General features: G+C 45.5%; 38 protein-coding genes. 17 read left to right on the forward strand and 21 right to left on the reverse strand.

Annotated elements, in window-relative coordinates; genetic code table 11:
• Positions 1 to 195 (reverse strand): type I restriction-modification system subunit M N-terminal domain-containing protein (locus V3S16_RS14715; RefSeq protein WP_413886248.1); only part of this gene is annotated, 195 nt, incomplete at its 3' end.
• 15 nt (positions 196 to 210) lie between these two features.
• Positions 211 to 486, reverse strand: coding sequence for a YgiT-type zinc finger protein (locus V3S16_RS14720; RefSeq protein ID WP_413886250.1), 276 nt, complete (start codon positions 484 to 486; stop codon positions 211 to 213).
• A gap of 350 nt (positions 487 to 836) precedes the next feature.
• On the opposite strand from V3S16_RS14720, the gene V3S16_RS14725 reads away from it, so the two are divergent.
• The gene (locus V3S16_RS14725) at positions 837 to 1,970 is read left to right on the forward strand and encodes a polysaccharide biosynthesis/export family protein (RefSeq protein ID WP_413886252.1); all 1,134 of its coding nucleotides are present in this window, start codon (positions 837 to 839) and stop codon (positions 1,968 to 1,970) included.
• 487 nt (positions 1,971 to 2,457) lie between these two features.
• Complete coding sequence (locus V3S16_RS14730; RefSeq protein ID WP_413886254.1) at positions 2,458 to 4,791, forward strand: GumC family protein; 2,334 nt, start codon at positions 2,458 to 2,460, stop codon at positions 4,789 to 4,791.
• Between the two features lie 117 nt (positions 4,792 to 4,908).
• On the opposite strand, the gene V3S16_RS14735 is transcribed toward V3S16_RS14730, so the two are convergent.
• The 5 genes from V3S16_RS14735 to surE form a co-directional block, all read right to left on the reverse strand.
• Positions 4,909 to 5,097, reverse strand: a complete 189-nt coding sequence (locus V3S16_RS14735; protein ID WP_413886256.1) for a ferredoxin — start codon at positions 5,095 to 5,097, stop codon at positions 4,909 to 4,911.
• 146 nt (positions 5,098 to 5,243) lie between these two features.
• Positions 5,244 to 6,236: a hypothetical protein gene (locus V3S16_RS14740; protein WP_413886258.1), complete on the reverse strand. Its 993-nt coding sequence runs from the start codon at positions 6,234 to 6,236 to the stop codon at positions 5,244 to 5,246.
• A gap of 213 nt (positions 6,237 to 6,449) precedes the next feature.
• Positions 6,450 to 7,094: a dTMP kinase gene (tmk, locus tag V3S16_RS14745; RefSeq protein WP_413886259.1), complete on the reverse strand. Its 645-nt coding sequence runs from the start codon at positions 7,092 to 7,094 to the stop codon at positions 6,450 to 6,452.
• Positions 7,094 to 8,047, reverse strand: a complete 954-nt coding sequence (locus V3S16_RS14750; RefSeq protein WP_413886261.1) for a 3'-5' exoribonuclease YhaM family protein — start codon at positions 8,045 to 8,047, stop codon at positions 7,094 to 7,096. Before V3S16_RS14750 ends, tmk begins: the two co-directional genes overlap by 1 nt.
• Positions 8,048 to 8,236: 189 nt before the next feature.
• On the reverse strand, positions 8,237 to 9,016 hold the full coding sequence (gene surE, locus V3S16_RS14755; RefSeq protein ID WP_413886263.1) for a 5'/3'-nucleotidase SurE: 780 nt from the start codon (positions 9,014 to 9,016) through the stop codon (positions 8,237 to 8,239).
• Between the two features lie 354 nt (positions 9,017 to 9,370).
• Here surE and V3S16_RS14760 point away from each other — a divergent pair, with 354 nt between their 5' ends.
• From V3S16_RS14760 to V3S16_RS14800, 9 genes are all read left to right on the forward strand, one after another.
• Positions 9,371 to 11,671, forward strand: a complete 2,301-nt coding sequence (locus V3S16_RS14760) for an LPS-assembly protein LptD (RefSeq protein WP_413886265.1) — start codon at positions 9,371 to 9,373, stop codon at positions 11,669 to 11,671.
• An 11-nt stretch (positions 11,672 to 11,682) separates the two neighbouring features.
• Complete coding sequence (locus V3S16_RS14765; RefSeq protein ID WP_413886267.1) at positions 11,683 to 12,210, forward strand: UpxY family transcription antiterminator; 528 nt, start codon at positions 11,683 to 11,685, stop codon at positions 12,208 to 12,210.
• Between the two features lie 236 nt (positions 12,211 to 12,446).
• Entirely contained in the window at positions 12,447 to 12,722 is a 276-nt protein-coding gene (locus tag V3S16_RS14770) for an HU family DNA-binding protein (protein WP_413886269.1), read from the forward strand.
• A gap of 43 nt (positions 12,723 to 12,765) precedes the next feature.
• Positions 12,766 to 13,791 (forward strand): DNA polymerase III subunit delta', encoded by a 1,026-nt coding sequence (gene holB / locus V3S16_RS14775; protein WP_413886271.1) that lies wholly within the window; start codon positions 12,766 to 12,768, stop codon positions 13,789 to 13,791.
• 12 nt (positions 13,792 to 13,803) lie between these two features.
• Positions 13,804 to 14,604: a stage 0 sporulation family protein gene (locus tag V3S16_RS14780; protein ID WP_413886273.1), complete on the forward strand. Its 801-nt coding sequence runs from the start codon at positions 13,804 to 13,806 to the stop codon at positions 14,602 to 14,604.
• Between the two features lie 11 nt (positions 14,605 to 14,615).
• Positions 14,616 to 16,538, forward strand: a complete 1,923-nt coding sequence (gene metG / locus V3S16_RS14785) for a methionine--tRNA ligase (RefSeq protein ID WP_413886274.1) — start codon at positions 14,616 to 14,618, stop codon at positions 16,536 to 16,538.
• Between the two features lie 50 nt (positions 16,539 to 16,588).
• Positions 16,589 to 17,785 carry a DegT/DnrJ/EryC1/StrS family aminotransferase gene (locus tag V3S16_RS14790; protein WP_413886276.1) on the forward strand — a complete coding sequence of 399 codons (1,197 nt, stop codon included), beginning with the start codon at positions 16,589 to 16,591 and terminating at the stop codon, positions 17,783 to 17,785.
• 305 nt (positions 17,786 to 18,090) lie between these two features.
• The gene (locus V3S16_RS14795) at positions 18,091 to 19,173 is read left to right on the forward strand and encodes an iron-containing alcohol dehydrogenase family protein (RefSeq protein ID WP_413886278.1); all 1,083 of its coding nucleotides are present in this window, start codon (positions 18,091 to 18,093) and stop codon (positions 19,171 to 19,173) included.
• Positions 19,174 to 19,324: 151 nt separating this feature from the next.
• Positions 19,325 to 23,089, forward strand: coding sequence for an SIS domain-containing protein (locus tag V3S16_RS14800; RefSeq protein WP_413886280.1), 3,765 nt, complete (start codon positions 19,325 to 19,327; stop codon positions 23,087 to 23,089).
• On the opposite strand, the gene V3S16_RS14805 is transcribed toward V3S16_RS14800, so the two are convergent.
• The 3 genes from V3S16_RS14805 to eno all read right to left on the reverse strand — a co-directional run bounded on the left by V3S16_RS14805 (position 23,086) and on the right by eno (position 27,023).
• On the reverse strand, positions 23,086 to 24,729 hold the full coding sequence (locus V3S16_RS14805) for a CTP synthase (RefSeq protein WP_413886282.1): 1,644 nt from the start codon (positions 24,727 to 24,729) through the stop codon (positions 23,086 to 23,088). The genes V3S16_RS14800 and V3S16_RS14805 overlap by 4 nt on opposite strands.
• A 100-nt stretch (positions 24,730 to 24,829) precedes the next feature.
• The gene (locus V3S16_RS14810) at positions 24,830 to 25,681 is read right to left on the reverse strand and encodes a hypothetical protein (protein WP_413886284.1); all 852 of its coding nucleotides are present in this window, start codon (positions 25,679 to 25,681) and stop codon (positions 24,830 to 24,832) included.
• A 73-nt stretch (positions 25,682 to 25,754) separates the two neighbouring features.
• Positions 25,755 to 27,023: a phosphopyruvate hydratase gene (gene eno, locus V3S16_RS14815; RefSeq protein ID WP_413886286.1), complete on the reverse strand. Its 1,269-nt coding sequence runs from the start codon at positions 27,021 to 27,023 to the stop codon at positions 25,755 to 25,757.
• Positions 27,024 to 27,734: 711 nt separating this feature from the next.
• Between eno and V3S16_RS14820 the strand changes: the two genes are divergently transcribed.
• Complete coding sequence (locus V3S16_RS14820; RefSeq protein ID WP_413886288.1) at positions 27,735 to 28,148, forward strand: hypothetical protein; 414 nt, start codon at positions 27,735 to 27,737, stop codon at positions 28,146 to 28,148.
• Between the two features lie 45 nt (positions 28,149 to 28,193).
• Here the strand turns inward: V3S16_RS14820 and V3S16_RS14825 are convergent, their stop codons facing one another.
• Together V3S16_RS14825 and V3S16_RS14830 are read right to left on the reverse strand one after the other, a co-directional pair.
• Entirely contained in the window at positions 28,194 to 28,631 is a 438-nt protein-coding gene (locus V3S16_RS14825; protein WP_413886289.1) for a secondary thiamine-phosphate synthase enzyme YjbQ, read from the reverse strand.
• A 349-nt stretch (positions 28,632 to 28,980) separates the two neighbouring features.
• Positions 28,981 to 30,963, reverse strand: coding sequence for a peptidase U32 family protein (locus V3S16_RS14830; protein WP_413886291.1), 1,983 nt, complete (start codon positions 30,961 to 30,963; stop codon positions 28,981 to 28,983).
• Between the two features lie 110 nt (positions 30,964 to 31,073).
• Between V3S16_RS14830 and V3S16_RS14835 the strand changes: the two genes are divergently transcribed.
• From V3S16_RS14835 to V3S16_RS14855, 5 genes are all read left to right on the forward strand, one after another.
• Positions 31,074 to 31,499 carry a PqqD family protein gene (locus tag V3S16_RS14835; protein ID WP_413886293.1) on the forward strand — a complete coding sequence of 142 codons (426 nt, stop codon included), beginning with the start codon at positions 31,074 to 31,076 and terminating at the stop codon, positions 31,497 to 31,499.
• 4 nt (positions 31,500 to 31,503) lie between these two features.
• Positions 31,504 to 31,788, forward strand: a complete 285-nt coding sequence (locus V3S16_RS14840; RefSeq protein WP_413886295.1) for a PqqD family protein — start codon at positions 31,504 to 31,506, stop codon at positions 31,786 to 31,788.
• Positions 31,789 to 31,815: 27 nt separating this feature from the next.
• Positions 31,816 to 32,889: a radical SAM protein gene (locus V3S16_RS14845; RefSeq protein ID WP_413886297.1), complete on the forward strand. Its 1,074-nt coding sequence runs from the start codon at positions 31,816 to 31,818 to the stop codon at positions 32,887 to 32,889.
• A 3-nt stretch (positions 32,890 to 32,892) separates the two neighbouring features.
• Positions 32,893 to 33,804 carry a hypothetical protein gene (locus tag V3S16_RS14850; RefSeq protein WP_413886299.1) on the forward strand — a complete coding sequence of 304 codons (912 nt, stop codon included), beginning with the start codon at positions 32,893 to 32,895 and terminating at the stop codon, positions 33,802 to 33,804.
• 99 nt (positions 33,805 to 33,903) lie between these two features.
• Entirely contained in the window at positions 33,904 to 34,227 is a 324-nt protein-coding gene (locus V3S16_RS14855) for a hypothetical protein (protein ID WP_413886301.1), read from the forward strand.
• 21 nt (positions 34,228 to 34,248) lie between these two features.
• Here the strand turns inward: V3S16_RS14855 and V3S16_RS14860 are convergent, their stop codons facing one another.
• From V3S16_RS14860 to V3S16_RS14900, 9 genes are all read right to left on the reverse strand, one after another.
• The gene (locus V3S16_RS14860) at positions 34,249 to 35,403 is read right to left on the reverse strand and encodes a nucleotidyltransferase family protein (RefSeq protein WP_413886303.1); all 1,155 of its coding nucleotides are present in this window, start codon (positions 35,401 to 35,403) and stop codon (positions 34,249 to 34,251) included.
• A gap of 30 nt (positions 35,404 to 35,433) precedes the next feature.
• The gene (gene scmE, locus V3S16_RS14865) at positions 35,434 to 36,519 is read right to left on the reverse strand and encodes a SynChlorMet cassette radical SAM/SPASM protein ScmE (protein WP_413886305.1); all 1,086 of its coding nucleotides are present in this window, start codon (positions 36,517 to 36,519) and stop codon (positions 35,434 to 35,436) included.
• A 21-nt stretch (positions 36,520 to 36,540) separates the two neighbouring features.
• Positions 36,541 to 37,779 carry an O-antigen ligase family protein gene (locus V3S16_RS14870; protein ID WP_413886307.1) on the reverse strand — a complete coding sequence of 413 codons (1,239 nt, stop codon included), beginning with the start codon at positions 37,777 to 37,779 and terminating at the stop codon, positions 36,541 to 36,543.
• Between the two features lie 152 nt (positions 37,780 to 37,931).
• Complete coding sequence (locus V3S16_RS14875; protein WP_413886309.1) at positions 37,932 to 40,220, reverse strand: GumC family protein; 2,289 nt, start codon at positions 40,218 to 40,220, stop codon at positions 37,932 to 37,934.
• A 288-nt stretch (positions 40,221 to 40,508) separates the two neighbouring features.
• Complete coding sequence (locus V3S16_RS14880) at positions 40,509 to 42,680, reverse strand: FG-GAP-like repeat-containing protein (protein WP_413886311.1); 2,172 nt, start codon at positions 42,678 to 42,680, stop codon at positions 40,509 to 40,511.
• Positions 42,681 to 42,807: 127 nt separating this feature from the next.
• Positions 42,808 to 43,605 carry an ExeA family protein gene (locus V3S16_RS14885; protein WP_413886313.1) on the reverse strand — a complete coding sequence of 266 codons (798 nt, stop codon included), beginning with the start codon at positions 43,603 to 43,605 and terminating at the stop codon, positions 42,808 to 42,810.
• 166 nt (positions 43,606 to 43,771) lie between these two features.
• The gene (locus V3S16_RS14890) at positions 43,772 to 45,886 is read right to left on the reverse strand and encodes an HD domain-containing phosphohydrolase (protein ID WP_413886315.1); all 2,115 of its coding nucleotides are present in this window, start codon (positions 45,884 to 45,886) and stop codon (positions 43,772 to 43,774) included.
• Positions 45,887 to 46,109: 223 nt separating this feature from the next.
• The gene (locus V3S16_RS14895) at positions 46,110 to 47,270 is read right to left on the reverse strand and encodes a glycosyltransferase family 4 protein (RefSeq protein WP_413886317.1); all 1,161 of its coding nucleotides are present in this window, start codon (positions 47,268 to 47,270) and stop codon (positions 46,110 to 46,112) included.
• Positions 47,254 to 47,494, reverse strand: a 241-nt coding sequence (locus V3S16_RS14900) for a DegT/DnrJ/EryC1/StrS family aminotransferase (protein WP_413886319.1), incomplete at its 5' end; no start/stop codon positions are given. The genes V3S16_RS14900 and V3S16_RS14895, both read right to left, overlap by 17 nt.

The raw sequence follows: 47,494 nt of genomic DNA on the forward strand, positions 1-47,494 counted from the left end.
ATGTTCCGTAAGGTCGGTGCCCGACTTTTCCCTTAAAACAGTCCATGAATATTCGGAAGGGATTTCTGCACCTTTTTCCTCGATCATCTTGAGGAACAAAAGATAGGTCAACTGCTCGATGTAATCGCCGCAATCGATCCCGTCATGCCGCAACGTGTGGCAGAATCCCCAGAGTTTACCAACTATATCGGACATTTTTTTAGCTCCAGATTAGGCGACTTGGTATGTTTTTCCAATGGGTTCGAATTCGCTTACATTTTCTTCAGAGAGTTTTTTTCGGATATCATCAAAACGGAAAACCGTCTCGGGTGTATACAAGCGCTCTCCGCAATGATGGCATACCTCTGCCATTACTCTCATGATAGCGGTATTTGATCCCCCTTTGAGCACTTTTTCCACTTCCTTCTCGACGATTTCACCGCCACAGATGGGGCACTTTTCGAATAATGTCACTTTGTCCACCTTAATGGATTTAATTTTAATCATAAGTCAACCAAAAGACATAATTCAGACCTCGTAAATAATGAAAGATTACGGGGAAAATTTTGTACAAAACGCTCCATTTCTAATCAAATAGTTGGGTTCAAAGGTTCAATGTTCAAAGGTTCAGAGGTTGATTCCTCATTTAATTACCCCTATGGAATCAATGGTATAGAAAAAAACGCGAAGCGATTAACCTCTCCGAGGCGTAGGATCGTGCCTCTACGAGCCGGAGGCCTGAACGCTGAACCCTGAACCTCCTAACCCAGACCGACCGGATGTCCAATTTTTTTGCAATTCCGCAGTATATAAAGGTCTACGGTCATTTTTATCTGATGAATGATGAGGTCTGAATTATGTATAATTTACCATTGTCGTTTTACCTAAAATCTGCAATTGCTGATTGCGTCGCAGCCGCAAAACGCTGGGGTTTAATAATAGTTGCAGTAGCAGTCTGTACTGTAGCGGCCTGCGTTACCACAGGCGATGTTGTTAAGGTTGAAATCGTTAAAGCGGACGCTTATAAAGATCTAAAGAAATCCGAGCGTACCGCCTTAGAGAAAATCCGGAAATCATCGGCAGCCAAAAAGGTCGATAGCAAGCTCAGCAATGTCATCGATAAGACCCCCCAGCTTTCGGTGACCGAGTATCTTGAAAAGTATCCTGAAACCTCGGCCCGGGTTTCCAAAAATTACCGGGTAGGGGGATATGATGTCCTCAATATTATGATCTACGAAGAAGAGGATCTTTCCAGAAAGGCCTTGCAGGTTTCAGCCGACGGCTTTATCACCTTTCCCTTGATCGGACGGCTAAAGGTCGACAAACTGACGACGGCAGAAATCGGAAAGCTGATCGCAAACAAGCTGGCCCGGGAGCAATTCCTGCTGGACGCCCACGTTTCGGTTATGGTGGCCGATTATAGAAGCAAGCGGGTTTTAGTTCTGGGAACCGTCAACAACCCGGGCAGTTATGCACTGCGGGCCCGCGAGCGGGTTCTGGATGCTCTTTCCAAAGCCGGCGGCCTCTGGCGGCGCACAGGGATTTCCGGTAAAAGCAGTGGCAGTGCCGGCAAAAAAGGCCTGATCATTCGCACACAGAACCCGGATACGCCCCAGGAGAGTAAGATAGTCATCAACATCGACCTGAAGGGGCTTTTGGAAGACGGCGATCAGATAGCGAACCTTTATATGCAGGACAAGGATGTTCTGTTCATCCCCGCGGCCGAGCATTTTTATATCATCGGCCAGGTAAGAGAGCCGGGATCATTTGCCCTTACAGACAGGGAAATCACCCTGGTGGAAGCCATCAGCAGGGCCGGAGGGTTCACACCCATTGCGGCACGCAACCGCACCAGGATTATCCGGGTAGAAGCGGGCGTTGAAAAGATCATCACCGTTAACGTAGACGCCATTACCGATGCCGGCAAAAAAATACAGGATGTCATCATTCAGCCCAACGATGTGATAGTAGTCCCCGAAAGTTTTTTCTAATTCGACAAAAAAATGACACCCACCCGTTATGGATTGACATGATCTAAGTTTCTCCTTTTCTATTCCGCCTACCAAATATATTATTTAACCTATTAATATCAATATATTATTCAGTTATTACCGCCGGGCGGGTTCTCTGGCACAATATTTGAATATCAGTATTGATGAATTCGTAAAAAATCGAATTCATCCGATATTTGGTGTTTTCAGCCGTCGTAGCTACTTGGGCGAAGTCTGCTAGTACTTAGTGTTTTGCGTCGAATATATACTGATATACCAGTTCGTTAAATAGCCAAATACTAAACACCGTCAGACTTGGCCCAAGCAGCTGCCGACTTCGCCAAAGTAGCTTTAGCTACGACGGCTGAATTACTTACAACGGCTGAAAATACAAAATACTCTCAAAAAAAGTGGCGTTTTGCAAAGGCATCTGACGGGATCTACGCGAGACCTTTGACAATCTGCGGGGCATTGCAAGTTAAAAAGAATGGATCAACCAATAATTGAACAAATAGACCTCCGGGATTATCTGCGGGTTATTTTAAAACGCCGCTGGTCCATCATTACCGTATTTGCAATTATCGTGGTCAGCGTCACGATCCATACCTACACCGCCACACCCATCTATCAGGCTACCACCCGTCTGATCATCGACAAAGAAAATCCCAACGTAATGTCGATTCAGGAAGTTATGGCCGTGGACGCCTCGGGAACCGACTATTACCAGACCCAGTACAAAATCATCGAAAGCCGCAACGTTGCCCGGGCGGTCATCAAGCGTCTAAATCTGGACAAAAATGAAGAATTTGTCCCCAAACCCCGGGACAATTTTCTGGCCAACTTAAAACGTTCGGTGCAAAAGACCGCGGCCGCCTTTAAAAAGGCCGTGGTTGCCCTGTTGCGAACCCGTGAAGTCAGCAGTCCCCAGGCTCTGAAAGAATATGATTCGGATTACAATCTGGTATCCGCTTTTATCAGTAGAATAGAGGTCAAACCAATTCGCAACAGCCGTCTGGTGGATGTGGGCTTTGAAGCCAAAGATCCGGTACTGGCCGCCAAGATTACCAACACCCTGGCCCAAGCCTATATTGAACAGAATTTAGATACCAAACTCAAGGCGGTCAAAGGCGCGGTTCGCTGGCTTCACACCCGGATTGTGGCAGAACGGCAAAAGGTTGAAAAAGCCGAGCAGGCGCTGCTGGCCTATAAAACCAGGCACAGTATCGTTACTGATTTTACCAGCGATGTTGAAAAGATTACGGCTCAGAAGCTGGCCCATCTTAATACGCAGATAGTGGAAGCCGAGTCGGTGCGTGTAGAGGCCGAGACACGCTACAAACAGGCCCTGGCGTTGAAGGGAACGCCCGATATGCTCGACTCGATTCCCGAAGTGCTCAACAACAATCTGATCCAGCAGATCAAGTCCATGGAAGTGGAGCTTTACAAACGCACATCCGAACTTTCCAAGAAATACGGACAGAAACACCCCCAGATGGTGGCTATCCGGGCCGAACTTAAAACGCTCCAGAAAAGAAAAGGTTACGAGGTCAAGCGGGTAGTCAACTCGCTGAACAATGAATACCAGGTGGCCCGGGCCCGGGAAGAGTCCATGAAAGCGGCCCTGGCCAAACAGAGAAAAGAATCTCTCGATCTGAACCAAAAGGCGATTGAATACGGCGTTTTGCAGCGGGAAGTCGAAAGTGCCCGGCAGATGTATCAACTGTTGATCAACCGCTTTAAAGAGACCTCACTGACCGAGAGTATGAAAACCGGCAACATCCGGATTCTTGACCGGGCCGAAGTCTCCAAAAGTCCTGTCAAACCGCGCAAGCGACGCAATATTTTAATGGCGGTCCTCTTCGGTCTGGCCGCCGGCCTGGGACTGGCCTTCTTTCTTGAATATCTTGACAATACCATCAAAGATCCCGAAGACATTAAACGATATTTAAATATTCCGTATTTGGGGCCGGTACCGGTCATTGCCCCAAACGACAACCAGGACGAAGATGTCCCGCCGGAGATGGTGGTCCTGAACTCGCCTAAATCAACGGCCAGTGAAGCCTACCGGGGAATCCGGACCGGCATACTCTTTTCGTCGGCCGAATCCGAACCGCAAGTGATTATGGTTACCAGCGCCGGTCCCCAGGAGGGCAAGACCATCACATCGTCTAACCTGGCCATTACCATGGCCCAGTCCGGCAACAAAGTCGTTTTGCTGGACTGTGACATGCGGCGGCCCAGGGTGCATAAGCTATTCGGCATTTCCCGTAATCGAGGGATGACCAACCTTCTGGTCGAAAAAACCGATTTAAAACTGACGGTTTTCAATACTTCGATACCCAACCTGCATGTGATACCATCAGGTCCCATCCCGCCCAATCCTTCTGAAATCCTGGGTTCAAAGCGCATGGAGGAACTGATCGAAGTGCTGCGTAAAAATTTTACCCGTATTATTATCGATACCCCGCCGATTACGGCGGTCACCGACGCGACCTTGCTGGGAAAACTTTCAGACGGTGTGGTTTTGGTTGTACGTGCCAACAGAACGGTCAGGGATATGGCCAAAACCGGGCTGGAGCAGCTTAGGGCTGTGGGCGCCAAACTGCTGGGCGTAGTGTTAAACGGGGTCAGTATGGACCGGGGCAGTTACTATTATTATCAGTATTATTACTACTATGGAGATGAAGGCTATCAGGAGAAAAAGTCGAGTCGCAAGAAAAAAACAAAGAGCGCCAATGATGCAGATGCTAGACCCCAAAAATCGAAACTCCCTGCAGTCCGCTCTCAGGCGGACAGGGAATCTTCGGCTGTGGGGAATTGAAAAAAGTTATTAGGGTTTATTTTTGGGGGTGGAATATAATCTTGGGCGGGGCGAAACAGCATGTTGTTCCCCGGCTCCTGCAATGACGAAGAGCCAGGGAACATACCCTTGAACTGATTAGATTTCTTCAACTGTAATTGCGCCAGGCTCACAGACTTCAACACAACTTTCACAACCCAGGCACTCATCCGCATTAACCGGGACCGATTTATCGTTTTCCATTTCAAATACTTCAACCGGGCAGACATCAACACATTCTTCACAGCCTTCACACTTTTCTTCATCAACTGTAGGAACAAAAGCCATTTAAAGAGCCTCCTTTTTTATAAAAATTAAGCCGCGGTGGCTTATCATCCACCTTAATGCCGTTATCGGAAAAATTCCTTATACCAATTGATACAGGGAGTCAAGCCTTCTTGTATTTTTTTATACTATTAAATTGCAAAAGGATTTTATAGCTCGACAATACCGATGAGCGTATTTTTTAATCTCACTCTTTCGGTCTCAAGTCCGGCCTGCAACGAGTTATCACCAACACAGCGGGGGAAAAAATCATAAGGTGTTTCCCCGGCGACTATATAGAGTTTAATCGCAACGTTCTCATCGCCTCCGCTTACCGCCGGCGCCTCAAACATACCGTCCGTTGATACGGGCCAGGTACTAGTCTGTAATGTATTAAGGCTTGTAAGAAAGCCATCCTGCCATTTTTCAACCTTTTCATCCCGGCTTGCATGCATCGGTATCGAATCAAAGTCTATTACCATTTCTATTTCTGGCGTTTTGTCGATCAATTCATCCAAAACAGACCGGCTGGTGGTAATAAACAATCCTGACGTTTCACGATCGTGTTGCATAAGTTTGGCCCAGGCTTTCAGCCGCTCTGCCGCCATATAAAGACCAGGATCATCAAATGGAAATTTTTCTTTTCCAGCCGTTTCCAGATGCAAAGACTCATCTTCACCTTTAAGATTCTTCATGAGATCTTGCTCCATGGCATCAAACAATTTCAGATCCTGGTTCAAGCCATTGTTTTGCAAATCGAATTCCTGGGCCATGTGAAGAAATAACCTGTCCCTGAAAATATCTTCGTCTTCTTTTTGCGATCGGTCGGGACTGCTTTTCTTTTTGATTTCAGCTCGGATTTGTGATGAAAAAGTTTCATCAAAAAAGGGGATTTTACCGCCCCAGGCTTTAAAAAAGTCCAAGGTACTTCCCTGATGCTGGTTAGCCCAAGCGTTATAATCTTTCAAAATTGCCTCTAATTTATTTTCATCGCCGGCAATCGGCACCCTTAGGTCAATTATACCGCTATCAGCCCACATTTGAATCTCAGCCGGTATGTTGTGCCTTGACGGTTGATAAACAACCGTCTGTTTAAAACAGGCTGAAAGGGCCGCAGCTGCCGGCCCGGACACATATGTAAACGGAAAATATATCGGTTTCATTTTTCCACGGCCTCGTCTTCGGCAAATCCGCAAATCGCGTAGTCGTCAAATGAAAATTCCAATAGTAAAAAGGTTCATATACCCCCGCCAAACTTCGGCGGGATAAAAAGGCGTAGTATTTTTTCAGGAACGAGGCCATACATGTAGTATGCCTAATGTCTGCAAAAATACTACAACCCGCCTGAGGCGGACAAGCGCAGTAGATGAGACTTTTTACGACGCCGTCAGGTTTAGCTCAGAAGATAATATGCCTAAAATCTCCTTCCGAACCTGACTTTCACTCTTGGATGCATCTATCACCCTAAATCTCTCCGGCTCCAGGCGTGCAAGCTCAAGATAGCCTGATCTTACCTTTTCGTGAAATGCTAGGGTCTCTTTTTCAAACCGACTTTCAATACCGGTTCTGGTACCGCTGTTAATCTGTTTCCAGGCACGGGCAAGGCCCTCATCTGGAGGAAGATCAAGCAGGATGGTTATATCAGGTTTTAAGTCTTTTAATATCAGTTTGTGTAAACCGCGGATTAACCCGATATCGAGCCCCCTGGCATAACCTTGATAAACAACGGTAGCGTCGTAATAACGGTCGCACAGCACAGTCTTACCTGCCGACAGTAAAGGAAGAACGAATTGTTTAACATGCTGGGCGCGATCAGCGGTATACAAAAGGAGTTCCGTCATGGGGTCCATATCGCTGCTCTCAGGATCGAGCAGAAGCGCCCGTATCTGCTTTCCGATCCTGGTTCCCCCGGGTTCCCTGGTAGCCACACATGCATGCCCCTTACTTTGAAGAAACTCTACAATATGTCTTACCTGGGTCGTTTTGCCCGAGCCCTCAATGCCCTCAAGCGTGATAAACATTATTTATCCCTTTTCCCCACATAAAAATGACGGCCTAACAATCTGTGAAAGGATGTCCAGGTCTCATTTGAATCTTCTGAAGCGATGAAATCACGAATACCCTTAACCTTGGAGTCCATCTCGTCAATATAATTGAGCAAAACAGCCTCGATTGTTTTGGGCGGCTCGGGTGAACCGAATTCTTGGGTTCCATGGTGGCTTACAATCATGTGTTTGAGTAAAAGCTTCTGCTCTTGCGGAAAATCCTCGATTTTCGACAGTTTCTCTTCGATCATCTCCAGACCAATAACGATATGACCTAAGAAGCGGCCTTCGTCGGAATAGTCTATCTTGAGTTCATATTCCAATTCCCTTGTTTTGCCGATGTCATGAAGGATGGCGCCGGCTATCAGCAAATCCTTGTCAATGCCGCTGTAATGTCCGGCAATATTGTCTGCCAAAGTTGCCATTGACAAGGTGTGTTCCAAAAGACCGCCGATATAAGCATGGTGCATCTTTTTAGCCGCCGGTGCGGTTTTGAATTGGCGGACAAACTCCTTGTCATCCCAAAACGCATCTAAAAGCGCTTTTAAGTAACCGTCTTTAAAAGAAGCCGTAACTTTTAGGAGACGCTGGAGCATGCTGTCGATATTACGCCGGGTAGTCGGCAAAAACTCTGACGGATCAAAATCTTCAGCAGAACATGCCTCCATATTTTTGATGACAAGTTGGGCGATACCTTTGTATTCATTAACACTGGCCTGGATACGTACAACATCACCGGAGGCCGGACCGGCAGCGATGCGATCTACATTGTCCCATACCACGCCTTTAATGCTACCGGTTTTATCAGAGAGGGCCACATTTAAATAGTTGTTTCCATCTTTTTTCTGGGCAACGGCTTTCTGTGATAACACAAAAATATCATCAACAAAATCCCCGGGCTTGAGATCATTTATAAATTGTTTTTTCATGCCGTAATCCTTGATTGTCTCCTAAAAAGTTATAAAAGCGACCTTTTTACAAGAGTGTTTTGTATTTTGTGTTTAGTAATCTAGTACGCTGGTATATCAGCATATAGTTCAAACAAACACAAAACACTAAACACTAGATGCATTCGACCTTTTACGAGTTCAACAATCCATAATTTAGCCTGCTTTGTCTCAAGCTTGGGTCTTCTTCTTGCCTATTTCCCACCCTTTTAATTCCTCCAGCAGGCTGTAATCTGTCATATCGCACTTAATCGGAGTAATGGAGATATAATTTTTATCCAGGGCGACCGCATCGAAATCGGGATTATCAAAAGAAGTTTGAGGAACGTGTCCGTGCCAATAATACGTGCGGTTGCGGGGATCGACCCTTTTCTCTAAATATTCGGTATACTCCTCGATGGCCTGTCTGTTTATGCGGATGCCGGCGATTTCTTCCATGGGCATATCAGGAATATTTACATTAAGAATAGTTCCAAAAGGCAGCCCGTTTTTAAACACATTTTCGGCCAGCTGTGCGATAAAACTAGCGGCTTCATCGTAATCCATAAGTTCGTTTCCCTTTACCGAGACAGCAATTGCCGGCACTTTGTATATGGCCGCTTCCCTGGCAGCAGCAACGGTGCCGGAATAGTTGATATTAATCCCTACGTTGGCCCCCAGATTGATCCCTGAAATCACCAGATCCGGTCTTTTATCAAGTATTTTTATCAGTCCCATTTTGATACAGTCGACCGGTGTTCCACTAACAGCATATCCCCACAGCCCGTCACTGACATAAATCTTTGTCTTTCGAAGCGGCTGATACAGGGTTATGCCATGCCCCACGGCACTCCGCTCTCTGTCAGGGGCTACTACGGTTACCGCGTGCCGCGGCGTAAATCTTTTATAAAGCGCCCACAGGCCTTCCGCATATATACCGTCATCGTTGGTCAAAAGTATATTCTTTGTCATAATACTCTGATTGCGTTTATTTAAATAGCCGGTTAATAAACAAAAAAAGTGACCTGTTAACTTTTTGAAAATAAAAGTGATTGTCTGCGAAAATTATTCAATACATTAACTTACAATCTTTTGAAAGGAAATATTGCCCCAAGTACATCTTGACATTTTCCAATTAAATAGTTTTATACTTAATATTTTAATCGTATTCAAGCTGTTATTCGCTAAGTGGAACGGAAACTATATCATATGCCCTTTTGCTATTTTAGGCTCGGCCCCGGAACAAGTTCAGTTGATTTACAGTTTGGTAATCTCCATAACACCGTTACACGATATTTTATTATTATTTTATTCCTTTTGGTTGTAATGCCCGGCTATGTCTTGTCAAATCCAGGTTTTCAATCGGTAAAAGATGACCCCAATCAACCGTGGCATATTAATGCCGACGAAATAAGCTACGATAAAAAATTGGATCAATATATTGCCAAAGGCAATGTAGCCATAACCAAAAATGGCAAAAGCCTTACGGCTGACTTTGTACGTTTCGATCAAAAAACCAGTAAGGTAGTGGCTGTCGGCCATGTGATTATGACCGTGGGCGACGATGTTTTAATCGGTAACAGAATGGAAATGGATCTTGAGACCGAGACCGGAACGGTTTATAATGGAACTATATTTCTTAAAGCCAACCATTACTATATACGCGGCGACAAGATCCAAAAAACAGGACCGGATTCATATACCGCCGAGAAAGGTTGCTTGACAACATGTGACGGCGACCGGCCGGCCTGGAAGATTACGGGAAAAAATGTTAAAGTCACCATAGAAGGATATGGTTATGCCACAAACGCAACGCTGTGGGCCCGGAATGTACCCGTGTTGTATTCGCCCTGGCTGATGTTCCCGGTCAAGCAAAAGCGCCAGACCGGTCTGCTGCCGCCCCAAATCGGATATTCAGATCGAAGATGGGAAGAATATAACCAACCTTTTTTCCTGGTCATAGACGACAGCAAAGATGCGACTTTCTATCTGCACCATATGGGTCGTCGCGGAGATAAAATCGGCCTGGAATACCGTTATATTCTGGACGAAAATTCAAAAGGAACCATCATGTACGATTATTTGAATGACCGCAAGGTCGATGGCGGCGACCCCATAGCGGATGCTGATTGGGGTTATTTCGGTGATAGTTCCCCGCGCCCCAATTCCGACCGTTACTGGTTCAGAATGAAGCATGATACGCTATTGCCCTTTGCATTCTCTGCCAAACTTGATATAGACTTTGTGAGCGATCAAGATTACCTTAAAGAATTTAAATACGGTTATACGGGGTTTGAAGAAACCAATGAATATTTTCTTAAAACCTTTGGCAGAGAACTTGATGCTTATAACGATGCCGTCAGGGCCAATAGGCTCAATTTGAATCGAAGCTGGTCTCAGTACAGCCTAAACGGTGGGCTGCACTGGTACGATAATGTCATCAACAGGCGCCAGAGGGATACGGACACAACCCAGCAGCAGCTGCCTTATGTCGGATTTAATGCATCCAAACAGCAGATCCTAACATCCTCTTTTTATTATGATCTTGCTTCTCAATACAGATACTCATACAGTGAAGACGGCCAAAGAGACCACCGGGCGGAGGTCTATCCAAGATTCTATCTGCCATACAAGTTTAAAAACTATTTTAGCATCGAGCCCTCCTTGGGACTTAGGGAGACCATGTACCATTTTGATAAATACGAATACAGAGGCCCGACAAAAGAAGAAAACCTGTTCAGAGAAATGTATGATTTCAAGGTAGATCTATCTTCGGACATCTATAAAATATACAGCGGGATAGGAAAAAATATCGACAAAATCAAGCATGCGGTGAGGCCCCAGATCGTATATACTTATATACCTCATAAAGATCAGAGCGACTTTCCCAGTGGTGATCGTATTGGCAAACAGAGAGTGCTCTCGTATTCGCTTACAAACACGTTGACTTCAAAATCTCTAATTCAAAAAAAAGAAGAAGGCATGCTTCCAGAAGCCGGCAATGGCCGGCAGCTTAATGAAGATGAAAATAGCCAGAAACTTCCTGAAGCCGGCAATGATAGGCAGTTTCTTGAGATTGAAAATGACCGCCCGCCCGATTATTCTTATAATCAGTTCTTACGTTTCAGTCTTTCGCAAAGTTATGACATCAATGAAGCCAAAGAGGATAAGGATAAAAAACAGCCTTTTTCTGCAATATTCGGGGAAATCGATATTACCCCGGACAGTTATTATGCCATGCATGTCGATGCCACCCGGTCCCAGTACAACAGTTTCTGGGCAGCTTATAATGTTGCCGGGAATATATGGGATAAGCGCGGGGACAGTTTGTTTGTCGAACGCCGCTACAGACACAGCTCAAGCGATTCGATGTTTTATGATCTGAACGTGGTAATATCGGACAAACTCTCGGTATTCGCCGATTACGAACGTAATCGACATACTGCAAAGGATATTAGAAAGAATTTTGGGTTCCTGTACAAGCCACAGTGCTGGGCACTGGAAGCAAATTACACCCATGAGGGTAATGACCGCTCTTATATGTTTGTCATCAGCCTTTACGGGATTGGAGAATTTGCCCACAGTATAATGGGACGCAGACTTGAAAGCCCTTATTTATCAAAGTAAATCAAAATCAAATGACAATAGAAAAACTAACATATTTCTGGTATGTGCTGCACACCAAAAGCAGGTTCGAAAATGTAGTCCACGAAGGCCTCTTTAAAAAATCCATAGAGGTTTTTCTCCCGAAAATTAAGGTCCGAAGTAAACGCCGCGATCGTAAAGCTATGATCAGGGTGCCGCTTTTCCCCGGCTACCTGTTTGTGAAAACCGATCTTAGCCCCAATGAGCATATTGAAATTGTGAAAACGGTCGGCGCCGTTCGTTTAATCGGCAACAAAGACGGCCCTATTTCAGTACCTCTGGACACGGTGGAATCTTTGCAGATTATGGTCCAGACGAATCATCCGGTCTCAACCGGAACCCGTTTTAGAAAAGGGAACATTGTGCTGGTGGTATCCGGCCCCTTTGCAGGCGTAACCGGAACTTTTGTTCGATACAAAGGCAAAGACCGAGTTGTGGTCATTATTGAAGCCCTCGGGCAATACGCCGGAGTGGAAGTGGATGAGGAAGATGTTGAAATACTACCAGAATTTTTGGTATAGCCGGGGGCCAAATCGCCATCTTCAAAAGAGCTTGGTTTTTTAGTCTTGCAAGGCAGATCTATTTTTATGCGTATTTATCCCGAATTAAGCGGGGAAGTAGGCTAAAATTATGGAATTTTATCATTTAAATTATAATATCCGTTGACTTTATAAATTCAGTTAGTTACATACTATTTTGGTGTTGACTTAATTTCAAGTCTTTTATAATTCAGATGTTATTGTAAGAAGGAGGTTTTATGAATAAGTTGGAGCTTATCTCCACCCTGAAAAACGAAGCGAACATCTCCAAAGCAGAAGCCGCTAAAGTGGTCCAGATCTTTTTCGATAACATGGCAGACGCCATGTCTCGGGGAGAGCGCGTTGAAATTCGCGGTCTTTGCAGCTTTTTCGTCAAAGATTATAAAAGCTATACAGGCAGAAATCCAAAGACCGGGGAGAAGGTTATCATCAAACCCAAGAAACTCCCTTTTTTCAAATCGGGGAAAGAACTGAAAAAACGCGTCGATAGTTAATTGAGTGCCTAGTTTTGAATCTATACCTCGATTTGAGTCGATCTTGGGCCAACAAAAGCCCATAAAGCTTTTAACTACTCTTCTTCGACATGGGACCATACCCCACGCCCTTCTTTTTTCCGGGATAGATGGGATCGGCAAACAGTTGACGGCGATGGCTTTTGCCATGGCATGCAACTGCCTGAACCCGGAGCCTGAACACCTTTGCGAAGGCGGGCATAGTTTCCATACGGCTCAGAATCGTCATGCTGAAACGAATCCCTGCGGCAACTGTAGATCATGCCGGAAAATTCAATCCGGTAACCATCCGGATATCATTATCATTGAACCTTCCGGTCTTTTTATCAGGATTCGTCAGATTCGTGCTCTTTGCCGCACGCTTGCCATGAAACCTTTAGAGGCCCGATTACGTGTGGTAATAATTTTAGATTCCCAGGCCATGAATCCTGCGGCAGGAAATGCCCTTCTCAAGGTACTGGAGGAACCTCCGGATCGAACAATTTTGATACTGACTGCCCGGCATCCATCTGATCTTTTCCCTACAATTGTATCACGCTGCCAGCATATCAGGTTCAACCCGATTACTCGAAAAAATATCATGACGATACTAATCGAAAAGGAGGGGGTACATCCCGACGACGCTGCAATTATAACGACCATGGCAAGCGGTAGTTTGTCCAAAGCGCTTTTTATGATCGGGTCCCAAAAGCGAACCAACTGGATACGTCAGAGGAAGTGGCTGATTGATGAAATCGATTCTTTAACTTCAAGACCAATCGGTTCATTGCTGGCATTTGCAGCCAGACTGTCAAAAAACAAGGAGATGCTGCCGGAATCCCTGGAGGTAATTACATCCTACTTCAGAGACCTGGTGGTCTGCAAATATTGCCCTGATAAAATAATCAACCGGGACTTGCAAAGCAAAATTCAGAAAGCATCACAAAAGATGACAACAGCCGCACTACTTTCAAAAATAAGCAGCATTCAGTCCGCACAGCGAGATATCCGGATAAACGCTAATCTAAGGCTGACGCTGGAAGTTCTCGTCATGCGGCTGGCAACCGTTTAATCAGCTAAACATATGAAAAAAGTAGTCGGAATAAAATTTAAGCCGGCCGGCAAAGTTTACGATTTTGACAGCGGTGCATTTGTACTGCATCGAGGTGACCATGTAATTGTGGAAACCGAACAGGGACTAGGTTTGGGAATTGTGGCAGCCCCCCCTGTGCCTGTTGATGAAAATCAGACTGGCAAACCGCTGAAACAGGTATTTCGTCTGGCAAGCCAAGCGGATTTTCGTCAAAGAGATAAAAATCTTGAGACCGAAAAACGGACCCATACTTACTGCCTGGAATGCATTAAAGAACTTGACCTTAAAATGAACCTGTTTTCCGTCGAAAGCTCCTTTGATGCCGGCAAATTGACATTTTTTTTCACATCAGAGGGTCGTGTAGATTTCCGGCAGCTTGTTAAAATGTTGGTTAAAAAGCTGGGGGTCAGGATCGAGATGCGACAGGTGGGAATCCGCAACCAGGCCAAGATGTGCGGTGGTATCGGAAGATGCGGACGCGAAATTTGCTGCTCGGCATTCATGGAAAAATTCGGCCCGGTGTCCATTCGAATGGCAAAAGAGCAAGGGCTGTCATTAAACCCCACAAAAATCTCCGGACAGTGTGGTCGGCTGATGTGCTGCCTGACCTTTGAGTATGAAACCTACCAGACCCTCCGAACCCAATTACCCAAAATCGGTAAAACTATAACAACCAAAACCGGAAAAGGGAAAGTGATTCGCCACAATCCCATCTGCCATCGGATTGTCATCCGATTAGACGACGGTCAGGATGTTGAAATTGAATTAGATGAAATCGTAAAAGAAGATTAGCAAGAGAAAAAATGCCTAAGCCTTTTTATATAACAACACCGATCTACTATGTGAATGCAAGGCCCCATCTCGGGCATGCATTCACAACTATTGTGGCCGATGTTGCCTGCCGATTTCATTCCATGCACCGCAGAGAAACTTTTTTTCTAACCGGGACGGATGAACATGGAGACAAAGTCGTTCGTGCGGCCAAAAAAGAGAACCTTAGTCCCAGGATCTATGTCAACAAAATCAGCAAACTTTTTGAAGATCTCTGGCCCAATCTCAGCATTAAATACGACCATTTTATCCGCACCACTGACAAATCGCATATTGCTGTTGTAGAACAGATACTGCAAAAAATCTATGATCAAGGCGACATTTATTTCAGCGAATATGAAGGACTTTACTGCTTTGGATGCGAGCGTTTCTACCTTGAGCGCGAGCTGGTCAACGCCGAGTGTCCTGACCATGAAACCATTCCTGAACTTATCAAAGAATCCAACTATTTCTTTAAAATGAGCCGCTATCAGGATTGGCTGATCGATTATATTAAAAATAATCCAGACTTTATACGTCCTGAACGTTATAAAAATGAAGTTCTGTCCTTTTTAAAGGAACCTCTGGAAGACCTCTGCATATCCAGGCCCAAAACTCGCCTCAAGTGGGGAATTACACTGCCTTTTGATAACAGTTACGTCACATACGTATGGTTCGACGCCCTTTTAAATTACATTTCAGCCTTGGGATACCCTGACGGGGAACTATTTAAAAATTTCTGGTCCTCTGCCCAGCACCTTATCGCCAAAGACATCCTGAAACCCCATGGCATTTACTGGCCGATTATGCTCAAAGCCGCCGGCATTCCCGTATATAAACATTTGAATGTTCATGGATACTGGAATGTTGATCAAAGCAAGATGTCAAAAAGTATCGGGAATATTGTAGATCCCCTGCAGTTAACAAATATTTACGGCCTGGATGCCTTCAGGTTTTTTTTAATGCGCGAAATGGCTTTTGGGCTGGACTCCAATTTTTCCGAAGAAGCGCTGATACAACGCATTAATACGGACCTGGCCAATGATCTAGGCAATTTATTCAGTAGGGTTCTGGTAATGGTTCATAAATACTTTTCCGGAGTAGTTCCCGAAATTGATGCCGTGGTTGAACAGGAGCTGCAGCCTGGTTTGGAACCGCATGCAATCCAGGCCATCGCCGACTTTGAAGAAGCCATGGAGTCGTTTGCCTTTCATCAAGCCCTGCGGGCCGTCTGGAAATTCATCAGCCGGATGAACAAATATATCGATGTCACCGCACCTTGGGTGCTTGCAAAGAAAAAATCGAGCAGAAAACAGCTTGAGGTTGTTATCTATAATCTCTTAGAGGGCCTCAGGGTTATATCCGGCCTCATCTATCCTGTAATGCCGGATACGGCGGCAACCATGCAAAAGCATCTGGGCATGGACCCGCAAAAGCCGTTTTATTATCTTAATGACCTCAAATCCTGGAAAACCATAGCACCGGGCACAAACCTGCCGAAATCAATTACTCTTTTTCCAAGAATCGACCTCAAAAAAGAAAAACTTTCTTCAAAGGAGTTATCTGAATCAAGACCTGAAACACCTGCCATAAAGCCTGAGATTTCCATAGACACCTTCAACAAGATTGACCTTAGGGTAGCTACCGTAATTCAAGCTGAAGCGATCCCCCGGGCAAAAAAACTTCTCAAACTCGAAGTCGATCTTGGAGAAAAACGCATGATCGTGGCCGGCATTTCTGCCCACTACACGCCCGAAGAACTGGTGGGAAAACAGGTCATCGTCGCTGCCAACTTAAAACCCGTCAAAATAATGGGCATCCTGTCCAACGGAATGCTGCTGGCGGCCGTAGATGATTTTAGCTGCACGGTTGCAACGATGGACAAAAAAGTAAAACCGGGGACACAGCTAAGTTAGGAAATTAGATTTTCGTTATTTATAAATTGAAAATAAAAAGGAGAATCATTATGCCGGGTTTTGAAGTATTTGGTGACGAGGAGCGTAAAGAAGTCCGGGACGTTCTGGACTCCGGTGTCCTGTTCCGCTATGGTTTTGACCAGGCCCGTCAAGGTCACTGGAAGGCCAAAGCATTTGAACTCGAGCTGGCCAAACGTATCGGAGCCGAGCATTGCCACCTGTGTTCCAGCGGCACGGCAGCTCTCAGCATCGCGCTGGCGGCCTGCGGAGTTGGTGCCGGCGATGAAGTCATTGTGCCGCCCTTTACTTTTATAGCAACCATCGAAGCCGTCCTGAATGCCGGCGGGGTCCCTGTTTTTGCTGAAATAGACGAAACATTGTGCCTTGATCCTAAAAGCGTCAAAACCGTGATAACACCTCAGACTAAGGCCGTGATTCCCGTACATATGTGCGGGTCCATGGCACGGATCGATGAAATTAGTACTATTTGTAAGCAAAACGACCTTATTTTGATCGAGGATGCCTGCCAGTCGCTGGGCGCCACTTTTGAAGGCCGGGCGGCCGGTACGTTTGGTCATATGGGTTGTTTTTCATTTGACCCTGTTAAAACCATTACCTGTGGTGAAGGTGGCGCTGTTGTAACCAATGATAAAAAACTTTATATTGCTGCGGATGCTTACGCCGACCACGGCCATGACCATATCGGCAGCGACCGGGGCCTTGAGGGTCATCCTGTTTTGGGCGTAAACTTTCGTATCAGCGAACTGAATGCCGCCGTAGGAGTCGCTCAACTAAATAAACTCGATTTCATTTTAGATAAACAGCGCAAGCATAAGAAGATCATCAAGGATGCCCTGGCACAATTTCCGAAGATTACTTTCAGAAAGATCCCGGATGAAAAAGGGGACTCGGCTACATTTCTTTCATTTTTTCTGCCGGACGAATCAATAACCCGGAAAGCAGCCGCTGCCTTTGGTCAGGCCGGTATAGATGCATGCTTCTACTGGTATGACAACAACTGGCATTATATCCGGCAGTGGGACCACTTTAAAAAGCTGAAGTCTCTGGCAAAGCTGCCGCTTAAACTGTTGGAGTCTTACCCGGACTATGAAGCGCTCAAACTTTCCCAGTCCGACGATATTATGCGCCGGACAATCTCCATGCTGATTAAACTCTCCTGGACGGACGAAGAGCTGAGGCAGCGAACCGAAAAAATTGTTGCTGTCATAAAAAAATCAGGCCTATAATTAAATGAGGAGTCGGTAAGTTTTTATTAAGTATTATCTGTCAGCGGAATGGATGATCTTTTTTTAAAGCGTGTGCTGTTTGAGTGTATTAGGGATCCGTTAGAAAGAACAGACGGATCTCGCAATTGTTTCATAGCAAATGATTGACCATCGTAAAGCAAACCTGTTGTTTTTTGTGATAAAAGCCTCTGTTCTTTTTTACGAGCCCTTATACACGAGTTCACACGGTTTAAAAAAAGATTTTCCATGAAGCGACCATAAGAGATAACTTCTCGACCCCTGAACCAAATAAAAAGGATAATCATATGTTCCGAAATTTTAAAATGGTTTCGCGGGTTGTTTTCGGCCGCAACTGCTTCGACCAGCTTGATGACATTCTCTTTCAAAAGCGCAAAAAGACCGCTTCTTCCATGGTTTTTCTGATTGATGACGTATTTATGCAAAGCAAGCTGGCCCAGCGGATACCGGCTCATGACCGGGATCTTGTTCTCGGGGTCAACGTGGACGATGAACCCAAAACAGAGTACGTCGACGAACTGACCCGCAAGGTCAGGTCCTTTTGTTTGGAAAGCAGCCCCAACCATTTGCCCGACGGTGTCATTGGCCTGGGAGGCGGAAGCACCCTGGACCTTGCCAAAGCGGTTTCGCTGATGCTCACCAATCCCGGTTCTTCCGCTGACTACCAGGGCTGGGACCTTATTAAAAATGCTGCGGTCTATCACGTCGGAATCCCCACCCTTTCGGGAACCGGCGCCGAAGTATCGCGTACAACGGTTCTTTCCGGGCCTGAAAAAAAATTAGGCATCAATTCCGACTACACCGTCTTCGACCAGATCATACTCGACCCTGAATTGATCGCCGGCGCACCGCTAGATCAGCGTTTTTATACCGGTATGGACTGTTACATCCACTGTGTCGAGTCTTTAAACGGTACCTTTCTGAACACGTTCAGCCAGTCATACGGTGACAAGGCGCTAAGTCTTTGCCGCGAAGTCTTTTTGGACATGGTGCCGGACAGCGACGACAAATTGATGATGGCCTCCTATTGCGGCGGCATGAGCATTGCCTATTCGCAAGTCGGCATCTGCCATGCGCTTTCATACGGTCTTTCCTATGTATTGGGACTTCATCACGGAATCGGCAACTGCATTGCTTTTGACTACCTTGAAGAATACTATCCCGAAGGGGTTCGTGAATTCCGGCAAATGATGGAAAATAATAACATCAAGCTGCCCGGAAACATTACGGCCGATTTGACAAACAACCAGCTGGATAAAATGGTTGATGTCGCCCTGGTACTTGAGCCGCTGTGGGAAAACGCTCTGGGTAACGGCTGGAAATCAATAATGACCAGAGACCGGATCAGGGAACTTTATCAACAAATGTAGATGAATTCGCAAAAAGTCGAATTCAACTATAGATGGCTAAGTAAAAAGGTTCATATACCCCCGCCAAACCTCGGCGGGATAAAAAGGCGTAGTAGATGGGACTTTTTACGACGCCATCAATATTATTTTTCGTACGAAGGAACATGCCAGAATGAAATTACTCTTAATAATTCAAGCAAAGATACGGAGAATCTTAAAAGTACTCCATGCCCGAACTCTTTGCCGTTTGCGCTCTGAGATCTATTTCGGGAAACACTTGTCAAGTGTTCCAGCCCGAAGCATAATTTTCTTCCCGTGTCGTGATAACATTCTCAGCTGCGGTCTTACCGGAATCGTTTCCTATAAACACACAAAGAACAAAGATGATCATGTCGCTTTGGAATCTTTGAATGTAATATTAAAAAAAATCGATTCCCACAAATTTACCAGCTGCAAAAAAAATAATTTAAGTTTTGATAACTTTTATCTGGGCGGTAAAGCGCTGATTGAATCCCTTTTGCAATCGGTCCGCTCTTTAAAAACAGATAAATATTTTTGCAATGTTTTCATAAGCAAAAAAACTCAAAATGAACTTGCCGAATTTTCCGAGCGCCTGGCTGCAATCGTTGACACTGAAGCAAAACTTCTCAGCGATCAAATGGGACATCTTGAAATTGATGAGGTCGACACTCTATCCCGACGCATTGATGATTTAAGAGATATTCGCTGGTGCCTGACCAACGAGATCATCGAGAATATTAAAAAAATAAAAAATCTTTTCAATACAAAAAACCAGCCCGATCCTTTTTGCATAAAAATCTTCAAACAGATTAATGCCGTGCTGAACAGTATCGACCGTCTGGAGGTAAGGGGCCGCGATTCTGCCGGTATCTCCCTGATGTTTATACTTGATGGTGCCGAATATGAAAGATTTAATCAAACCATAAAAGCGAAAAATCTTTTTGAGCAGTTCAAAGAACGCTCCACAGAAGATATTCTGGTTAACCGGGATATCAGTATGCATAAAACTACCGATCCAAGTGGGCAAAATCTCGTTACGCTGGCTTTGACATACAAAATAGCCGCAGAAATCGGCAGCCTTGGAGATAATGTCAATTTTCTGCGCAAGCAGATCAGACAAGATAATATTCTGCAGACGCTGGTCACCTTTTCCCACCAATATCATACGGTTTCGGCCCATACCCGTTGGGCTTCAGTAGGGGCTATCACCGAACCAAACTGTCATCCCGTCGACAACAAAACCATCAAGGGCGTTGCTGAAAAAAGCGGCATCATGCATGTCTGCCTGAACGGAGATATCGATAATTATCAGGAATTACAAAAAGAACTTGAAAGCCAAGACGTTTACATCCCTGAAGATATTACCACCGATACCAAGATAATTCCGCTTCAGATCGATAAGTATATTCAAATGGGTCACACAGTAGAAGAAGCCTTTCGTCTGGCCGTCAATGATTTCAAGGGCTCCCATGCCATATCCATGCATACCGCCCTGGCCCCCGGCAAGCTGTTTTTGGCCCAGAAAGGCAGCGGTCAAGCCATTTTTATAGGTATTGCCGCCGATCATTATATACTGTCTTCCGAAGTATACGGATTTGTTGAAGAGACATCCTCTTTTATTAAGATGGACGGAGAAAAGGAAGTAGAAGGGCTCAACGGTAAAATCCAGGGACAGATTTTTATTTTAGACCAGGAATCCACCGGAGGGATTGACGGCATTAAAGCCATGTTTTATGACCAAACCCCGCTGGAGCATGGAAAAGAAGATATCAAGCATACCGCAATCACGTCAAGAGATATCGATCGTCAGGAATATCCGCATTATTTTCTAAAAGAAATTTCGGAATCGCCGCTTTCGGTTGAAAAAACCCTTATGAACCGCTGGAGAATCAACCAGGATAACCAATATGTCATCACTCTTGATGAAAAAACATTCCCTCAAGTTTTGCAAAACGCACTAACAAGCAAAAAGATTCGACGAATTTATTTTATCGGGCAGGGGACTGCCGGCATCGCGGCGCTGGCATGCGCTAATATTTTTAACTATTACTTGCATGGTTCATCCTTTAATATCGATGCGCTCAAAGCTTCGGAACTCAGTGGATTTAAGCTTAATGAACAAGATGATGCCGCCAGCATGGCCGATGCCCTGGTAATTGCCATCAGCCAGTCCGGTACCACAACGGATACAAATCGCACCGTGGAAATGGTTAAAGAACGGGGGGCCCACACCCTGGCCATCGTTAACCGCAGAGACTCGGATATTACTTTTAAAGTGGACGGTGTCATGTATACCTCTAGCGGGCGGGATATTGAAATGTCGGTGGCGTCCACAAAAGCATTCTATTCCCAGATTGTGGCCGGCGCGGTCCTGGGTCTCAAGATTGCCGCTTTGCTTGGCCTCAGAAATAACGGCTTTATAACTGCGGAAATCAAGCAGCTGCTTGAACTTCCCGTGCATATGAAAAAAATCCTGACAATGCTCAGCAGCATTGAAGACTCGGCCCGGCGGCTGGCTGTCACCAAGACTTACTGGGCGGCCGTAGGCAGCGGTCCCAATAAGGCCTCGGCAGATGAAATCAGAATTAAGCTGAGTGAACTTTGCTACAAAACGATCTCATCGGACTTCGTTGAAGATAAAAAGCATATTGATCTTTCATCAGAGCCGTTGATCATTGTCTGCGCTGCCGGGACAAGGAGTAATGTCATTGGTGACATCATCAAAGACACCGCTATCTTTCAGGCACACAAAGCCACACCGGTAGTTATCGCCGACGAGGGAGAAAACCGGTTTGATCCCTATGCCGCAGACGTATTTCACGTCCCGGTTGTCAGCGAGCATCTTGCACCGATTCTTAACACACTGGTGGGTCATATCTGGGGATATTATGCTGCTCTGGCCATCAACGGAGGGTCAAACTTTCTATACGAATTCCAACAAGATGTCCAGGGGACCATCGACGACTATGCCGCCAGGGGCCTGGATGTATACGAACTAATTTTAGAAAAATCATTCAGAGAAAAAATCGCATCTTTCTACAAGGAATTCAGAAGGAAAAAATCCCAAAACAATTTTCCAACCGCCATGGGTCTTGAAGCGGCTTCAGATCTAACCCTGCTGCTTAAATATCTGGCCGGCAGGCTGCCTGTGGCTGATTTTGAAATCGACTTCGGCAAAAAGGGTACGGCGCTGAACATGCTTGAGGCCCTGCTCGAGTGTCTGGGGGAATCGATCAACTGCCTGTCCCGCCCCATAGATGCCATCAAACACCAGGCTAAAACCGTCACTGTCGGAACGAGCCGCATCAGTGAAAAAGTCGAGGGCATACTGTTTGACACATTGGCCGTATATAATATGAGCACTTCCCAGCTTATCAACAGAAATATTCTCGTCCTTAAAAATATGCAGCAAATCGTCGACCGTATCAACGGCGCCATCTTTTACAGAATCGACGGTTTAAACCTTCTGGGTGAGCTTACCGAAGAAACCACTATTGAGATTGTCAAGAAAGCAGGCGTGCTGGCACCGATTCCTTCCCGGGTGGAAACAGACAATATACTCAAAGGCACCAAAAGAATCATTGTGCGGGAAGGCAACGTCTATATCGGTAAAGGTCGTAAAGACGATCGCAGTATTATCGTTATTCCGATAATCTCCGCCGCTCCTGCCAAGGCCAACATGATCGAATATATCCTCTTGTTAACGATTGCTTTTAAGGAAAATGTTCCCCTCGCGGTTAAGATAAAGGCTCTGGGCGGCAAGTATGAGCGTATCAAAAATATTGTTCAGGAAAACAGCATCATATGGGATGATCAGCATCTTGAACTTGTTGAAATACATAATCTTTTTGGAATATCGGCCGAAAAGATCGGGGAATATATAGTCTCCAGAATAAACGGCCCTGCGCACCCCTAACCGGTTGCTGCATGCTCCAGTGATGCCCGGATAAACTCCCTGAACAGCGGATGGGGATCCATGGGCCGGGATTTAAATTCCGGATGGAATTGACAGCCCAAAAACCAGGGATGGTCCTTTACTTCGATCATTTCTACCAGCTCGCCGTTAGGCGAAGTACCGCTGATAACAAGCCCTTTCTCTTCGAGCACTTCTTTATAAGCATTGTTGAACTCATATCTGTGACGGTGCCGTTCTGAAATTTCTGTAGCACCATAGGCCTGGTAAGCAAAGGTCTCCTTTTTGATAATACAGGGATAGGCGCCCAGGCGCATGGTACCGCCCTTGTCTGAACTGACATCCCGCCTTTGGATGGTTCCGCTTTTATCATCATACCATTCAACCATTAGATATATAACAGGATAAGGCGTATCAACATCAAACTCCTGGCTGTGAGCACCGGACATACCGGCGACGTTGCGTGCAAATTCGGCAACTGCAATTTGCATTCCAAGGCATATGCCAAAAAATGGAATCTTGCTTACCCTGGCATATTTTGTGGCACATATTTTTCCTTCAACGCCGCGGGCTCCGAACCCGCCCGGCACAAGTATGCCGGCGGCATCAACAAGCAGCTGACTGCAACTTTGATCGTCAATTGTCTCTGAATCAACAAAGGTTATATTCACCCGGGAATCGTTGGCAATACCGCCATGGACTAATGCTTCATTTAAACTCTTATAAGAGTCTGTCAGGTCAACGTACTTTCCAACCACGGCGATGTTAACGGAATATTTGGGTGCTTTCACACTTTGAACAAGCTTTTCCCACTCTTCAAGCACAGGTGCCCTCGTCCAAATATTGAGGAGTTCTACAATCTTATTATCGAGTCCCTCCTTGTGAAACACCAGCGGGACCTCGTAGATACATTCCACATCTTTGGCCGTAATCACCGCATCCACGCTGACATTACAAAAAAGGGCTATTTTGGACTTGATCTCATGCGACAGGTACCTGTCAGTCCTGCAAAGAAGGATATCCGGCTGAATACCAATACTCCGGAGCTCTTTTACACTGTGCTGCGTCGGCTTTGTCTTAACCTCGCCGGCAGTGGCAATATAGGGAACCAGCGTAAGATGAATATACAAAACATTATCCTTGCCCGCATCAGCCTTGAATTGACGGATTGCTTCCAGAAAGGGTAAGCTTTCTATATCGCCAATGGTTCCGCCGATTTCCACAATGACTACATCGACGCCGTCAGCTACAAGCTTAATACTGTTTTTAATCTCGTCGGTAATGTGCGGAATTACCTGGACCGTTCCCCCCAGATAATCTCCCCGGCGCTCTTTGCTGATGACGGAATGGTATATTTTCCCGGTGGTAAAATTGTTGTTCCGTCCAACTTTAGCATGCGTGAAGCGCTCATAATGTCCGAGATCCAGATCGGTTTCGGCACCGTCGTCTAACACATAGACCTCACCGTGCTGGAAGGGATTCATGGTTCCGGGGTCAACATTAATGTATGGATCAAGCTTCTGAATCGTTACCGTAAGCCCGCGGCTCTCGAGCAGTGATCCAATGGCTGCTGAAGCAAGCCCCTTGCCAAGGGAAGAAAGTACACCGCCTGTAACAAAGATAAATTTGGTATTAGAAGCCATATGCATCTCGGTATTGCCCGATTTTAAAAGACCTTTGAAAAAAAATCATTTTTAATAGCCCCGCTTTAAGCGGGACGTCATATAAAATCGCGAAGCGATTCTATTCGTATATTTTCTTAAATTCTTCAATCGTCTTTTGAACCTCATTCAGATCCTTTTCAGCGTCCTGCTCCGATCTTTGAGAAGCATCCGGCAAATAGATCGATTTAAGATGATCAATGTCAAAAAGATCCTCAGAAAAAGCTGGTTTCGTTTCGATGTTTTGGACCCTAATTTCGCGCACCAAAATGTCATCGCGGTAAAATTCAACCCGCATCGGATACCACATTTTATTCAATAGCTGCCAATCAAGGTAGCGAACTTCCAGGGCGTCTTCACGGTTTGCGGCAGTTTTGCCGGTTAATATCCAGCGTAAGGGCCTGAATGTATCTTTAGTCAGCCATATCTGAGGAACCGTTTCATCCGGATATTGGGCCCCCAGCACATAGACGGGTCGTCCTTGAAAACGTCCCAGGCTTGAAACATCTACATCCACTCCATGGAGGTACAATTTGTCTTCAAGCAGTATCCTGGAGTTGTAAAGAAAAATATCCTTATACCGGTCATAGAGGGCTTCAGATGCAGCGACAGCCTTACCGTCAATAACCGTTAAGGCCTCACCCTTTGACAACACATGAATCCTTTGAACGCTTTCAGAAATAATATCCGAGCGGAAAGTTTCCGGAAAGATATACTTTAAGGTTTCATTAAACTCCAGGCCGCCTTGACGGCTATTATCATAAAGGATAAGCTTTTGAGAAATCAAAAGTCTTTTTGATTTACCTAAATTTTGGAACATTAACTCCAGTAGGTGGGAGCCCTGGAGTACATAGGCCTCAGCCTGCGGATAAACATAGGTAAAGATTACAATGACTACAAAAAATAAAGGGATTTTTTTAAAGTGTTTTTGCATATGGTAGCTGTTGGATTCAGGATATACAGCTCCTGCATCATGGATCTTTTATCAGAATCATTCCAATTTTAGGTTATAATATCTCCTCGGCAAACATGGCGCCCTTGCCGAGCTCCTCTTCAATTCTGATAAGTTGGTTGTATTTGGCAACACGGTCGCTGCGTGACATGGAGCCCGCCTTTATCTGGCCACCGTTTACACCGACCACCAAATCAGCAATAAAGGAATCCTCGGTTTCGCCGGATCTGTGGGAGATTACCGTCGTGTAACCGGATTGCTTTGCCATTTCGATGGCATCCAATGTTTCCGTAACTGTTCCGATCTGATTCAGTTTGATCAGGATGGAGTTTGCTATGCCCTCCTCAATCCCTTTAGCGAATATCTTAGGATTGGTAACAAAGATATCATCACCAACGATCTGGATAGACCCTTCCAGCCGGTCGGTCATCAAACCCCAGCCGTTCCAATCCTGCTCGGCAAGACCATCCTCAATAGAAATGATAGGGTATTTATCGATTAATTCCTCATAATAATCAATCATTTTTTCGGCTGTAAGCTTTCTATTTTCCGATTTTAGAATATACTTTTTATTTTTGTAAAACTCGCTGGCAGCAGAATCCAAACCAATACCAATATCGCTGCCGGGTTTGTATCCGGCAGATTTAATTGCGTTAATGATAAATTTTATGGCCGCCTCGTTGGATTCAAGGTCAGGTGCAAATCCGCCTTCATCACCAACGGCAGTATTGAGCCCTTTGTCCTTCAGCAGCTTCTTTAAACTGTGAAACGTTTCCGCTCCCATCTGTACAGCCTCTTTAATTGACTCAGCGCCAACGGGTATGATCATGAACTCCTGTATGTCCAAATTGTTGGCGGCATGGGCACCGCCGTTGATAATATTTATCATGGGAAGGGGAAGGCATCTGGCATTTATCCCTCCTAAATATTTGTAAAGGGGCAATCCATATGCTGCTGAAGCGGCTCTGGCAGCTGCCATTGAAACGCCTAAGATGGCATTGGCTCCAAGTTTTGACTTGTTTGATGAACCATCCAGCTCAATCATAAATTTGTCTAAATCTATTTGATCGGCAGCATCCATACCATGTACAGCAGGAGCAATTTTTTCTCGTACGTTTTTTACCGCAGTTGCGACACCTTTGCCGCCGTAGCGCTTCGAGCGCTTATCTCGAAGCTCTAAGGCTTCACGTTTGCCGGTGGAAGCACCCGAAGGGACGGCAGCCCGTCCAACGGCACCGCAGGCAACAATGACATCCACCTCAACCGTAGGATTGCCTCTTGAATCGAGTATTTCTCTTGCAGTGATATCAACGATTTCAGTCATGGTTTCCTCCCTTTTTTTACACAAACAATTAAGATTTATACACGATCTGACATTGCGGTTCTATCCAATTTTCTCGTGACAAATTTGTCCGGGTGGCAAATCACTAGGCGTTCACAGGTTCAGAGTTCACCGTTCAGGGTTACCTTTCGTAAGCGTTCACAGGTTCGGGGTTCAGAAGTTCAGCCTGCGACGAGCTCAGCCGAGTCGGGTTGCTTTTTCGTTGTTAACCTTTACTAATTAGCCCCGAACCTCTTGGCACGACGTAGCTTCAGCGCAGGCGGCTGAACCTATGAACCCTTTAGATGAGCCTGCTCATCCTGGATTTGCTTCTTCAACCCGAAATCACGAGTAAATTTGGCCTTCTTTGTCAGTCCCTAGACCTTGCGAGTTAACTCCCAGGCCAACTGCCATGCCTCAATATCTTCAAATTTAGGGGGGTATGACATATGCTCCCCTCGTTCTATTCTCATACCTTCTCTATTCAGAACTCTCAATTAACGGTTCAAATTTCTGAACCTTTGAACCCTGAACCTCTGAACCTGTGAACGGTTACATATTATATAGAAATTTCCTGTTGTTAGAGCGGCTCTGCCGCTTTTTATAGAATCGCGGCAGCAATTGTGTAACTTGACAAATCGGCGATAAATGTTACTCTGCTGATTATCTTATGTCAAGCACCGCGCCTGTCTTAGACAAGTTATAAGGGTTATTATGCAAAATACTGATTTATATTCCAATACCCATCTAGTCGTGGCGGCAATCCGGGTTCTTACCCACCAGAAAAAAGCACCCCCTTCTATCGACGAGGTTTGCCAAGCCTTATCCTTTTCCTTGGAACAAGGAAATTTCATATGCAATAAACTGAAAGAAACGGGCATCATAGAGGTAGTTGAAGGTGCATATGGAACCAGGCTCTTTATAAAGAACCACTTAAAGATAGAAGACATCCCCAAAGGCGATAAAGTAAGCACCCTGGAAGAAGAGCTTAAGAAATTCCAGAACTCCAAAAAGAATTTTACTAAAAAAATAGAGTCTTTCCAGGCAAAACAGGCAAAAAAGCAAAAAACTCTTTTCGCCGAACTGGAAAAAAAACTCAAACAAGAAACTGATAAGAAGAAGAGCTAACGCGGCTAAACCGGAAAGTGCCTATTGTCCCGGATTTCTCATGGTCTAAGACTTGTGTGTTCCGGTGATAGTTACCTCAATGCTCCTGGTCCGCGCGCGGTTGTCGTGGTTGATGGCTACCACCTGCTGCCAGGTCCCCAGTTTCAGTTGTCCGTTCCTGATCGGCAATGTAATGGACGGACCCAGCAGGGCGGCCTGAACATGACTGTGTCCGTTACCGTCATGCCACGCCTTTTCATGTTCGTACTCCATGCCGGGCGGGGCCAGTCTGTTTACGGCCTGTTTCAGATCTTCCACCACCCCGGGCTCGAATTCAATGGTGGTTATAGATCCGGTGGAACCTATTATTGTAGCACAAAGAGAGCCGTTTTCAATATTAACCTCTTTTATCAAGCGACCGAGCTTTGGTGTAATGTCGTAAATGTCCGGCCCGGTTTTCAATCTAACTTCTATGGATTCAAAAAACATTGATCCCGGTTTCATAATTATCCTCCATACATTCTGATATACCAGCCCGTCTAAAGCCGGCTTTTATTGACAGGCTAAACCTGATTTACAAGATGCTATTTTTTAAACATATCCAGTCCATCCTGTATATCCTGTCAAATGCCTTTTGTATGCGTTCACAGGTTCAGCGTTCAACGTTCAGGGTTACCTTTCTGTTGGGTTCACAGAATCAGAGTTCACCACTGCCCGACCGACGGCAGGCGAGGTTTAGGGTTGTCTTTTTCATGCGTTCACAGGTTTCCCGCCACTGGTGGGATTTAACGTTGTCTTTATTCGTTGAACCTCTGAACCCTGAACCTTTGAACCCGTGAACGGTTACTGCCTTTTAGAGAAGGTTTAAGTTCCAATTCCAAAGTCCGGGCCTTTTTTTCATTTTCACTCCCCTGGGTAAGGGTTCAATCAGATGTACAAACAGACTGTAACCTGCTTTCATTAATAAATCCTGCTGGGCCCTGATGTCCAGTTCCCAGTTGGGGAACATCCAATAGTCTGAACCATATTGTCGAACCCAGGCTTGCTCGCCCTTGGGGCTGGTAAACGGTTGCTTGGTTTTCAAATTTTCCACAAGTGTGCGCGATACGCATAAAGGCCAGTTGCCGGCTGTAACGATACCTACCGGCAGGGGGCTGTGCTTGGGCAGTAATAAATAATCTTCCCGTCCCAGTTCCGGACTGACGATGACCCCGTTAAATCCCAGAGATACCAGGCTGCTAACCGCGAGAGGATTGGTGATATTGCAAAACGGACCGGCCCAGAGATTTAAACCTTTGGCCCCGGTAAAAAGCGCTATCTGCCAGGGGGAATTAAGGACAAAATTCCGTCCCCCCTTTTTAAGGACAAAATCGACAACCCCCTTTATTTTGGTCTCAGCTTCAGGCCAGATTACAGGCGGCAACCACCACCAAAGTTTGGACACAAGGCCCCTTTGTATCCCTGCCGGGTTTTTGATCGGCAGCCAGGTCCCGGTTCGTCCCCGGAGCTTTTTGTTGCCAATCTTTCGGTATACCTTTAGTTCAAAAGCTAAGGATCGTTTTCTGGATCTTTGCGGCAGCCTGGCACAAAAATTTGAAGCATCTACCTGCGACTTTGGAATTTTGTCAAGCTCACCTTCAAGCGCCGTCAACATATTCTCAAGCGTTTTATCGCGTCTGTCCGTTAAAAATACCGGAGTCCCCGTGGCGGGACTTTTTTTTGAAACAATTTTTAAAAACAGACGCCCTTTTTTAGGAATGAACCTGCGGACCCTGCTTTTGCCGTGCCACGGCTCATCCTCATAACCGATGCGCAGGGTATCGCCGCATAAAAGTTCCTCTCTGGCAACAATAAACGGTTTTTCTCTCGTCCCTTTTACGTTTCCAACAAGCAACCCGGAGCCGGTTTGTACGTCGACTTTGACCGGACTTTGAGGTCTTTGCGGCAAAAAATTATAATGGGTTCCAGTACGCCCTAAAGCCCCGGCAAGGAGTTGCAGAGCCTCTTTTTTCATTTTAGGATCGCTGCCCTGATCCCTTAACATCCGGTAGGCCTGAACCGTATTAAAAACATAATGGGGACCTTTTTTGCGGCCTTCAATCTTCCAGGCCCGCACCTGCGGAATGGACAAAAGAATTTTGACCAGCACATCTACGCTGAGATCCTGGCAGGAAAAAAATTTGGCGGTCTGCTTGTTGTGCGAATAAAGCCGGCGGCAGGGCTGAACGCATCTGCCCCTAAGGCCGCTCTTTCCGCCCAGATAGCTGCTCCAGTAGCACCTTCCGGAAATCCCGTAACACAGGGCCCCGTGGATAAATACTTCCAGATCCAACCCCTTTGGACAGGCCAGGGCCAGGGCCTTTATCTCGTCTATGGAAAGCTCCCTGGGGATAACGATACGGTCCACATCAAGCTTTTTGCGCACAAGTTTCAAAGCTGCATTAAAGCTTACATTGGCAAGTGTCGATAAATGCAGCCGGCCGGCATAACCTGTTTGCCCGGCCAGCTGCACAAGGGACAGGTCCTGGATGATTATAGCTTCGGGCTTCACCCGCTTTTTCAATTGTTCCAAAAATCGACCGGCATGATCCAGATCATCGGGCTTTAACAGTGAGTTTAATGCCACATGGACCTTAATCCCTTTGTCACGTGCCATCTGCGCCAGGGATACCAGTTCCTCGAGTGAAAAGTTCTTAGCTTCCATGCGGGCCGAAAAGTGCTTCAGTCCCAAATATACGGCGTCGGCCCCGGCCGCCATGGCTGCCAGAAAGGATGCTTTATTTCCAACCGGTGCCAGAATGGACGGTTTTAGGGATGGCTCTGTTGCTCGCTTCATACAGGTATTATATTGACTTTTATTCATCGAATTTATATTTATATATAATGTATTTACGAATATTGCAAAGATGGAATAAGTATCCGGCGCACATAATATGAGGGAACCAAATGCCTGTAAAGAAAAGTCCGACAGACCGAAGACGTTTCATCTCAATGGTGTCCGGGATGCTTTCCGGTCTCCTGCTGACAAAACCGGGAAGTGTGCGGGCCACAAAATCAGAAATTAAACAATTCCTGGCAAATATTGAGACTGACTTGCTGGTAAGATCCAAACCCTCAAAGCACCCTGCCGTCACTTGGGAACATTATGGAGACGGAATCCGTCTTTACAAAAAGAACCAGGTAAAAAATATTCCATTTTGCGCCACGAACCGGGTTGGCAAGACCATCTGGGAACACTGTAACGGCATAAATACTCCCTGGGAGATCTCCGCATTTGTTCATCAGAAATATCTTGTCCCCCGCCAACAGGCCTATGCTGAATGCCTTGCTTTCATAGCTGCCCTAAAAACAAAAGAAGCGGTCCTACTGTAAGACCATGAACGCTGCCCAACGATATATAAAAAATAACAACATCGTTTTCAGAGAAGAGGATGACGGTGCTTTTTTGTTTGATCCGGATTCAGGCAATTTGAAATACTTGAACAACTCCGCCAAAGAGACCTTTTTGATAATAGACGGTCAAAATGATTTAAACCAGATAGCCAATCGCCTGCTGGAACTATACCCTGATGAGGACGCCGAACAGGTCCGGAATGATGTGGAAAGTTTCCTGCTGGAACTTTTGTCGAATAGCTTTGTCTTCCATACGGGAAGCAATTAACCCGAGAGACCTTTGAAAAAGGAATTTATGGCTAATCAGGAAATAAGCTACCCGCTGACAAGCCTTTATCTTTATCTCACCGATCGCTGTAATCTAAGATGCTCCCACTGTTGGATCTCGCCCGCATTTTCACAGCTTCAGCAAAACGGCATCCCCTTGGATCCTCTGAAAAAGACAATATCAGATGCCGGAGCATTGGGCCTTAACAGTGTCAAGCTGACCGGCGGAGAACCGCTTTTATACCGGCAACTGGATGAACTACTCACATTTTTGAAATCAAAAGAATTAACCATTTATATCGAAACAAACGGGACCCTGATAGATCAAAAGATGATCAAATCTTTCCAGGCTGCCGGGGTGGAGCAGATTTCCGTCAGCCTGGATGCAGCCACGGAAGAAATTCACAATAAAATTAGAGGAATTAAAGGCAGCTATGCTCGCACCTTGCAAGGCCTGCACGATCTTTCCCATAGCGGCTTGCAATTCCAAATTATCATGACTCTCCAGCGCAAAAACCTCAATGAGATACCGGGTATGGTGCAATTAAGCGAAAAGTTGGGGGCCTGTTCTTTAAAAATAAATCATCTGCTTCCTTGCGGGAGAGGAAAAGAGGCTTTTGATAAAAAAGAAAATCTGGAATTGGAAGAATTAATCCAACTTTACCGATTAGTACAAGAAAAATGGTTGCGACCGGGCACCATGGAAGTTGATTTCGATCTTCCAGTGGCGTTAAGGTCTATTGAAGATATCAAACGCAGAGGACTCAATGAATGCCGCATTCTGAATATTCTGGGGATTCTCGCCAACGGAGACTTTTCCATCTGCGGCATCGGCCAGACGGTTGAAGAATTGCGCATGGGAAATCTCTCGCACGATTCGGTCGGCAGTGTCTGGCAAAACAATCCTATTCTAAACGAGCTGCGCCAATCCCTAACCAGCAAGCTTGAAGGAGCCTGCGGAGGCTGTATTTTTAAGTTTCAGTGCCTGGGAGGCTGCCGGGCTAATGCTTACTCTCTTACCAAGGATCTGCATGCACCGTATTTTTTGTGCCAACAATACTATGAATCCGGACTATTCCCATCATCAAGATATATCAAATGAGACATGGAACTAACTATAAACCTGGCCGGAACAAAGATTGATATAATCTTTGCAGGCCGGTCAAATAATGCCATACCTCTGTGTAACCACTACTTCAGGAATTTTATTCATCCTAACAGGGGAGAAAGCGCCGCAGTCAAAATAAGTGTCTTAGAAAAAGCAACCGGCAGGTTGCCGGTTCAGGAAACAAACGGGGAACCGATTTTTGAACAGCTGCTGTCCACCCCGGATGTGGTCCAATGGCTTAGGGAAGTCCCGCCGTACAGAAAGGATTTCCTCATCGATGAAACCACCATCTGTTCATTTTGCATGAACGGACTGCTGCTCTTTAGCCCTGAAACTGCGATTGGACATATCTACCTTTTAAAACCAGGACCCCGGGTGTTCCGACCACTCCACCGGCTGTTATGGATTTATTTTGCCCAGGTTCTGGGAGAAAAAAGGGCCTGTTTTGTACATGCCGCGGCATTGACCAGAAAAGCAGGCGGCCACCTTTTTTTTGGAGACTCCGGGGCCGGTAAAAGTACCCTGGCCGGCGCCTGCGGGCGCGACACCGTAATATCGGATGACAGTCCTGTTTTCCGCAAGCGCAATGGCAAATATCACGTATTCCCTTCCCCTTATCATCAGATGGGCCGGCTTAAAATTCTTAATAAGGAAACTCCTGACATATGTGCTGAAGTGAAAGGGTTATATTTTCTGGTCAAAGATGACAACCTCTCTATTAACAAAATCTCAAAGAAAAAAGCCGTCTCCATGATCATAAACCGCTATATTCTTTTTTTCCCCTATCTTTCACCCCGGGCCAAAAGGTTGCTATTTGACCTTTTTCTTGAAGCATGCCATAATTTACATACTAATTATCTTCATTATTTGCCAGGCCGGGACGTGTGGAGTGTTATTGCCGACGGCTAAAACTGGAGGATGAAATGACAGGCTCAAAAGAAGATAAGCAAACCACCCGGATTCCATATGAACCTCCCCGGCTATTAGATCTGGGCGGAGGGGTTGCCTATGCTAAAAGAGGAAAAGGAGGAAAAGGAGGTTGCAAGCCTGGTGGTAGCCCGGCGGGCAGGAAATGCAAACCAGGCCAATCGGCTACGGGCAGCCAATGCAAACCAGGAGGTACGGCGGGCAGCAAATGCCAATCAGGAGGTGCGGCAGCAGGCGGCGATTGTAGGCCGGGAGGTACGGCAGCAGGTGGGAACTGTAGGACTGGAACTACGGCGGCAGGTGGGAAATGTCAGCCTGGTGGAACCGCAGGTTCGAAATGCCAAAGTGGAAGTACGGCCGGTGGCAGGTGTCGAACTGGCGCCACTGTGGGATAATAATAGATAAGATGAAACCTTTGCAAAGGTCTCAGAATATAAACGCCCGGTACAAATCGTTACTTACTAAGCTGATAATCTCCGCAGCCCTTCTGAAGTAACCTGATCTTTTGCCGGACCATGATTTATCTTGGATTATCTGAGCCATTACCTCGTCTTTGGGAAAAACAGTCTCTTTGATAAATTTGAGTTTATTACCTGTTCCCTCTAAATTGCAAAGCCACAAGAGATAACAAAGTTCTTCCGAAGAAAAACCCCGGATCTTCAAACGCAGGATATGTTTTTCCAGGATGCTCAGCCTGTTGATTCCCAGCTCCTGCTTGACCTGCAAGGGTACTTGCAGGTCAAAAATTCTCTCCACCAAAATCAGGGCATAAAGTACAATTCTCTCCTGTTGCCAGAATCGGGCTCGTTCTACGACTTCTCCCCATCCGCCGGGGATGCCGGCTAATTCCAGCAGGCATTCATGCAGATCCACCAGCCAGATCAGCCGGGAATAGCTGTGCTTCAGGGCATGAGCGGCCAAAGCTACAACATTGTCAAAAGGGTCCGGAAGTAAGAGACTATCCTGTTGCTCAAAGAAGGGTACGGCCCTTTCCCACATGGGGGTAAGGTCGGCCGGAAAGATATACCGCCTATTATGAATGCGGTCCAGATTCAAGATATGGATGTGAATGTCAACTATAAAATCACCCTTGTAAAGGATATCCGGATAGGCGGGATTGGTCGCATAGTAACCGGCTTGCCCTAACAATTGTTTAAAACCTTCTTTATGGTCCGGTTTGACCATAAAGTCCGCATCACCCAGAGGCCTGAGCCCTATGTCGCCGTACATTCTGGTAAGGGCTAAGCCCTGCAGGGCCATAACCGTAAATCCGGCCTGTTCCAGCTTGTCCGCAAGTGCCCTGGCGTTGGCAATAACTGCCAGGGTATATTCTTTGGTCTGATTATATCTGTTTTCGAGACGTTTTAAGGCCGTTTTCGAAACAGCATCACAGAGGTCCAGATCTCTCAGGTGGTAATAAAAAAATCCGGCAACCCCGTCCAGTTCCGCCAGCGCCGCTAAATTGTCCCAGGGAACATCCTGCTTAACAAAGTGCCGCACATAATCCTTCTCAGCCCGCTTAAGATGCCGCCTCGATACGCAGCGAATAAATTTAACAATCTCCCACCAGCCTACCATCATATATCCTCTCAAAAAGTGAGACCTTTGATCTTAGCCGGGAAGTCGTCCTCCTGCTTTTAAAAACCGTTTTAGACAGGCATCGGGACTTGGATGATTTTCATTTCCCAGAATCAAATATGCCAGGGCCGGACAGTTCCCCGTACAATAGTCGATATATTCGCAGCCTTTGCAAAATTCAAAATCGCTCAAAGGAATATTGTAGCGTCCTCTCAATCGCTTAAGCTCCGGATGTTTTTGCCAAACCGTTTTGAGATCATCCCGATTGATGCGCCCCAATTCAATATGGCTCATCTGAATGCACGGCACCAGTACTCCGTCAGCCCGCACGGCCATCGTATTCATCGGTCCGCCGCAAGCTGAAAGATATCCTCCCTCAAAGTCATCTTTTTCTCCGGTCCGCCGGGCCTCTTCCATCATATTCCAACTACCGGCCTCGGCTAAGGGGCCTGCGGTGGCGCTGATTCTTCCGTTGTATTTTTCACTTAAGTTTAAAAGCTCCTCCATCGCCATACTACGCTCTTCAACCGTAAGTTGGACCTGTTCGGCATTCCGGCGGCAAAGTCCCATATATGACGCCGCATTGGTAGAAAAATCATCAAGTCCGATATCTTCCAGCAGCAGACGGGCAATTCTATCCAACTCTCTGACATTTTTTCTGTGAATGGTAACCCTTACGGATACAGAGACACCGTGTCTTTGCAAGCACTTGATGCCCTCGATTGCTTTGAAGAAATTCCCCCGGCCCCGAAAAGCGTCATGGGTCAGCGGTATGGAGCCGTCGATGGAGACTTGAACGCCGTCGCAGCGCCCGGTCGAAGCTAAAAAAGCGGCCGTTTCATCCGCAATCAACGTGCCGTTACTTAATATATCGAACCGCATCCGGTTGCTGACAATCCCTGCTACAATTTGCCTCAAATCCTCCCGATAAAAAGGCTCTCCGCCCTGAAGAGTCACATGCAGGACCGCGCATCGATTCAACTCCTCGAAAAACTTGAGCCATTCTTCAGCGGGCAGGTCCCGGCCCACATCGCCCGCTCCGGAAAAATGGCTGCAATACTTACATCGCAGATTACACCTGTTTGTTATAGCCAGGTCCAGTGCTCTTGGCGTCTTCATTATCTTCATAAAATATTCGGGTTAGAATGATGAAAAAGATACTCGCTTGGCCGGTTCAGGACTTGATACTTCCGCCTTTTCCAGTTGGGGCAGGACCGTAATAATGCCGACCATAAACCAGAAAGGCTCCATAATGCGGACAATTATAAATGTGTTGGCCCCGAGGGCGTGAAACAGAAGACCGGTGAGACCGGCCAGAAAACCGATGGTCAGTCCTTGAAGATAAGGAGTTTTAAGTTCCTTTAAATTAATAATTGCTAATTTAAAGATAGAATATAAAAGATAGATAAATGCCGTTAATCCGATAACACCCGTCTCCACCAGCACCCTCGGAAACTGCGCATCTAAGAACCTGTATCCGGTAACGCCGTATCCGAACACAGGATGTTTGGTCCAGTCACGCAATGCATCTTGCCAGCTCCTTAACCTGGCCGAGGTGGAAGTGTCCAACCTCACATCACCTACAGTAACTTGCTGGCCAGGATGTTCGCGTTGCGTAAAAGTAAAACTGATTCTCTCTTTAACCGTCGAGGGAAGCAAAAGGGGGCTTAATGCTAAAAAAAGAAGCATTAGGCCGACAATTATAACCCTCTTTTCAGACATCAGACCTAAAACCAGGCACGCGGGGATGAACGCCAGATAAGAAGCTCTGGACTGCGTAAAAAGCAAAGGGGGTATAATGGCAACTATCAGAACGGCAAGCAACTGCTTTGACAACAATTTTTCAACCTTTGAAAACAATCCTGCGGTAATTGCCCCTATAAATACAAGGTATCCTCCCATAGTGTTGGGTTCGCCGACTTCACCTTCAAACGGCGCAGAGACTCTGCCTCCGCCAGGAATCTGCAGCATCCCGATGATCGATACCACAAAACCTGTAAGCAACAAACATATCAAAAATCGATTTGCCTGCTTCAGGTTTGCAACATGATTGACTATCATAAAAAAGACGATCATGTATTCAAAATATTTTACAACAAAGAAAAAACCGGTTGTGGGAGATACTCTGCCGGCCATGATGCCGAATCCGGTTGATATAATGCATGCCAACATATAAAAAAGAATGGGCTTATTCAATGGCGTTTTCAAAACCAGCCCCAGCTCCTTGTGAACCGCGGTTTTGGCAAACCAACTGAAACCGATAACAACCAGCAGAAAGTCTTCCAGCCGCACAGTTACACCTCTTCCGAGAGAGGCCCCCTCGGTCGTACCTACCATGATTTCAGGCGACAGCAGCATGGAAAAAATTAAGATATACAAGCCCCACTCTATGTTGATAAAGGCCACAGCAAAGATTATCAAAGCTATTAGGCCCTGAAATAGTAGGGGGGAATACATATATTGTGATGAAAGAAAGCCCAAAAAAAGGGCAACAGCCAGAAATGATATGGTCAATAAAAAGGATCGCACAATTAAAATATATCTTGCCAGAATATTCCTAACACCAGCAAAGCCAGCGTTATGATGAGTACTACTATGGTCAAGGGTTTTATTTGAAACGCAGGCGGCAAATGTTCTTGAAACCATCTTGTTATGGAACTGCTTTGTTTATCTTCTATATCTTCTTCCGACCCATAATAATACTGAGTATGATACTTGAAATAATCAGGACCGGCCTCCGCCTTCACGTTGTTTAAGACGACACCCCATACATTGGCATTGATATTGTCCAGGGTCGTTTTAGCGCGTTTCAATACCCCCCGGCCAATTTTTCCCACTGTGTAGACCATGACAACACCGTCTACATGCGGTCCGATTTCGGTGGCATCAACTACAGGCAAAATCGGGGGGGAATCTATAATGATGATATCATAGCTTTGATAAGCCTTCTGTAAAAGTTCAACAAACCGTTTTGAACGTAAGATTTCAGCCGGGTTGGGCGGTTTTGTTCCGGCAGTGATGATATTAAGGTTGTCCAGCCCCGGGGTTTTCAGAATTTCCTCTAATTCAAAATCTCCCAGCATGATATCTGTAATGGTATTTATGATATCTTTATACTGATAGTTTCCCAGAACGCAATCCGTCAAACCGGGTCCTTTTTCCAATCCAAAAATCTTATGGATTACAGGTTTGCGCAAATCCGCCTCCAACAGCAGTACTCTGCTGCCCGCTTGAGCCATACTGAGCGCCAGGTTGACCGCGTTAAAGGTTTTTCCTTCTCGCACAAAAGAGCTGGTAATCAGAAACGATTTTCCTTGTTTGTCCAGACTCATAAACTCAATGTTCGATCTGAGAGTGCGGAAGGCTTCCGCGGATAAGGACTTGGGATCATAGTGAGTAACCAATTCCCGTTCTCTTCCTGTTTCTAAAACCTGTTGACTATCACGGCTCTTGCCCGTCTCCACTTTCCCCATAAAAGGTATAACTCCCAGGACCGGAACCTGTAGTAAATTCTCCACATCCTCTATGGTCCCCATGGAAGTATCAAACACCTCAGCGCCAAAAGCAAAAACAAACCCTACGATCAAACCCATAATAATGCCCGTAAAGATAATCATCATTTTAGAAGAGACATTGAAAGGAGCCGCAGGCACCAAAGCCGGTTTAACAATGACAACCTCCTCCACTTTGCCAGACTCCTTAATCAGGGTCTCCTGGTGTTTGGTTTTCAATTGGGAATATAAAGATTCCTGTAGTTGCACCTCTCTTTGCATTCTGACCAGCTTCAGAGCCTTTTCCGGAAGGCTCCGGCTCTCTTTCCTCAAACGATTCAGCTTTGTTAAAAGATCAGCTTCGCGTTTTGCTAAAATACTTGAAAAGGCCTCAAGCTCTTTTCTTATCTCAAGAATTATGGCTTGAATCTGATCATTTACCCCGACTACCTGCGGATGCTCTTTAGTAAAGTCAATCAGCAGGGTTTCCCTCTTTAAAAGCAAATCGCTCAGTTTGACCCTCAATGCATGTATAGGAGAATCTTTGTCCGGGGCAATCAAGGTTCTATTAAATTTTTCCGGAGACAAATCAGTCTTTTCTGCGATCAGTTTTAATAGCGATACAACTTCATTTTTTTGTTTTTTTGCCTTCTCATGCTCTAATTCAACATCGTACAACCGATTTAACGTATTGCTGGTTTGAGCATCCATGGATATCAAGGCATAGCCTTCCTTAAAGGCCCGGAGTTCATCCTCTGCCTGTTGTAGGAGATTTGAGGTCAACTGCAGCTGCTTTTCGATAAAGGCCTTGGTTTCGAATGTCTTCCTGTTTTTCTCCTGGATATTGTAATTCCTATATGCTCTGGTAACAGCGTTTGCTACAAGTGCCGCTTCCTGGGCATCTCTCGATATTACTCTGATATTAATGATATTGGTACCAGGCTCCTGTTCCGCTTTTATTAAAGCCTTCAGACGCTGGACCTTGGCCAAAAGGGATTTGGAATTGCGAATCTTTTCAGCGGAAATATTCTTAGGAATCCAATCTAACTCCTTTGCTGTTTGTGACAGTACCGGGAAACTGGTAATAATATAAGCATGCGTAATCAGATTTTCCGATTCCTCAAAAAATCCACCCATAAAAAAGTCCGCCATGGTTTTGGTGCGTTCGATTTTAATGGCGGCACTGGCTTCATATAAAGGAACGGGCTCATTCAATTTTGCAAAGCCATAGCTGAAGACCCCGGCCAAAAAAGTCAGCAGTACAATAATGGTCTTTCTCTTTCTGATGATCCGCCAGTAATCTCTCAGATCGACGTCATATTGAGCCATTGCCGAAAACCTTCCTAATTGAGCTAAAACTCAATTAGGTGTTATCCGTTATTTGTTATTAGTTATTGGTTTTAAGTGAAAGATAAACAGAATTATACCCTAATCGAGCCAAAATTCGATTAGGCGTCTGTGGTCAGCTGTCCGTAGTCAGTGGTTTTACAGGTTCTTAGGGCCTCTTTTTGTGTTTCACCTGTAGTTGAAATATAATCTCGCTTCTTAAAGCTTAGCAACGGACGACGGACAAAGGACAACGGACACCCAATTGAGCGTTATCGCTCAATTGAAATACTATTTTGTCAATATATCAGCAGCACTGTCAAAGCCTTTAATGATGGTAGTAGGCATAAGGATAAGTTCCATAAAGGGCTTAATTCGCTTAACAAACAGGTTTGCATCACCGATAAAACTTCGCGGTACAAACACCAGATCTCCGTTTGTCAGGGCAACATTCTGGGTCTGGTCGCCTTCCTCCATAAGTTTTTTAAGATCAGCAGAAATGACCTCGGGTCTGGTGGGGTCCCCCCTGATAATCTTGGTACTGTCCTCATGCGCGAATACGGTAACGCCCCCGGCCTGTGAAACGACATCCAGCAGGCGCATCTCTGAACCGCTAAAAGCATATACGCCCGGCTTGCCCACTTCACCAAAGATATACACCCGATTGTCCTCTTTGGTAATAAGGGGAATATAAATTACATCACCGCTATCCAGCACCACATCCTGGCCGGTTTCACCCCGTAAAATAGCATTGAACAGGTTCAATTTTAATACCTGCCCTTTCTTGCGGCGCAAACCTACTTCAGCCAGATTGGCGTCTTGATGCAAGCTAACGTTCTGGGAAAATATTTCCACGATTGTAGTCCGGCCGGTCAGATAGTTTTTACCTCCGCCGGTTCTGCCAGCCCAGGCCGCTCCCGGCCCTAAAACTGTTACGAATTTGCTTTTATATTCCTTGACTATAACGTCCACCCGGGGATTTCTTATATACTTGACAAGCCTGCCGGTTATAATATCATCCACCTGCGAGGCGGTAAATCCGTTGACATAAAGATTGTCCACCATGTTAAACGAAATTTTGCCCGCAGGCCTAACCGTTATTAGTTCTCTGGTCGCAGTAGGTCCTTTCCACAAAGTTATTTCAATAACATCGCCGGGCCCGATTTTATACTCCGGAACCCCGGATACAGTTGTAAAGACACTGTTTTCTTCAAGTTCGGCAGAAATCGAAGGAAGTTCCGGAGCGGCAACTTTCTGTGCTTGGCGGACTCTCGATGAAACGACACCCTTTTCTTTTCCCAGCCAGATTTTGATGCCCTCTCCAAAGCCGGCAGCACAGATATCATCGCGCCCGTCTTTATCTAAATCGGCGATCTCGATTCCATAGAAGATACCTTTGGATGGGAACCGCCCTTTGATGGGCGTCCAGGAATCTGATCCTGCGTTTTTCCAGGCCTTGATCCCCTTAGAATTTACGGAACCGGCCAGAAGATCCATCAGACCGTCTCCATCCAGGTCAACAGCAAGGGCTTGCCAGAAGCTGTCGTTTTCTTCCAGACTCGATGTGCCGATGAAGTCTCCGCGTCCATCTCCTATAAAAATCTGAACACCTTTTCTGTAAGAGCCGGCTAATAAATCCAGCTTGCCGTCAGCGTTAACGTCTCCAACGCTCAGACCATAAAAACTGCCTTTACGTACCGGTAAAGTCGACGACCAGCCCCCGGTACCGTCTCCGAGCCAGACCTTCAAAGCGCCATAGCTGCCCCAGCCGGCTCCCGCCAGGTCCAAAAACCCGTCTTGATCAAAATCAGCCAACGCTACATCCATGAAAATCCCTGTAACCGTAGGACCCGACTCCATAAGCCAGGCGCCTTTTCCATCTCCCAGCCAGACCTGAATACCGCCTTGGGTATCCGAGGTCGCATTGGCGGCAATGATATCCATATGTCCATCCCCATTAACATCAGCCGTCTCCACGCCCTCGTAGTTATTTATTTCGACAGGGTTGATACCTCTGAGCCACCTGCGCTCGGACTGATTCAACCACACCATAATTCCCGAGGCTTCTCTTTGAACGGACAGCACGATATCCTTAAGTCCGTCTTCATCGAAATCCGCCACGGCAACGGATCTAACATCCCCTTTGAACGGCAGGTATTGAGGTGCAGACATATTACCGGAGCCGTCCCCATACCAGATAGCTACAGTCCCGGGGAATGTACTCCCTCCGACGATATCCGGATTACCATCGTTGTCCAGATCAGATACGGCCACCGCCCGGTATTTTCCTGATGTGGCCAGGTCGCCGGCTTTGGCCCATTGAGCCGGTTGTTCTTGGCCTATATCTTGAGCACACCCAATAGTTAATATAAGCCCCAGCAATCCCACATGAAACAGCAGAATTTTATAAAGGGACCTTCCAGTTTTATTAAAGTTCCTTTTCCACATTTTATAGATATACAAAATAGTTGTCGATATTCTTTCGATTAACGCTTAACAAATAATTTTCAATTGCGCATTATTGCTCAAGTGGTTTAAGTATCGAGTATCGAGCATCAAGCATCAAGTATCGAGCATCAAGTATCAAGTATCATTCCAGATCCTCTATGGCATGCTTGACAATCTTCTTGTCGATAACCCGGACTTTCATCATCATACCGATCAGCAGGCTGCGTTCGCATACGTTGTTTATCCTGAGCGGTATTCCTGCGGCGTAATTATAAACCGATTTGACCGCCTCTTTTGAAAAGATGCCCCGTACAGCCCCGGCCTTTTCGAGGCGAAATAATATATAGCGTATCGTATCTTGAAGATCCATGGGACTCAAATCGTATTTAATCGCAATTCTTTCTTTCAGGGGCTTAAGATTAGCAATCTTTTCTTTTAACGGAAGCTGTCCTATTAAGATCAAAGTAACCAGAAATTGGTTGTCAGATTGTAAATTGAGCAGCATTCTCAGTTCTTCAAAACTGGATGGATCCTTAATAAGATGGGCCTCATCAATAATCAGGACGGTAATTAAGTTCTGCTGAAAATTTTTTGAAAGCCTTTTCTTAAGCCGTTCTAACAGAATGGTTTTGGAATCTTCATCAGCTGTTTCTTCCATTGCCAGCAAAATGGCCCGTAAGAAATCGACGGAGTTTAAATCCGGATTGACGATGGTTGTAACTTCAAAACGATCTTTTGAGAGGTGGTTTATTAATACCTGACTGACCGTGGTTTTCCCGGAGCCTACTTCACCTGTCAGCATAGCGGCCCCTTTACGGTGTTCAACAGCGTATAATAGACGAATAAGCGCCTCTTCGTGTGGATTCGATTTAAAAAATAAGTTGCGGTCAGGAACATTTTTAAAGGGTTCTTCTTTGAAATTCCAATATTCTAAATACATTAAAATTCGCCCTTGAAGTAGTTTTCTATTTGTTAGAATTATCCATCTTGTGGCAGAAATTTTATATTAATCACGAAAACACGAAAGATGGAAAGCACGAAATTTAAATTTAATTTACAAATGTTTTTCGTGTTTTCGAGATTTCGTGATAATTTTTTCTTCCGGGTTAGCGCTCGACTATTTTACTTTCAATACCGTCTGCGAGCAAATCAGCATATTGGTCTTCAGCACCCTTGTGAGTGTAAAAAGCCCCTACGTATAAGTAAAATATGTTATTTGATCCTTTAACCACATAAGGCGAAAAACCCTCTTTCGAAATCAGCTTAATTTGGTCATTTACCGTCGTTTCAGATCGATAGGTGCCGATCAATGTTGCATATTTGGTCTTTTTTATTGCCGCCCCTTTTAACTTGCTTGCTTTTATTACCTTCCCGGCCTGTTTGACATTATCGAAATAACCCGTGAAGATCCGGTACCATACACCTTTATCCCCCAGATCAACCTTCACCCAGTACGGCGATAAACCTTTTTCTCGATAAATTGCAAGGGTTTTATCAGCTTTTTGACGGCTGCGAAAAGCGTCAAGTCTTATTGAATACGGGTATAACCGTTTTGTCGATACGCTCTCCATTCCGTATTTACTGGATGTTTCCAATGATTCTTTGTCAGGTAGCGGACCAATAGAGATGGATTCTCGTTCTTTATTAAAAACCGATTCCTCGGAAGTAACGGCTCCTGTCACGGAACTTTTTGGGGTAGCCTTTCCCACAATTGCCTTATTGCTGCTCCTAAGGTCTTTCGAATCAGGTATTTGAGAAGCAGCCGGCTTTTGTTGAGCAACTTCTTTCTGCACTTCACTCTTATTTATCGACGGCAGGGAGATATCTACAGGTTCTTTTAAAAGAGTACTACCCGGTTTCGTTTTCATTACAGACGTTTGCAATTTGCCTGCATCTAAAGGTTTTGAATCTTTGTTTCCAAGTTGGATGATCAGGCCTGTAGCCAGTAAGGCTATCCCCCCGATTAGCAGGACAGCTTTAAACCAGCCGACTTTTTGTTCCCGGCCCGTTCGTTCTTCCTTTTCTTGCATCTCAGGAGAGAACTCATCAGCACTAAACGTAGCCTCCTCTTGCATAGAATGAAGGTCATCACTTTTTTGCACACGCTCTGCCCGGGCCCGTGTTTTACTGTCAGGACCCTCAGAGGGTGACTGCAACTCTTCATCAGAAACAGAATCAACAATGTACAATAGCTGATCATCGGGAAGGTTTATGATGCGTTCCGTCAAAACTCGCCTTTGCTGGGAATCAAATACAATCTGAACCCTGGGCCTCATAGGTTGATCAGGATAAGTCTCTATCACTTTGCAGACGGCGTTTGAGTTCAGCTTGACATAGCTATGTAATGGAAAGATTGAAAAGATATTTAAAAGGGCTTTAAGATGCTTTCGCTGAAAAAGATTTTTACCTGTCTTGATGATCTCTTTTACGGCAATAAAATGGAGAAATTTTTCCCTTTGCGGCCTGGAATGAATGAGAGCCTCGTACATATCGACAAGCCCGATGATTTGTGCATACTCGTGAATCTCATCACCTTTTAAACCTTGCGGATATCCGGATCCATCCAGCCTTTCATTTACTTGAGCGGCACACTCTGCCAAATAGGGATAATCATCCCCAAAAGCCTTCAAAATCTTGTAGGAATAATTGGAACGTTCCTTGAAAATTTTGAATTCAGCCTCGCTCAGTTTCTGTTGTTTATAAATAAGCTTTTCGGGAATAATGGCCATGCCTATATCGTGCAGCAGGCCCGCCATACCGATCTCAACCTGCCTGTCTTTGCTCAAGCCAAGATTATCCGCCATCTTAATGGCGTAAATGGCCACATTGACGTTGTTGAGAATAACATATTTAAGGGGATCATCAAGGTGAAGGGCTTCGATAAAAAGGGAGTCTTGAAAAGATTGCATTTCAACCATTTCCCGAATGATTTGAAAACCCGGATCAAGTGAAAACATCTTGCGCCGTTTGACGGCTTCAAAAGCCTGCTTCAGATAAGCGGCTGACTTTTCATAAAGGACTTTCCCGCTCACACCGATCTGGTCTTTATCAGAAGCTTTTTTTTCAGAAACGACCTTATCCGCGGAAAGCGCTTTCTTTTGTTCAGCAGCAAGTTTTCGGAAACTTAATCGAGAATTGCCTTTAGATTCGTCCCTTTTCTTTTTGGGGATTGGCTTGGTTGAACTGATATTATCGTTATTTATGTCACTGAATTTCACCATGGAAGTTATCCTGATGACTAATAATTAAGAAACTATTTTATATATAATTTATCTATCTTGTATGTCAATAATAATTAAACGCAATATATAGTGTTATAAGGTTCAAGGTTCTGCGTTCCGGGTTTTGCGTTGAACCTCTGAACCCTGAACTTTTGAACCTCTCAACCCTAAACATTTCAACCTCTGAACGCTGTAACTTACGACGTCTATACATAGATCTAGATTAGTTGTTTTTCCTATCCAAAGAACGGCCGCGTCTTTCCAGAATCGTGATTAATAAAACCAAAATAGTTGCCTGAGCTATCAATAATAGGGCATCCACAGGCCTTGCGTTGCGAAGAACAACCGCACTGGCTCCCAGACAGAGACTCATCAAATAGATAAAAAGAACACTTTTCCTCTGTCCACCTAAAACAACGGCCAGTCTGTGATGGAGGTGGTCTTTGCCCACATAATCAAGCCACTGCCGAAAATTGGCCACTTTACCTGATATGATGCGATCCACCGTGATATACACCATATCGAAAATCAAGACCCAAAATATCAGAAGTGGCGATGCCAGCGCCTTTACAGGACTACCTGTCGCCCACTCGCCATAGACCGCCACACTCGCTAAAATAAAACCGATAACGGTACTGCCCCCATCTCCCAGAAAAATGGCGGCTCTGCCTTTTTTTAATAAGTTATACGGCAAAAATCCGATGCAGCTCCCCATCATGGCTACGGCAACCCAGCCTAAAAATGGTTGTTGAGTCTGAAATGCGACTATTCCCAAAAAAAAAGCAATGATAACGCCCAATCCGGCAGCCATACCATCCATACCATCAAAAAAATTCATGGCATTGGTGATTCCGATAAGCCAGAAAAGGGTTAATGCTACGTTGCCCACCTGTGAAAAGATACCCAGGTAGTCGGGAATAACGCGCAGAACAACTCCAAAGCTCATTACCAGCACTGCGCATAAAATTTGGGCCACAAGTTTGATTTTGGCGGAGATTTCTTTGAAGTCATCCACGACCCCAATAACAAAGAGCAGACACGACGCTGTCAGGATCGCCCCAAGCTTGGGGGAATAAATGCCGTTTATCATGATGGCCGCCAAAAAAGCACTGAAAACAGCCGCACCTCCCAGCAGGGGCGTAGCTTCCTGATGAATTTTTCTGGCATCCGGCCGGTCAAGGATGCCCAGCCGGTGGGAAAGCCATATAGCCGGCGGTGTCAGGCAAAAAGAGAGTGTAAATGATATGAAAAGCACATAGGCCCACCTCCATCCCATATAAATAAAGACTTTGCGACTTTGCGGTATTAGAAGAACAACATTCAATATCAATACAGGAATGTAACTGCGCCACCATATTCCCCTGACATTATTTATGCTGCTCACTTTTTTCCTCCTTGGATGTGGTAATCAGCTCCTTTATCACCCGATTAACATCTTCTTCAGTAAGGGATGGATATATAGGAATGGATAAAGACTCCTTCCAAGCCTTTTCTGTTCGAGGAAATCCCTTCAAGCCTAAATACTGATGAAGGGGCCGGTAAACCGGCCTGGCACACCCGATCCCTTCTCCCTTAAGTTTTCTAATCCAGGAACTGGAATCGGTTCCC

The organism is Candidatus Desulfatibia sp., from assembly GCF_036446775.1.
GTDB lineage: Bacteria > Desulfobacterota > Desulfobacteria > Desulfobacterales > UBA11574 > Desulfatibia_A.

Bases quoted from the DNA above. Each gene is read 5' to 3' on its own strand.
- V3S16_RS14890 (WP_413886315.1), bottom strand. From the start codon at position 45,886: ATGGTGAAATTCAGTGACATAAATAACGATAATATCAGTTCAACCAAG.
- V3S16_RS14885 (WP_413886313.1), bottom strand. From the start codon at position 43,605: ATGTATTTAGAATATTGGAATTTCAAAGAAGAACCCTTTAAAAATGTT.
- tmk (WP_413886259.1), bottom strand. From the start codon at position 7,094: ATGTTTATCACGCTTGAGGGCATTGAGGGCTCGGGCAAAACGACCCAG.
- V3S16_RS14805 (WP_413886282.1), bottom strand. From the start codon at position 24,729: ATGGCTTCTAATACCAAATTTATCTTTGTTACAGGCGGTGTACTTTCT.
- V3S16_RS14810 (WP_413886284.1), bottom strand. From the start codon at position 25,681: ATGCAAAAACACTTTAAAAAAATCCCTTTATTTTTTGTAGTCATTGTA.
- V3S16_RS14855 (WP_413886301.1), top strand. From the start codon at position 33,904: ATGCTAAAAGAGGAAAAGGAGGAAAAGGAGGTTGCAAGCCTGGTGGTA.
- V3S16_RS14820 (WP_413886288.1), top strand. From the start codon at position 27,735: ATGCAAAATACTGATTTATATTCCAATACCCATCTAGTCGTGGCGGCA.
- V3S16_RS14825 (WP_413886289.1), bottom strand. From the start codon at position 28,631: ATGAAACCGGGATCAATGTTTTTTGAATCCATAGAAGTTAGATTGAAA.
- V3S16_RS14730 (WP_413886254.1), top strand. From the start codon at position 2,458: ATGGATCAACCAATAATTGAACAAATAGACCTCCGGGATTATCTGCGG.
- V3S16_RS14835 (WP_413886293.1), top strand. From the start codon at position 31,074: ATGCCTGTAAAGAAAAGTCCGACAGACCGAAGACGTTTCATCTCAATG.
- surE (WP_413886263.1), bottom strand. From the start codon at position 9,016: ATGACAAAGAATATACTTTTGACCAACGATGACGGTATATATGCGGAA.
- eno (WP_413886286.1), bottom strand. From the start codon at position 27,023: ATGACTGAAATCGTTGATATCACTGCAAGAGAAATACTCGATTCAAGA.
- V3S16_RS14800 (WP_413886280.1), top strand. From the start codon at position 19,325: ATGAAATTACTCTTAATAATTCAAGCAAAGATACGGAGAATCTTAAAA.
- V3S16_RS14795 (WP_413886278.1), top strand. From the start codon at position 18,091: ATGTTCCGAAATTTTAAAATGGTTTCGCGGGTTGTTTTCGGCCGCAAC.
- V3S16_RS14735 (WP_413886256.1), bottom strand. From the start codon at position 5,097: ATGGCTTTTGTTCCTACAGTTGATGAAGAAAAGTGTGAAGGCTGTGAA.
- V3S16_RS14790 (WP_413886276.1), top strand. From the start codon at position 16,589: ATGCCGGGTTTTGAAGTATTTGGTGACGAGGAGCGTAAAGAAGTCCGG.
- V3S16_RS14875 (WP_413886309.1), bottom strand. From the start codon at position 40,220: ATGGCTCAATATGACGTCGATCTGAGAGATTACTGGCGGATCATCAGA.
- V3S16_RS14770 (WP_413886269.1), top strand. From the start codon at position 12,447: ATGAATAAGTTGGAGCTTATCTCCACCCTGAAAAACGAAGCGAACATC.
- metG (WP_413886274.1), top strand. From the start codon at position 14,616: ATGCCTAAGCCTTTTTATATAACAACACCGATCTACTATGTGAATGCA.
- V3S16_RS14840 (WP_413886295.1), top strand. From the start codon at position 31,504: ATGAACGCTGCCCAACGATATATAAAAAATAACAACATCGTTTTCAGA.
- V3S16_RS14830 (WP_413886291.1), bottom strand. From the start codon at position 30,963: ATGAAGCGAGCAACAGAGCCATCCCTAAAACCGTCCATTCTGGCACCG.
- V3S16_RS14725 (WP_413886252.1), top strand. From the start codon at position 837: ATGTATAATTTACCATTGTCGTTTTACCTAAAATCTGCAATTGCTGAT.
- scmE (WP_413886305.1), bottom strand. From the start codon at position 36,519: ATGAAGACGCCAAGAGCACTGGACCTGGCTATAACAAACAGGTGTAAT.
- V3S16_RS14740 (WP_413886258.1), bottom strand. From the start codon at position 6,236: ATGAAACCGATATATTTTCCGTTTACATATGTGTCCGGGCCGGCAGCT.
- V3S16_RS14845 (WP_413886297.1), top strand. From the start codon at position 31,816: ATGGCTAATCAGGAAATAAGCTACCCGCTGACAAGCCTTTATCTTTAT.
- V3S16_RS14765 (WP_413886267.1), top strand. From the start codon at position 11,683: ATGACAATAGAAAAACTAACATATTTCTGGTATGTGCTGCACACCAAA.
- V3S16_RS14720 (WP_413886250.1), bottom strand. From the start codon at position 486: ATGATTAAAATTAAATCCATTAAGGTGGACAAAGTGACATTATTCGAA.
- V3S16_RS14760 (WP_413886265.1), top strand. From the start codon at position 9,371: ATGCCCGGCTATGTCTTGTCAAATCCAGGTTTTCAATCGGTAAAAGAT.
- V3S16_RS14860 (WP_413886303.1), bottom strand. From the start codon at position 35,403: ATGATGGTAGGCTGGTGGGAGATTGTTAAATTTATTCGCTGCGTATCG.
- V3S16_RS14780 (WP_413886273.1), top strand. From the start codon at position 13,804: ATGAAAAAAGTAGTCGGAATAAAATTTAAGCCGGCCGGCAAAGTTTAC.
- V3S16_RS14750 (WP_413886261.1), bottom strand. From the start codon at position 8,047: ATGAAAAAACAATTTATAAATGATCTCAAGCCCGGGGATTTTGTTGAT.
- V3S16_RS14850 (WP_413886299.1), top strand. From the start codon at position 32,893: ATGGAACTAACTATAAACCTGGCCGGAACAAAGATTGATATAATCTTT.